General features: G+C 45.1%; 41 protein-coding genes and 2 pseudogenes (1 of these 43 cut by a window edge). 2 read left to right on the top strand and 41 right to left on the bottom strand.

Going from position 1 to position 57,671, the window contains the following annotated elements; translation table 11 throughout:
- Positions 1 to 22: 22 nt before the first annotated feature.
- The 19 genes from ACRQ5D_RS16415 to ACRQ5D_RS16325 form a co-directional block, all read right to left on the bottom strand.
- Positions 23 to 652, bottom strand: a complete 630-nt coding sequence (locus tag ACRQ5D_RS16415; RefSeq protein ID WP_431200009.1) for a sugar phosphate isomerase/epimerase family protein — start codon at positions 650 to 652, stop codon at positions 23 to 25.
- Positions 643 to 906, bottom strand: a complete 264-nt coding sequence (locus ACRQ5D_RS16410; protein WP_431200008.1) for a hypothetical protein — start codon at positions 904 to 906, stop codon at positions 643 to 645. The genes ACRQ5D_RS16415 and ACRQ5D_RS16410 overlap by 10 nt, the downstream gene beginning before the upstream one ends.
- A gap of 3 nt (positions 907 to 909) precedes the next feature.
- A complete protein-coding gene (locus ACRQ5D_RS16405) occupies positions 910 to 2,310 on the bottom strand; it encodes an alpha/beta hydrolase family protein (RefSeq protein ID WP_143020687.1) in 1,401 nt (466 codons plus the stop codon).
- Positions 2,311 to 2,571: 261 nt separating this feature from the next.
- Positions 2,572 to 3,702 carry a sialidase family protein gene (locus ACRQ5D_RS16400; RefSeq protein ID WP_091162953.1) on the bottom strand — a complete coding sequence of 377 codons (1,131 nt, stop codon included), beginning with the start codon at positions 3,700 to 3,702 and terminating at the stop codon, positions 2,572 to 2,574.
- 7 nt (positions 3,703 to 3,709) lie between these two features.
- Positions 3,710 to 4,309 carry a DUF3826 domain-containing protein gene (locus ACRQ5D_RS16395; protein ID WP_432329553.1) on the bottom strand — a complete coding sequence of 200 codons (600 nt, stop codon included), beginning with the start codon at positions 4,307 to 4,309 and terminating at the stop codon, positions 3,710 to 3,712.
- Positions 4,257 to 4,433: a hypothetical protein gene (locus tag ACRQ5D_RS16390; RefSeq protein ID WP_432329551.1), complete on the bottom strand. Its 177-nt coding sequence runs from the start codon at positions 4,431 to 4,433 to the stop codon at positions 4,257 to 4,259. The genes ACRQ5D_RS16395 and ACRQ5D_RS16390 overlap by 53 nt, the downstream gene beginning before the upstream one ends.
- A 12-nt stretch (positions 4,434 to 4,445) precedes the next feature.
- The gene (locus ACRQ5D_RS16385; protein WP_091162952.1) at positions 4,446 to 7,202 is read right to left on the bottom strand and encodes an alpha-L-rhamnosidase; all 2,757 of its coding nucleotides are present in this window, start codon (positions 7,200 to 7,202) and stop codon (positions 4,446 to 4,448) included.
- Between the two features lie 3 nt (positions 7,203 to 7,205).
- Positions 7,206 to 9,992 (bottom strand): glycoside hydrolase family 2 protein, encoded by a 2,787-nt coding sequence (locus ACRQ5D_RS16380; RefSeq protein WP_091162951.1) that lies wholly within the window; start codon positions 9,990 to 9,992, stop codon positions 7,206 to 7,208.
- A gap of 8 nt (positions 9,993 to 10,000) precedes the next feature.
- Positions 10,001 to 11,428 (bottom strand): sialate O-acetylesterase, encoded by a 1,428-nt coding sequence (locus tag ACRQ5D_RS16375; protein WP_431200007.1) that lies wholly within the window; start codon positions 11,426 to 11,428, stop codon positions 10,001 to 10,003.
- Positions 11,429 to 11,457: 29 nt separating this feature from the next.
- Positions 11,458 to 13,293, bottom strand: coding sequence for a six-hairpin glycosidase (locus tag ACRQ5D_RS16370; protein WP_091162950.1), 1,836 nt, complete (start codon positions 13,291 to 13,293; stop codon positions 11,458 to 11,460).
- Positions 13,286 to 14,236 carry a glycoside hydrolase family 43 protein gene (locus tag ACRQ5D_RS16365; RefSeq protein WP_256337336.1) on the bottom strand — a complete coding sequence of 317 codons (951 nt, stop codon included), beginning with the start codon at positions 14,234 to 14,236 and terminating at the stop codon, positions 13,286 to 13,288. Before ACRQ5D_RS16365 ends, ACRQ5D_RS16370 begins: the two co-directional genes overlap by 8 nt.
- Before the next feature lie 2 nt (positions 14,237 to 14,238).
- Positions 14,239 to 15,624 carry a glycoside hydrolase family 140 protein gene (locus ACRQ5D_RS16360; RefSeq protein WP_432329548.1) on the bottom strand — a complete coding sequence of 462 codons (1,386 nt, stop codon included), beginning with the start codon at positions 15,622 to 15,624 and terminating at the stop codon, positions 14,239 to 14,241.
- 335 nt (positions 15,625 to 15,959) lie between these two features.
- Complete coding sequence (locus ACRQ5D_RS16355; RefSeq protein WP_189549506.1) at positions 15,960 to 16,850, bottom strand: IS1595 family transposase; 891 nt, start codon at positions 16,848 to 16,850, stop codon at positions 15,960 to 15,962.
- Between the two features lie 176 nt (positions 16,851 to 17,026).
- Positions 17,027 to 19,087, bottom strand: a complete 2,061-nt coding sequence (locus tag ACRQ5D_RS16350) for a DUF6298 domain-containing protein (protein WP_431200006.1) — start codon at positions 19,085 to 19,087, stop codon at positions 17,027 to 17,029.
- Positions 19,088 to 19,089: 2 nt separating this feature from the next.
- Positions 19,090 to 20,148, bottom strand: a complete 1,059-nt coding sequence (locus ACRQ5D_RS16345) for a hypothetical protein (RefSeq protein WP_432329546.1) — start codon at positions 20,146 to 20,148, stop codon at positions 19,090 to 19,092.
- Between the two features lie 45 nt (positions 20,149 to 20,193).
- The gene (locus ACRQ5D_RS16340) at positions 20,194 to 21,855 is read right to left on the bottom strand and encodes a polysaccharide lyase (RefSeq protein ID WP_091172323.1); all 1,662 of its coding nucleotides are present in this window, start codon (positions 21,853 to 21,855) and stop codon (positions 20,194 to 20,196) included.
- 62 nt (positions 21,856 to 21,917) lie between these two features.
- Positions 21,918 to 23,726 (bottom strand): RagB/SusD family nutrient uptake outer membrane protein, encoded by a 1,809-nt coding sequence (locus ACRQ5D_RS16335; RefSeq protein ID WP_432329544.1) that lies wholly within the window; start codon positions 23,724 to 23,726, stop codon positions 21,918 to 21,920.
- Between the two features lie 12 nt (positions 23,727 to 23,738).
- Entirely contained in the window at positions 23,739 to 26,924 is a 3,186-nt protein-coding gene (locus ACRQ5D_RS16330; protein WP_091172327.1) for a SusC/RagA family TonB-linked outer membrane protein, read from the bottom strand.
- A gap of 106 nt (positions 26,925 to 27,030) precedes the next feature.
- The gene (locus ACRQ5D_RS16325) at positions 27,031 to 27,696 is read right to left on the bottom strand and encodes a DUF3826 domain-containing protein (protein ID WP_091172329.1); all 666 of its coding nucleotides are present in this window, start codon (positions 27,694 to 27,696) and stop codon (positions 27,031 to 27,033) included.
- Positions 27,697 to 28,130: 434 nt separating this feature from the next.
- On the opposite strand from ACRQ5D_RS16325, the gene ACRQ5D_RS16320 reads away from it, so the two are divergent.
- Together ACRQ5D_RS16320 and ACRQ5D_RS16315 are read left to right on the top strand one after the other, a co-directional pair.
- Positions 28,131 to 28,397, top strand: a complete 267-nt coding sequence (locus tag ACRQ5D_RS16320) for an AraC family ligand binding domain-containing protein (RefSeq protein ID WP_432329541.1) — start codon at positions 28,131 to 28,133, stop codon at positions 28,395 to 28,397.
- On the top strand, positions 28,372 to 29,025 hold the full coding sequence (locus ACRQ5D_RS16315) for a helix-turn-helix domain-containing protein (RefSeq protein ID WP_432329539.1): 654 nt from the start codon (positions 28,372 to 28,374) through the stop codon (positions 29,023 to 29,025). The genes ACRQ5D_RS16320 and ACRQ5D_RS16315 overlap by 26 nt, the downstream gene beginning before the upstream one ends.
- Before the next feature lie 195 nt (positions 29,026 to 29,220).
- On the opposite strand, the gene ACRQ5D_RS16310 is transcribed toward ACRQ5D_RS16315, so the two are convergent.
- The 22 genes and pseudogenes from ACRQ5D_RS16310 to ACRQ5D_RS16205 form a co-directional block, all read right to left on the bottom strand.
- The gene (locus ACRQ5D_RS16310; RefSeq protein WP_091172331.1) at positions 29,221 to 30,147 is read right to left on the bottom strand and encodes a dihydrodipicolinate synthase family protein; all 927 of its coding nucleotides are present in this window, start codon (positions 30,145 to 30,147) and stop codon (positions 29,221 to 29,223) included.
- A 10-nt stretch (positions 30,148 to 30,157) separates the two neighbouring features.
- A complete protein-coding gene (locus tag ACRQ5D_RS16305; RefSeq protein ID WP_091172333.1) occupies positions 30,158 to 31,714 on the bottom strand; it encodes a sodium:solute symporter in 1,557 nt (518 codons plus the stop codon).
- Positions 31,715 to 31,998: 284 nt separating this feature from the next.
- Positions 31,999 to 33,285: a DUF4982 domain-containing protein gene (locus tag ACRQ5D_RS16300; RefSeq protein ID WP_432329537.1), complete on the bottom strand. Its 1,287-nt coding sequence runs from the start codon at positions 33,283 to 33,285 to the stop codon at positions 31,999 to 32,001.
- Positions 33,228 to 34,328, bottom strand: coding sequence for a sugar-binding domain-containing protein (locus ACRQ5D_RS16295; protein ID WP_432329536.1), 1,101 nt, complete (start codon positions 34,326 to 34,328; stop codon positions 33,228 to 33,230). The genes ACRQ5D_RS16300 and ACRQ5D_RS16295 overlap by 58 nt, the downstream gene beginning before the upstream one ends.
- A 68-nt stretch (positions 34,329 to 34,396) precedes the next feature.
- Positions 34,397 to 35,518, bottom strand: a complete 1,122-nt coding sequence (locus ACRQ5D_RS16290) for a glycosylase (RefSeq protein ID WP_091172336.1) — start codon at positions 35,516 to 35,518, stop codon at positions 34,397 to 34,399.
- A 14-nt stretch (positions 35,519 to 35,532) separates the two neighbouring features.
- Positions 35,533 to 37,119, bottom strand: a complete 1,587-nt coding sequence (locus tag ACRQ5D_RS16285) for a family 78 glycoside hydrolase catalytic domain (protein ID WP_432329534.1) — start codon at positions 37,117 to 37,119, stop codon at positions 35,533 to 35,535.
- Positions 37,092 to 37,778, bottom strand: coding sequence for an alpha-L-rhamnosidase N-terminal domain-containing protein (locus ACRQ5D_RS16280; RefSeq protein WP_432329532.1), 687 nt, complete (start codon positions 37,776 to 37,778; stop codon positions 37,092 to 37,094). Before ACRQ5D_RS16280 ends, ACRQ5D_RS16285 begins: the two co-directional genes overlap by 28 nt.
- Positions 37,779 to 37,864: 86 nt before the next feature.
- Entirely contained in the window at positions 37,865 to 38,293 is a 429-nt protein-coding gene (locus tag ACRQ5D_RS16275) for a hypothetical protein (RefSeq protein WP_431199993.1), read from the bottom strand.
- 9 nt (positions 38,294 to 38,302) lie between these two features.
- Complete coding sequence (locus tag ACRQ5D_RS16270) at positions 38,303 to 38,581, bottom strand: hypothetical protein (protein WP_431199992.1); 279 nt, start codon at positions 38,579 to 38,581, stop codon at positions 38,303 to 38,305.
- 29 nt (positions 38,582 to 38,610) lie between these two features.
- On the bottom strand, positions 38,611 to 39,270 hold the full coding sequence (locus ACRQ5D_RS16265; RefSeq protein ID WP_432329530.1) for a hypothetical protein: 660 nt from the start codon (positions 39,268 to 39,270) through the stop codon (positions 38,611 to 38,613).
- A complete protein-coding gene (locus ACRQ5D_RS16260; protein ID WP_432329528.1) occupies positions 39,264 to 41,906 on the bottom strand; it encodes a malectin domain-containing carbohydrate-binding protein in 2,643 nt (880 codons plus the stop codon). Before ACRQ5D_RS16260 ends, ACRQ5D_RS16265 begins: the two co-directional genes overlap by 7 nt.
- Before the next feature lie 3 nt (positions 41,907 to 41,909).
- Positions 41,910 to 44,717 carry a glycoside hydrolase family 95 protein gene (locus ACRQ5D_RS16255; RefSeq protein WP_091172343.1) on the bottom strand — a complete coding sequence of 936 codons (2,808 nt, stop codon included), beginning with the start codon at positions 44,715 to 44,717 and terminating at the stop codon, positions 41,910 to 41,912.
- Positions 44,718 to 44,722: 5 nt separating this feature from the next.
- Positions 44,723 to 47,431, bottom strand: coding sequence for an alpha-d-galacturonidase (locus tag ACRQ5D_RS16250; protein ID WP_432329792.1), 2,709 nt, complete (start codon positions 47,429 to 47,431; stop codon positions 44,723 to 44,725).
- Positions 47,432 to 47,700: 269 nt separating this feature from the next.
- The gene (locus tag ACRQ5D_RS16245) at positions 47,701 to 47,955 is read right to left on the bottom strand and encodes a glycosyl hydrolase family 65 protein (protein WP_431200799.1); all 255 of its coding nucleotides are present in this window, start codon (positions 47,953 to 47,955) and stop codon (positions 47,701 to 47,703) included.
- Positions 47,956 to 48,027: 72 nt separating this feature from the next.
- Positions 48,028 to 49,247 (bottom strand): annotated as a pseudogene (locus ACRQ5D_RS16240) (MGH1-like glycoside hydrolase domain-containing protein); the annotation flags it as partial.
- Positions 49,248 to 49,381: 134 nt separating this feature from the next.
- Positions 49,382 to 50,395 (bottom strand): zinc-binding alcohol dehydrogenase family protein, encoded by a 1,014-nt coding sequence (locus tag ACRQ5D_RS16235; RefSeq protein ID WP_091172348.1) that lies wholly within the window; start codon positions 50,393 to 50,395, stop codon positions 49,382 to 49,384.
- A 286-nt stretch (positions 50,396 to 50,681) separates the two neighbouring features.
- Positions 50,682 to 52,332, bottom strand: a pseudogene (locus tag ACRQ5D_RS16230) (UxaA family hydrolase).
- 12 nt (positions 52,333 to 52,344) lie between these two features.
- A complete protein-coding gene (locus tag ACRQ5D_RS16225; RefSeq protein WP_091172352.1) occupies positions 52,345 to 53,838 on the bottom strand; it encodes a tagaturonate reductase in 1,494 nt (497 codons plus the stop codon).
- A 24-nt stretch (positions 53,839 to 53,862) separates the two neighbouring features.
- Entirely contained in the window at positions 53,863 to 55,407 is a 1,545-nt protein-coding gene (locus ACRQ5D_RS16220) for a glycoside hydrolase family 88 protein (RefSeq protein WP_432329790.1), read from the bottom strand.
- Positions 55,358 to 55,765 carry a glycoside hydrolase family 88 protein gene (locus ACRQ5D_RS16215; protein ID WP_432329526.1) on the bottom strand — a complete coding sequence of 136 codons (408 nt, stop codon included), beginning with the start codon at positions 55,763 to 55,765 and terminating at the stop codon, positions 55,358 to 55,360. The genes ACRQ5D_RS16220 and ACRQ5D_RS16215 overlap by 50 nt, the downstream gene beginning before the upstream one ends.
- A gap of 8 nt (positions 55,766 to 55,773) precedes the next feature.
- Complete coding sequence (locus ACRQ5D_RS16210) at positions 55,774 to 56,766, bottom strand: pectinesterase family protein (protein ID WP_091172354.1); 993 nt, start codon at positions 56,764 to 56,766, stop codon at positions 55,774 to 55,776.
- Positions 56,766 to 57,671, bottom strand: the 3' portion of a protein-coding gene (locus tag ACRQ5D_RS16205) for a glycoside hydrolase family 28 protein (protein WP_091172356.1). Its footprint extends 750 nt past the window's final position; 906 of the gene's 1,656 nt are visible here — the last part of the coding sequence; the start codon falls outside the window, past its right edge; the stop codon is at positions 56,766 to 56,768. The genes ACRQ5D_RS16210 and ACRQ5D_RS16205 overlap by 1 nt, the downstream gene beginning before the upstream one ends.

Below are 57,671 nucleotides of genomic sequence, written 5' to 3'. Positions count from 1 at the left end.
GGCGGATATTCATTTACGTTAATTACTTAGCCTGAAAAATTGATTTTACGTATGAGGTATTGGCGCTGAAATTCCACTTAACGTTCCGTGGGTCTTTGGCATCGCGCGAGCGTTCAATCACTAACCAGCCTGTCCAACCCATTTTATCTAAAGTGGCTTTTACATGTTCCAAATTGATTTTAGGGTCATTTTGCAGCCAAACGCCATCATCATTTGTACAATGGATCTGAATGATGTATTTTTTACCCAATATTTGAAGCTCCTTATCCAGGTCGCGGCCGTTTCTGATGGCGTTTTCAAAATTGAAATAGCTTTTGATGGCCGGCGAGCCTATATCTTTCAATAGCTGCAATTCACTTTTGGCATCCAGCGCCGTTTCAATACCTATTATTACACCTGCCTTTTCGGCTATTTTAGCTACCTCTTTCAGGCGGGAAACAATAGCCGGGCGCAATTCAGGAAATTTCACGAGATCGCCTTTGATCCCCATCGGTAAAAAGCCAATTTTAACACCCATTTGTTTCATGGTGTTGATACAATCGGTAGCCGCTTTAATTGCGGTTGGCCGTTCGGCAAATGATTGGGCGAAAAAGCCGGTCATGCCCATGGACGGAATTTCCAGTCTTAGTTCTTTCGCCTTGCTTAAAAACACTTTTCTGATTGAATCATTAGCCAGCTGGTTATCAAAAGTTTCGCGATCACCAAGCCCCCCATATCTACTTCTACGCCATCTGCACCAATCTCCTTAGCCAGTTGAAATGCACCCAACTTTTGCCGTTTAAGGATCATCAAATCAACTACCGCTACTTTGTAGCGCTGCTTTGATGAGGTTTGAGCCATTGCAGGAATAAAGAGGGTGCATACCATTATCACTATCCATAAACTTAATATCAACCTATTTTTCATAACTTATTTTTTTGTGGCCTGCTCAAATACTTTCTCTAACTGATCAAAACCTTTTATGGCATTGGCAGGGAGTTTTTCGCCCTTATTGCCAAATACATACATGGCAGGTTCTTTTTCAATGGTGACTTTATTATCATCGAAATTGCCGCTGCTGTCTTTAATTTTATTAAGATCCAAGTGGAAATTTTTAGCTACGAAAGCATACAACGCAGCCCTTTTTGACGGACCGAAATCATGGCCTTCATTGGGCAAGTGTACATTCTCTACTTTGTTTGTAACCCCATAATAGCCATAGATCTTTTGTAGGTAAGGAAAATCATGCTCGGGCATATTAGCGGTCCAGTCCTGCCCGTCGGAGATCAGCAATTGCGGCCGCGGTGCAGCCATAGCGGCCAATTCTACATTATCTGTTCCGTTGCCGCATTGATGGATAGGCATTCCGCTTTCGCAAGGGCATCCTCCATAAAAATATGACGACACCGACACCACCGGAGCGCTAAGCTTGATCCGGTCATCCATGGCGGTCATTAAAACGGTATGGCTCCCTCCACCCGATCCGCCGCTGATCCCTACCCGCTCAGGGTCGGTTTCCTTAAGCGAAAGCACATAATCCAGGATCCGGATAGCGCCAAGTGCCTGGATAGTTTGCGCCAGGCTGCGGCGGTGATCCTCATCCTTAAATTGCAGCAAAGATTCGCCCCAGGCAAAAAGGTCGTAACTGTAAGCCATCGTCCCCATCCGCGCAAGCGATGCACAACGGATCTGGCAATCGGCACGGTAACGCTGGTGCTCCCAATGCCCATCCGGACTTAGTACCACCGGGATCTTACCTTTAATTTTCAGCGGTTTATACAACGAACCATTGATGTACAAACCGGGCAGTATTTCAATGGCGATATTTTCAACTGTATAACCGTCAAAAACCCTTTTGGGGGTGATGATTGGTTTTGAAGCTGGTTTAGCAGGCAGAGGCGATAATTCTAAAGCTTTATAAAGCTCAGGTTTTAACATGGCTTTGCGTTGTTCCCAGGTATCACGGTCGTGGTATTGGGAGGTTATCCTGTCAAGCTCCTTCCAGCCGTCGCTTACCGACCAGCGGAAGTATTCATATTCTTTGAGCTTATACCTGCCGGGAGCTTCTTTATTCACCTTCAGATCAAGCGGGGTAAGAACGTTGGCCAGGGTCGTATCCACATTGGGCCTGAAACGCCATTGGGCATAGTTAACCCATTTACCCTCAACCTGAGCAGCGGTGTATTTGATCTTTACATGATATTTGTCCTGCACTTCATCAAGCACCTCCTTCAGGGTTTTCCTGTACATGGCATCGGTAGTTTGCTGCGCATGGGCAGTGAAACTCATGGCGATGAGGCAGGTTACCAGTATATAGATCAGTTTTTTCATTGTTTTATTTATTTTGTAGAGACGCATAATTGCGTCTCCCGCATGCAAATCAAGCGTTCCCCCCTTTTAGCCGGCTTGTCCTACGAGAGACGCAATTATGCGTCTCTACATTGAAACAATTAACCAAATCATGGTCATGGGTAACTTGTTTCAGCACCCCACTCGCTAAGCGATCATGCTAAGCAAATCGACTACCTGTCCTGTGGGGTGCCGAAACAAGTTCGGCATGACGCTTTTTTTGCCCCTCAGAGTCTATTTCACTTACAAATCCTTAGTCTCCCCAACCGGTACCGGCGGCGTATAACCATCCACCTTTGGCCAAATACCATCCTTTATTTCCTCCATCTCTAATTTTGAAGGATCAATAACCACATGTTTTATCTTTTGCCTGCGCCAGGTATAAACCACATGCACCATCCCATCCGAAGTTTGGATGACCGATGGATAAGAATACTGGCTGATAGGTGAATCCTCCAGGATCGACGCTGCGTACCAGGTCACACCATCTTTAGAAACAGCTACGTTCAAAGGCGTACGGGCTCCTTTAGCCAGGTTTCCTGGCGGCAAAACGTGGTTATAAACCAATAACTGACGGCCATCTTTCAAAGTCACAGCATCGGTACCGGAATTGTTATTGGGCAGACTGGTCTTTTCCAAAGGCGACCAGGTTTGTCCGCCATCCTTAGACCATGTGCTTAATATCGCCCTGTTCTGACTGCGGCAAAGGGCCTGCAGCCGGCCATCTTTATAAGTTAAAATACTGGGTTGTATGGCTTTCAAATCTTTACCATCGCTGATTGGGCCTATCATTGTCCAGTTTTTGCCGAAATCTTTGGTGGCTTCAAAATGCACCTGCCAGGCTTTGCCTTCGGTACTTACCGGACTTAACAGCGTGCCGTTTTTAAGCAGTACCGGTTTGTTTTTGATCGGCCCTAAAAAGCCATCGGGCAAAGCCTTTTGCTCCGACCAGGTGATGCCGCCATCTTTAGATGTTTTTATAAAACCCTTCCATTTTGCCGGGCTTGGGCCTATTTTGTAGTAAAGCTGTAATTCGCCTTTGGGCACCTGGTACAACACCGGGTTCCAGCAGGCATAGCGTAAAGTATCGTTCTGGATGCCGTTGGCTACGTTGATACCCTCTGTCCATTTGCCATTAACAAAACGGCTCACCCAGATACATACATCGGGATTGCGCTCTTTGGTGCCCCCAAACCATGAGGCAACAAGGCCGGTCGGGGTTTCGGCTATAGTTGCTGCATGGCATTCCGGGTATGGCGCTTTATCGTATATAAACTCATCCTTCACAATCCCCTTGCGCCATGGATTTTGGGCAAAGGCGTTGATTATAAATAAGCAGCTTACTGCACCGGCGAACAAGATCTTTCTTAGCATAGTACAATTATTTTTGAGTGGCAGCCTTATCCTTTGCTGCTTTATCAGCAGCTTTTTTTGCGATGATGGCTTTGGTATAATCGCCGTATAGCTTGTGCCAGTTACGGCCGTTACTGTTGAGGTATTGCTCGTTTTTGGTTTTGTAGATCTCAAAAATGGCCGATACCTGTTTGATATTTTTAAAGTCGACAGCCTGTTCACGGGCTTGCTTCAGATTAGCGAGGATTGTCGCTTCTTCAACAGGAGTCAGGTCGGGGATGATAGATTTATAACCCGCCAGCGTAAAGGCCACTTTGCCGATGGTGTATTTATCAAGTACGGCTTCAACCTGTTCTTCGGTGAGGTCTTTACGCAAACCGGTCATCAGGTTTTCGTGTACCGATTTTGGCAGCGAAGAGTTTATGATGACCTGCCTGTCCATGGTGCTCAAAGTTTTACCCGTAGCCGGATCAATACCTGCCGGTACTGACTCGTACGAATGACTGTTATTCCAGTCGCGGATGGCTTTGAGATGCGTTGCTATTACATTTTTTACGCGGGTAGCCTTTGCAGTATCAGTAAGCGATAATGAGGCAACCCAATCCGTAGCTTTTTTCCACTTCGGCATCGGCTTTGGCCTGTGCTTCGGGAGATGCAACTGCTTTAGCTGCCTGTTGTTCCTGGGCTTTCAATGTGCCCGACAGCGATAGTAAAGCTATCAGCATTGCACCCGTCCTATTTAATTTTTTCATATCAATGTTGCTTTAATATTTTACTTCAAAATCATAATCGCCAGAACCAATGCTGAGCACCACTTTCCCGTTTTCTATTTTAACCGGTTTAATATATTTTATAATGGATATTTTCTTCCCGCCCTCGGTTACTTCATCCATAGCTTTTGCAGGCACATAAACCAGTGCCGAACTGTTTGGCGGTATGGCAACATGCCAGTTAAAACTGCTCGTAGTATTGTTATAACTGCTTTTCACAAGACCATAAGCTGTTTGGTACGAGGCATTGACTCTATCCAGCCCTTTGATAACCGCCGGTTGCATCACCAGTTGCTTAAAACCGGCATTAACTGTTTTTATCCCCGCTATGTCCTGATAAAACCAGGCAATCAGATCGCCCAGAAGCATGATATGGTTACGGGAATTCATTGCCGGGTTAGCGGTGTCGCCGTTCCATAACTCCCAGATGGTAGTAGCGCCCCTTTCGGCCATGTAGCCCCAACTTGGGTAAGTGGTGTTAGATGCAATTTTCCAGGCCAGATCTGGGCGGCCAAATTCGGTAAGGCCACGCATAAGCCATTGTGTACCGATAACGCCGGTGCTGATATGGTCATGGGCCTCGTTGATCTTAGCTACTACATTTTTAAATACAGCTTGTTTATTGGCAGATAGCGTGATCCCGAAATACAATGGCAGCAGGTTGGCGGTGACTGTATTGTTGCCGTATTTTGATGTGGTTTTATCAAAGTACTTATCGTTAAATGCCTTGCCTACAGTCTGCTTAGCGGCAGCAAAAAACTGCGCATCAGCAGGTTTATGCAGCATTGTCGCGAACTTTTCCATCAACCCGCATAAATGATAATAATAGGCTGTGGCAATCAGTTGTCCATCAGTATTCAATGATGAATCTTTGGCGTGGATCAGCTCTAACGATTCGGGCGGTACACACCAGTCGCCATATTTATCTTTGGTGACGATGGTATTTTTCATGTATTTGACCCTCATGTAATCCATCCATTTTTTCATGGAGGCGTAATGCTTTTCAATCGGCGCTTTATCGGCAAACTGACGGTAAAGCATATCGGCCACCAGGATATAAGTACCGGGCCAGGTCATGTTATCGCTGTAATAATTCCAGTAAGCGGGCGCTACATCGGGGATGGCTCCATCCGGCCTTTGCGACTGTGCGATATCATCCAGCCATTTGACGTAGAAATTACTATTAGCAAATACAAAGCTTTCACCAAGCGAGCCCACCGCCCTGTCGCCAAGCCATGGCATCCGCTCGTTACGCTGCGGGCAATCAACCGGCATCCCTTTGTAATTGCTCAGGATCCCCCAATAAGCGTTATGATAAATCTTATTGACGATAGCGTTAGATGTTTCAAAATGGCCGATGGTTGGCAAGGCATCGTAAACCACCTGTCCTTCAAAATCAGCCAACTCGGGCTTACCTGGATAACCGCTGATCTCCACATATCTGAAACCATGATACACAAATACCGGGTGCCATAATTCTTCCGCCCCGCCTTTAAGCGTATACACATCGGTTACTTTGGCATCACGTAGGTTAGCTACATAAAGTTCATTATTGGGCTGCAGTGTCTCTGCATAACGAAGTGTTACTTTATCCCCCCGGTTTCCTTTTACCCGCATCTGCAACCAGCCTGCCATATTTTGGCCCAGATCCAATATCCATACATCTTTTTTAAGCTGACTGATACTGACAGGTTTAATGGTATCCATCACACTGATCGGTTCATTCATCTGCGCGTCAAGCTTGCCACCGGGAGCCGGCACCAGCTCGGCTATAAGCCATTGGCTGTCGTCAAAACCCGCACTGTTCCATCCCGGAAACTCTTTGGTGGCGTCATATTCCTCGCCATCGTACTCGTTATTGGTGCGGATGGGGCCATCGGCTGTAAAATGCCAGTTGTTATCGCTTATGATAGTTTGCTTTGATCCGTCGGTATACTCAACTTCCAGTTGTAGCAACATTTTGGGGAACCCAAATTCTTTGATCTTTTTAGGCTTATATTTTGGTCGCATGGTAAAATAGCGGCCGTTGCCCAATACCGTTCCAATGGCATTATCGCCCTGTTTCAGACGATCTGTAACATCAAAGGTGTTGTACTTAACTGACTGCGTATAGTCAGTAGGTGCTTCAGCCAAAACCTGATCGCCGATAGCATGTCCGTTAATATATAACTCATAATGACCCAAACCAACTATATAAGCAGTGCCGCGTTTGATCGTTTTATTTAAACTAAACCCACGGCGATAATACCTTGCCGAAAGCCGGGAAAATTTGGAAACACTATCCCAGGCAAACCCACGGTCATAACCTATCCATTTTGCTTTCCAATCTGCCGGGTTCAAAAGGCCCACGCTCCATTTAGCCGATTGGCTCCATATGCTTGTACCGTTATTTGTCCATACCCTAACCTTCCAATAACATTCGGCGCGACTGCTCAACGGTTTGCCCGCATAGTTGACCATGATGGTTTCAGTTGAATTCACTTTGTGCGAATCCCACAGGTCACCTTGGTTTGCTGTTAGTTTTTCGGGAGTTGAGGCTACTAAAATTTGATAGGCTACCTGGTTGGTATTCCGTGTATCGCTGGTAATCTGCCAGCTTAGCCGGGGTTTAGCGGTGCCAATCCCCAAAGGATTGTTCAGCATTTCGCATTTCAGGTTTTGTAAACCGATACGCGCGTCTGCATAGCAATTGCCCAGGCAAGTTAGAATAACCACCACAGCCAAACCGATATGTGTGACTAACCCTTTCATCAATTATTTACCCGAAAAGTCGAAATACAGGTTCAGCGAAAGCGCGTCTTCTATATTCCTGTCGTAATTAAAATATTGGTTCTTTTGTCCACCCGGACCCAGTTTTTCAGGCTTTTGTGATTTGGTGCCTATCGGCGTTATGCCATGCATAAACGAGATATCACCCGATGGGAAAGCCGGGGCCGTGTTGTATACATTTTTGGGATTAGCCGGAGTAAACAGGCGCATAAACACATCCCGGCTATTGCATACAATAGTTACCGGCTGCCCGGTAGTTTGCAGTTTCATCCAGTACAGGTTGGAGTAATAGCCCTTAAATTCCGGGTAAACAACTTTACCCTGCCCGGTTATAGTATTATTGTAGGTTTTATCCCATACGCCCAGTGATGTACCTTTCATGCGGTTTTTCCACACCCGGTAAGGGCCATCACCCATATAGGTAATGCCTTTAATATCTTTTTCGGGGAAGGAGAAATTAATGCCCATTAATGTAGCATCCTCCCCTATTGGCCAGTATTTAACATCAAGCTGCACCCAGCCCGATGGGTAGATAGTCCACTTCAATAACGGTTCAGATTTTTTGGGCGGGAATACTGCTTCAACCACCAGATTATCAAATTCATAATGATAGGTGAGCTTTTCAAAACCCGTTTGATCTTGCCCTTCAATCAAAACAGGCCCGTTGTTAAAACGAATATCACCTTTAGCATTTTTCACACTAACCAATATGCCCGAATTACGGTTAAACGCCAGCTCGATCCCGTTGCCGGTTTTTACTTTGTACAGCGAATCGGTCTCGGTAATTACAGCTTTACTTCCACCTGTTTTTGTAATAATTCGGTTTGTGATCTTATCATGGTTACTTACCGGAAAACTCCAGGTAAACAGCTCATGCTTATTTACGTCAAAAGCTGAAACATATAGCACATCATAATTTTGCCAGTCTTTAGGCAACTGTAACTGCAGGTTCCCATACTGTCCGGGCTCAACATCCGGCGAAGCTATAGTACCGGTTTTACTTGTTGAAGCAGTGCCATTGAGCGTTGTCAGCTTATAGCTGAATGTACATTGTTTAAGATTTGTATAGGAATATCTATTCTCTAAACGCAGTGTACCGTTGAACGCGGGCGTTATTTCGCGGGGTTCGAGGTAAACCGGGCTCCAGATTTCTTTAATAGCATAATAGCTGCCTTCCTTTTCGTGGTAAGGGCCTACAATGCCGTCGGGGCCATGGTCACCATCGCTGTCCAACTCGCCGTTTTTATCTGTGCGAACCACAGCTTCATCAGCAAAATCCCAGATAAAACCACCTGCCGAAATCGGGGTGTGCCACATCTGTTTCCAGAAATCATCCAGCCCAGCACCGCCGCCGCCATCGTACAAGCCGTGTAAAAACTCGGTCGGGAAAAATATATCGTGACCGTTGATACCTGTATTGGTGCCGTAGTCATAATTAATATAGTGTTGTGTATTTGTTCCGCGGAAGATGCCCCAGGGATGGATCAAGGGACGTTTTTGAATATCCAATTCATCAAACCAATGATCGAGGTTGAAATTAAAACCACCTTCGTTACCATTATCCCAGATCACAATGGATGGATGATTGATATCTTTTTCGATCATTTCTTTAGTTAATTTCGAACCAACCACGTCGTCATAGGCGTGGTGCCAGCCGGTAAGCTCGTCCAGTACAAAAAGACCTAATGAATCGCATACGTCCAGGAAATGATCATCGGGCGGGTAGTGCGACATCCGCACCGCGTTCATGTTCATATCTTTCATGAGTTGAACATCCCCGATACTTACTTTTTTATTTAAGGCCCTGCCCGTAGTTGGCCAAAACGAATGACGGTTTACGCCCTTAAATTTGATCTTAGCGTTATTTACATAAATGCCATCGTGTTCCCTCAGCTCAACCGTACGGAAGCCGATGCGTTGCTTTACGATATGAACGGGCTTACCATTTTCATTCAGCGTAAATACCACATTGTACAGGTTAGGAAACTCCGGCGACCATAATTTTGGTGAAACAATATTCGTGCTGATATTAGCAACGGTATCGCCTCCATTAACTTTTACGGAAAAAGGAACACCAAACTTTTGCCCTGCCATGGTATACACCTGCCCTGTTACCGTGCCGCTTTTTACAGATGCCAATCGCAATTGTGCTTTTAAATTACCGTTAGCTTTGGCATCAACAGCAAAATAGCTGATATGCGATTTAGGGGCAGCCTCCAAGAACACCGGCCTAAAAATGCCGCCGAAGATCCAGAAATCACCTTTACGTTCGGCTGCGTTTACTGATGCATTGGCAGAGTGTTTAGATACCGTTACTTCCAGCAGATTGGATTTGCCGTAGTTAAGCAAAGCGCTTACATCATATTTGAAACGGTAAAATGATCCCTGGTGAATTGCCCCGGCGGATTTGCCGTTCAGCTTCACCTCGGTGTCGGTCATGGAGCCATCAAAAACAATATTGACAGCCTTGCCCTGCCATGATGTCGGCATGTTAAACTCGTATTTATAAAGCCCTTGCTCCTTGCCTCTTAAACTATCCTTAGCAAGACCGTAATTGTACATACCAAAACCCTGAAACTCCCAGTTTGACGGCACCGGAATGGTTGTCCATTTGCCTGAATTGTTGCCCGCGGTGCAATAAAACTGCCAGTTTACAGTATGGTCGCTCCCTGTACCCGACAGGAATAGCTTTTGTGTTTCCTGGGCATGGCTTACCGACCAGTTGATGACAAACAGCAAAGCAATCCATATTTTAAAGCAGGCAGATCTCATTAGTATATTCAGTTAGCAGTTAAAGTAAATTTCAACGGGTTATCCGTGCGGAAGGGAACAGCAGGCAAACCATCTTTATTATAAAAATTAGGTTGAGCAGCCTCTGACCAGGCAAAACGTGCGGCTGCAGGTTTAGCAACCGATTCGGCCGATACTTCAACCGTATTCCCTTTTATTGCTGCATTTGCCGCGACAAAATTTCCGTCGGCACCGGCAATGGTGAAATCAGTAAGTGGTTTACCGTCATGGCTTACCAAGCCGGCACCTACGTGATCAAACTCAAGGATGATCTTGTCGCCATTTATTTTCATGTTTTTATACACGGGGCCCGAAAAAACTACCCGTTGTTTGTAGGTATTGGCAAGCGCCTGTAGTTCAAGCCTCCTGCCTACCTCCCATTTAAATGGCGGGTGAATATTTTTAAGGTCATCGTTCAGATCGGTAGTGATGATCATGCCTGTATGCGGGATCTGCAGGGCTGCAGCCTGGGCCTCGCGCAATTCGGGCTCTGTAAACTGAGTATAGGTTACAGGGCCTTTTCCATGGGTATAGTAATAGGGCGCTATCTGCACGTAATAAAACGGCAATGTTTTATCGCCCCAAAGCTTACGCCAGTTATTGATCAGCGCTTCCATTTTGTAAGTATAGCTGATGGTTTCGCCTAAAAAACAGGCACTTTCACCCTGGTACCATAAAAAACCTTTTAGCGCAAACGGAGCGACAGGCTCAATCATTTTGGCATAAAACTTACCTGGATCGCCATCAATCTTAATATTGTTGGCCTTGAAATATGGGATGGCATCAAAACCTTCCTGCGATACCCAGGGCTCAATCCTGCTGCCGCTTACTGCCGATGAAATAATACCTACCGGCACTTTCAGATCATGCTGCAGGTTTTTAGCGAAGAAATACCCCGCCGCCGAAAAAGCCCTCAAAGCCGAATCTTCGGCCACACTCCATCCCGAATGGGTAGAATCTGGCTTCAACATATTTTTCTGCGTAACCAGGAAGATCCTGATCTGTGGGTTATGCGCGCGGTCCAGCTCATCAACAGGCGAATTTGTCGTACTGGTATCCGGCTTTTTCACTTTGCTATTCTTGCGCATTTCATACTGCATGTTTGATTGGCCCGAACAAAGCCATACCTCGCCAACCAGTATATTTTGCAGTTGGATAGTGTTTTTTCCTGATATGGTCAGCGTTGCGGGTTTGGCTGATGCGGGCATCGCATCAAGCTTTACTATCCATTTGCCTGAGGCATCGACTATAGTTGTTTTTGTTTGGCTATTAAACTTTACAGTAACCTTTTCACCCGGCAATGCGGTACCCCAAACAGGCACAGGTGCATTACGCTGCAATACCATATTGTTGCCCAATATTTTAGGCAAAACAACCTGCGCGCCGGCAATCCCAGAACTAAGCAGGCAGATCGTCAACCAACAATATTTTATCAGGCGCAGTAGCATTAGTAATTACTTGTTTTAAATGATTTGATATAGAAAACAGCTTGTTTCGCGGCTTCCCCGGCGTTTGGCCGGTCGAAATCCTGATCGGTAGGCGTATCAGCATCCGGGAACCTTCTGATATCCCCGGTACGGAACACTATCCGGTTTACGCTTAGCACCGGGGCAAAAAACAGGCCTGTAAGCACATCTTTGCCGTTAACATTCACGGTGTAAAAGCGGGTATCAGTATTTAGCTTTATCACAATATGATATTGCGTACCGGCCTCATATTTCATGAAATTTTTGTTGCGATAGCCGGCCTTGGTCCTGAACTGACCGGCAGAATCAAGCGTAAGCCTGATAGCAGCAATACCTTTTTCATCCTGAAATTCAATATCCAGCATACCTGCATTGTTTTGCCCTGCAGTGATGGTGAAATCGGTCATTAATTTTTTAGAAACAGGCACAACACGTTCTGCTTTGGCAAAATCAAATGGGTCGCTGTCTTTTAGGGTTAGGGCTCGTTCGCCATCAGGTGACTTGTCGATAGCGGCAGGAGCCCATTGCGGGCTGTAAGTATTCCATTTTTCCAATTCCTTACCAACTGGCAGTTCGTTAAAGACCTCATTGGCATGCGCATCCGCTTTTTCGGTAACCGGCACCGGGATGGACGATACCCAGATATCCTCCTTGTTCATGCTGTAAGTAACCCAAAGCTTACCATCGGGCGGGGTGCCATTCCCCTCTTCAATGCCGCGTGTATATTGTGGCCCGTATGATTTATAAGCGCCGCCATAACGCATGGTGGTGATCTCGCCGTTAACTAACAACAGATTAGTATAATCCAATCCGTCTTTACTAACTGACAGAGCCAGCGGCCAGCGAAACTCCGAAGGATTATAAACCGTAGCGTATTTACCGTCGGATGTGCGCTGTCCCCAGATCTTGGCGTTGGCGGTTACAAAACGCGGCGCGCGGGCGGCATTTGCTGGCCAGGTTTTGCCGTTATCAGTACTGATAGCGGTAAGCGCGTATTTCCATAAGCCAACCACGCGGCCATCGGGTAAGTGATAAAAGTTAAATGCTTTATAATCTTTATGCAGCGGAATTAAGGGATCTTTCCTGTCGGTTTCCTCCACCCATTGCATCATCATCAGTGGGTTGGCCATCAGCTCATCGCAGGCCTGTACAAAACCTTTATCCTTACTGGTTTTGTAAAAAGGAAATGAGGTATTATTTTCGTTCCATTTTAGATTGTAATGGATAAAATAAATCGGCCCGAATTCGCCGTTTGGCAATACTTCACGCACTACACGGCCAATACCTAAGCCATCATTCGGATCATCACGGCCATCCAAACAAATCCCATAAAAGCCCAGTACCAGTAAGCGTTTTGATTTGGAAGTATAAAAACCCATACGCTGGTGCATTACCGAATACAGGTCCTTCGCCATACCTGGGTGTCCTTCTTTGGTAGTGCCATCAGGTATTTTATATTTAGGAAAAACTACTGTAGGTTTTGACCATGCGTCACCATCTTTCGAGGTCATGAGCAGGGTTTGGCCTGGCGGCAGGCTTTCGCCTACCTTATCGCTCAGGTATTCTACATAAAAAGTATTGTTCCAGTAGGCCAGCATAGGCGCATGGTTGTAGGTAAAACCAAACCCATCGGCAAGCTCCGGATGTTCACGGTTAGCCCTGAATATCTGCTTGCTGTGCACGCCTATCACCGGGCTTAACTGCCCGTGATGATAATCGACATTGACCACCGTATTGCCGCTGTAATGCACGGTATCCTGTGCACTGGCTATCCCGGCCATCGATATAAAAAACAATATGCTGATGAACTTATTCATGTTTAGCTGCTTTGGTTTGCCCGGCTGCCTGTAAAAGCTGCGCAAGCTGTTTTTTGGTAACCTTAAATATGGTGCCGTGCTTGTGCCCTACCGGTATGCTCACGCTATCGGCCAGGTCGGTAAAAGTTTTAAAGTCGGTTGTACGCATGGCGCCATATCTTTTTAAACGGTACGAATCATAATAAATCAGCCAGTTATCACCGGCTTTGGTCATGCTGGGGCCTTCACTGAAAGGTTCGGTAAATCGCGGAGTATAATTGCTATAAGGCCCCAGAGGATTATTACTAAAGGCCACGAGGATATTACGGTTAGGCCGGGTATTATCCTTCATCACCAGTGCATAATCATTTTTGGCCCGCTTTACGATCTCAGCATCAATTACGCTAAAACCCGGATCAAGGAAAAGCTGTGAGGGGCTGAAAGTTTTAAAATCTTTAGTTGTGGTGTAATACAGTCGGTGATTGTTATTTTCATCCTCGTGCCCTTTCGGGAAGCGGAATGGTACGGTTGAAGCCCAAACAATGATGAAATATTTGTTATCCTCGTCATAAAACAACTCCGGTGCCCAGGCATTCACCGCGGTGGGCTCATTAGCCATCACCTCAATGTGCTCTTCGGCCGACCAATGGATCAGATCGCTCGAGCTGGCATAGCCTATGCCTTTGTCGTTTTTCCAGCCGGTTGTCCACACCAAATGGTAAACCCCGTCGGGGCCCTGGACTATGGATGGGTCGCGCATGATCTTAGCATCGCCAACTTCCGGTTTAATGAAAATGTGGTCGATAGCATTCCAGTGGTAAGCATCATTACTGTACAAAAAGCGCAAACCTTCATTGGCCGGCTCGTGAAACGACGTAAAAAGGTACACGCTTTTACCGGCCTTGCATGAAAACACCAGCGCAATGGCAAATAGTAAAGTGATATGTTTAATTCCTTTGTTCACTGTTATATCGCGTCAATAATGAGCACCCAGTCGTTACCATTTGATACTTTGCCGGGTGGCTTAAATTTTATTGTTTTAGCTTTCGCGAAGGTTCCGATAGCCGTAGTTTGCCCGTTGCGCGGGTTAAACCATGATGCTTTCAGCTTCGTGCCCTCCAGTTTATCAGCGTTGATATTGATCTCGCGGCCGGAATAGGTATAAACAAAAGCATAGCTTTTTCCGCGGGTTGCGATCAGCCTGTTGTACTTTACGCCGTTGTTACCGGCGATCAATGATTGATCAGGTACACGATCAAGGTACGGGCGTGACAGCATCAGCTTTTTCAAATAAATCATCTGCTTTGCTCCCGGATCATTAATTGAATTATACCAATATCCTTTGGAACCATAAGCGCTGTCTTTATCGGTGGGCTTATGCATTTGCATCACGTCATTATCGCCATACGTATATCCGCAACCTCCAGCAAAAACCGACCAGTAGCCGTAACGCCTCACATCGGCAGCTGCCCAACAGGGTAGCTTGGTATCGTGTAATCCGTAAGGGATTTTTTCATACGATGGCTCCGCATCAAGCGTTGGTTTTATGGGTGATAGATTATAGTCTGTTTCTACATAACGCCAGTTATCTTCGCCGTATCTTAAATCTTTTTTAGAAGTATCCTGCGCATAAGTACGATGGCCGGATTGAAAGCAATTGAAGCTTAACCAGTTTTCATTATGAAACCATTTTGATGATTGTGTGCGGCCGCGCGGATGGTAAGTTATCAGATGTGTGCCATCAACATCATGTAAAGTATTACCAATAGCCTTCCAGGTATTCAACGAATCAGAACCTGCTATGTCGCCGCCATTCATCCAGATCACATTTGGACTGTCGCGGTATCTTTTGGCTAAAAACTCAGCGTAAATTTTTGCCTTTTCCGCACCGATATGACTCTCTTTTACAACAGATCCCCAAACCGGCACCAGGGCTACGTATAAACCTTTTTCGGCGGCTTTGGTGATGATCCAATCAATATGGTCCCAATAATCATATTCGTTTCCTTTGCCAAAGGTATTGCCGGGAGTTGTTTTTGGTAACGCGATATTTTTATTACTTAAGGCTGAATCGCCGTAGGCGTTGGTTTCTTTAATGCTGTGCACTACCATTACCTGAATCACATTAAAACCCTGTTTGCTGCGGACATCAAGGTATTGCTCGGCCTCTTCCCTTTTCAGCTTAGAGAACAGTAACCAGCCGGTATCACCCAGCCAAAAAAATGGCTTATGCCCGGCCATGAAATAGCGGTGGTTGGTAGATATGCTTAAACGCGGAATGGTTGTTTCATTGCTTTTAAATGCGAAGAACAAACAGGCTATGGCAATTAGTATGATAGATTTTTTAAGCATAATATAGTAAAAATCAAAAACCGGCTGTCATTTCGACAGACAATTGGGAATGTGCGGTTGCGTGAGGAGAAATCTTATACGCCCTACTTTACAACATCCATTACAAATCTGGATGCCGTATAAGATTTCTCTTTCGCCCCTGCGCTCAACCCCTCTGCTTTATCGAAATGACAATTTCTTTTAATTAAAATATCACCAGTTCAAGCGTCCTTCCCTTGAACTATAACCGAAGTAAGCGTCCACGCTTACATTCCATTCATTTTTCGTCCCCTCAGGGTCTCTCGGAGAGGGTCCTGAGGTTTCCAAAGCTCCCCTCTTGAGAGAGTAATAGCCCATCAAGAGGCAGTAGCCATTTTGTTAATTAAAAAGTTAAACACCTGGTTATTGCCTCTATTGTTATATTTAAATGTGAACTCATTCAGGTATGATTGCAAATGTCTGAGCGATACTTTATGGTATTGACCATATATCCCCCGTTTTAACAATGTCCAAAAGCCCTCAATCGTATTGGTGTGATACTCTCCCCGGGCATACTCTTCTTTTTCCTTGTTTAATACCTGATGTTCACGGAATATTTTATTTAAACCGGCATATCCACCAAAGCCGTCCGTTACAATAGTAGCATCTGTGCTCACTGATTGTTCAACAATGGGTTTGAGCGTTTTCCCATGTGCCTTATCTATGACCTGAAGCTTTAGACGGCCATCCCGCTCCAATAACCCAATCACGGGCTGTTTATCCTGCATGCCGGTGACCTGCAAATTATTATCGCGCCTTTCCTGCCGCTTTTTCTTTGAGTGATTGGCTTTTTTACCACCTAAATAAGTCTCATCTACCTCAACAATACCCTTAAACAAACCGCCATCCCCGCCGTCCCGCATGGCTTCCCGTATCCGCATCTGCAAATACCAGCCTGTCTTACGATTGCATCCCAGATCCCTGCTTAACTGACGTGCAGATAACCCCTTTTTCGCATTCAGCATTAATGAAATAGCCAAAAACCATTGCGGCAAAGGAAGTTTGGTGCCCTCGAAAACAGTGCCGACCAAAACGCTATAGCTGCGGTTACAGCTATTGCAAATATGCCGTTGGCTTTCCTGGCGCTTGCTGCTCCGTTTGCTGTTGCAATACGGGCATTCTGGCAATCCTTGCCATCTTAATCCTTCAAGATAGTCTATGCAACTGGACTGATCTGGAAAACGCTTAATCGTCTCTATGATATTCATTATCATAAATATACAAATTATTCCTGCCTTTTCATGGGCTATTACTCTCAAGAGGGGGCGCGTTGGGCTGAGCGTTGGCAGAGGTGTGTTTCGTCAATATTCATTGCCGCTTTGTAAACACACCCCTCCGCCCCTCTCAAGAGGGGAATCGCGCAAGCCCCCTTTTATTCCTTTATTTAATTACGGTTCAACCACAAAATGGCAGCCCCGTTCCCATGTCCTTTTATTTCTGTATTACCAGCACCTTTCACCGTTTCTTCACCCGGCAAAAGCTCACCAGTTTTAGGGTCGATCCATTGTGCTTTGTAATTGACACCAGCCGATAAATTAAGGTGAATATCACCGCCATTACTATAAACGATATATCCTTTTGATGAGACTAAGCCCCATTGATCTTTAGGCGAACCCGGCAGCTCGGCAGGTTTCATACCGCTTGCATCGGCTAAAAAAGCTTTATTGGTATTGGCAGGAAGGACCGGCAATGATCCGCCTGCAATAAATACCGCCCAACCAAAACGGTCGTAATCATCGGCAGAAAATAATACTGCTTTATCCGGGTATTTGGTACGATACTCATGTACCGCACGGTAAACCTGCTCAAATGATGCCGCCTTTGGTTTAAAGATCCGTGCTTGCTGGCGTGGGGCCAGGCTTTGACCTCCGATGGGTTCATAAGCCGTTCCATTAGCCTGGTAGTACCAGTAACGGATATCGATCACGTTAATAACCGTAGCCGTTGCCGGGTTGGCAAGGATAGCATCCTGCACATCTTTTGTAGCGCTTAAAGCGATAATCTGTTTCTTTTTATGCGTGGCTTCCCATTGCTTAATGGTTTCTACCCAAAACTTCATGAAATGCAGCGGACCGGTAAATTCCGATCCAATCTGTTGGATCACCCCGGTATTACCTGCAAAGTTGTCCATACATTTATTGATGTAGGCAATGTGAAGCTTACGCCTTGCCGGGTCGGTTTCGTCATAAAACTGCTCAGCCATAAACTGGCGTTTGTCGCCGGCATAAGGTACAGGCTCCGGGAAACCGGTGCCGTTAATATTATTTGCCGTGCGCCATGGAAAATCGGTATAGTGCGCCCCAGCCTCAATAATATTGTGCTGAAAATAATTTTGGTGAACCAATACCAAACCTTTCTCATCGGCCAAGTCAGCAAATTGTTTCAGGCGATTCCAGTACCAGGTATTGTATTTGGTCAGGTCGTATTTGCTTAAGCCGTCGTAGGCCAGTTCTTTTCCGCTCCGGGCAAAAGGCAGTTCATAAAACGGAGCCCAAACATCGCCGTCCATCCGGCGGATACGCTCGTGATCATCGCGGCGGCGATCATACCACAAGCCGTAGTTATGTTCAAAAACTACCATATTACCTTTCTGCATCCAGTCGGTTACCGCGTTCAGATCATCCGTTAAACCGGTGCCGGTTTGGCCGGGTACCCAACGGGAAATTGCTGGTTTGGCCACCGTTTCTGTATAATCGGGATGAACAGTACCGTTCCACCATGGGGTTTCAAAATGCCTGCCTGCTAATACCACATTACCACGGGTTAACCATCCGTTGGTAACCACCATTTTGGGTGCTAATACTGTAGGTGCAGCATTTTTATATCCTATTTCATCAATAGTCTTGGCACCAGCCGATTCTGTATTGATAACATTTCTTTTAGACGATTGATCTATCCAGTTACTGATTGTAACAGCAGGTTTGCGGGCGGCGGCCATTAATTCGGCTGCCTGTTCAACCGTTGGGCTGCTTGAAGGTTCGGTGGCAGGATACAGGATATCGGCTTGTTTGCTTACATCCTTATTCAACCTGTTAGCCAGCTGTGTATAATAAAAACTTCTTGGGCTGATAGTACTGTTGGAGGTGCTCCAGTAACCGTCGCCGGCGAATTGTGCCCAGGTACCAAAAGCCCAGTTTTGGGCAGTTGGCGGCTGATAGCAATCCACACGGGCTGCGGTACAATTCCAAAACAAACTGTTAGCCGCACTCCATCCGGCACCTTGTCCGTCCTGCCCCCGGTTCATATAACTTAAGGGCTGCCCATCGATATTGGCGATATCAAACAAAACGCCTGAGGCCCAACTGTCGATGCCACCGCTAAAGCCCAGCGAACCTACCGCCATACATTGAACAAAAGCGTTTGGCCCCGGCGCGCAATACCCGGTAGCAAAATCATGAAAGCCCTGTTCGGAATATAAACGCTGAAAAAGGTTTTGCCCGCCCATAGTCAGGAATGTGTTACGGCGCTGCCCCCTATTTCTGAAACAGGCGCGAGCGATTTACAATCCTCAACCGTTACCCGGTTTCCGGTAACACCAACAAATACTGCCGAACCTGCAAAATGCTCAAAGGTTACCTGGCGTACCCAGGCATCGCTAACATTTTCCATTGTGATAGCCATCCAGCGGTGGGCTTCATCTTTTGCGTTTGAAGCATCGTAAGCTGATTGCAGTTTTAAGTTTTCGATCCCCACTTGCACAATTCTGCCGGACCATTGGTAAGAGGCTATCAAACCACCGCCGTATGCAGTATCCAATGCTGTTGTTAAAGGTGCGTCAAGGGTTATGGCATTGCCATCTACTGCTGTTACCTTACGGTCCCAGTAAATATCCCGTTCGCCGGGTTTCCAGGCCAGGGCTGTTAAATCGCCACCAAAGTGATCGGTTTTGATGGTACTGATCCAGGCCTGTGTGCTCGGGCGGTGGATCAACACTAGGTCGCCGATTTTTAGGCCTGCACCTTCAGCAATGTGCAAAGTGTTGGCATTTACCGGTACATAGGCGTCGGTAATTTTAAGTTCTTTGGATGTTTGCCGGTCATTTTTACCGGTAACATGAATAAAGGTTTCCCTGTCGGTACCGGCTGCAAATAATGTGGTGCCGTTGGCGCCCATGCCGCTACCGCGCAAAACAACGCCGGATGCGTTAATTTTGAGACTACCATTAACCTGGTATGTACCCTTGTTAAGCAATACTGCGCCACGAAAACCATCTTTATCGGCAGGTAATCCGGCTACATAATCTAAAGCGGCCTGGATCCTTAATGTAGCATCGCCTACTTTTACGGGCACTACAACTTTAACAGGTATAAATGGAATTGGCTTTTCAGAAGCCATATATCCGCAGTACGAGTAATCAGGAATACGGTCGCCATTTGGCGCTGCAATGTAGTTTAGTTTGCCGTTTTTATCGGCTGCAACAGGTGGTTGTGGTTTAGGGGCTTTTTTCTTATCCTGTGCAAATAAGGGGTATGCAAAAGCATCCCCCCAGTCATTAAACCAACCCAAATATAAATCCTTGTAAACCTCAGTCCCCGCATTATACTGTCTTTATTATTTTAACGAAGCCAATTTCTTTTCGCCTTTAGCGGCTACTGTATTTAAATATACTTCGATATTGGTATAACCACCGCCATTTTTTGCAGGCAGGGCCGAGTCGTTACCATCTTTAGGGTTTAGGCCATGAGCTGTTTCCCAACTATCGGGCAAACCGTCATTGTCCGAATCTTTGTAAGGCGTGCCTTTATATTCAGGATAGCCACCAACCTGCCATGGAGCAGTGATGATGCCCAGTTTGTACGAGTCTTTAGGTAATTTACGCACTTTAAACTGGTAAGCAGTATCGGTGTTCATTTCTTTATAAGTTATTTTACCGGTACGTACCTGCTCGGTGATGCGCACATCAACCGGATCGCGTTTTGGCAATGTTGCCCCGGCATTAGCGATAACAAATTTAAAGGCATCCTTTGCCGATAGGATAGTCATCGGAGGCATAGGGAACGGAACATCCGATTTCATGTAATCCTTGTACTGACCGGCGTCAGGCAATTCTTTGCCACCAGGGCCTTCAACCTGGATGCCACCGTTCCACGCATCTTTGGTAACTTCGGGATAACCTTCCATAATGTTACCTGATGCATAAACGCGACCGAATACTTTTTCTTTCAGCTTGCTCCTGCCCGATTCCGGTTTCAGGATGCGGTGACCAACGGGCTCATCTTTTGGTGTAACAGGACCAGGTTTAAAGTAGTTATTGATCACATTGTAATTGGTAGTATAATCGCCGCCATCCATTGAGCGGTGGTGCCAGTTAAATACCACATTGTTTACAAAGTTGTATACGCCATTCCAGCCAACAGATGGGTTACGACCGGTATTATCTGCCCAAAGGTTACGCATTAATGAGCTGTTTTCGCCGCCTGTTGTTGAACCGAAAGCGTGGTTCCAGTAATCCAATGATTCTGAATAGATACAGTTTTGGATAGTGATGTTCACGGTACCCAGCTTCTCTTCTTTCGAGCCATCACCCGGATCAAACATATGGCGGTACATCGAAAAGTTTTCGTCCAGTCCCCAGCTTGCAGATACGTGATCGGCAATGATGTTACCCACCGGGTTGCCACCCAAAGCATCATCACGGCGGCCAACATTGGTTTCGCCGCGGCGGAAACGCATATAACGGATCACAACATCATGTGTATTAACCCAAAATGATTCGCCTGCAATACAAACGCCATCACCCGGAGCAGTTTGGCCTTCAATAGTAATATACGGAGCCCTCACGATAATTGGTGTTTTGATGCGGATAATGCCCGCAACATTAAATACCACGATACGCGCGCCGCCTTTTTCGCAAGCTTCACGCAAAGTACCAGGGCCATTATCTGCCAAACTGGTAACTACATACACCTTACCGCCACGGCCGCCAAAGGTAAACTTACCACCACCTTCGGCACCCGGAAAAGCCGGGATCTTGGCCTGCGGCAAATCGGTCGGGCGTGCAGCCCATGGTACGTATACTTTGCCACGGCGCTGATCGGCCTGGATAATGGGCAGGGCAACCGCCCATGCTGAATCTGAACGACGGGTAGCCTCTTTCATCAAAGCTTCACTCTCTGCTTTAACCTTCTCCGGCACTTCAGGGTATTGGGCAAAAGCCGGTTTAGCTAAACCCAATGCCGCTGCTACTAAAAATAAAGCTGTGTGTTTTTTCATATTTGTATTCGTAATATTCTTTTGTTAAATGGTTAGCAGGCACCCATCGTTCAATTAATTTATTATTGAAGCGGATCAAACGGCCCACCCCAGGTGTTATTTTGCTGTAAATTGATATTATTTAACAATGCCGCCGAAGGGATGCCGAAAAAGTAATCGCCCGACTGAACCACAATGTTATAAGAATCCATGGTTTTAGTTTTAACGGTGAAAGATGAGCTGTACAAGGCATCCAATGATGCAGCTGCTAAAGCATCTCTTGTACCGGTAAGATAATCTTTACCGCTTGCGTTGTTATTAAGGGTAACTGTCAAACCTGTTCTTTTTGAGCCATTCAATGTGCTTTCGAGCAGTTTACGGCGGCGAAGGTCCCAATAGCGTTTACCTTCAAACGCAAACTCAATTTTACGTTCATTCATGATAGCGTTGATCATCTGATCAGGGCTCATGCCTGCATCTAAACCGTAAAGGTTATCAGCACCAGCTTCAATACCCGCGCGTTTCCTGATGGCGGCAATATTGGTATAACCGGTAGTTACGTTGCCTAAGGCGGCAGCACATTCGGCCTGGTTCAATAAAACTTCGGCATAACGGATCTCCATCCAATCTGTACCAACATATGGTGTATTTGCCACACTGACATTAGGGTCAATAGCTTTGCGCAGGTAGAAACCTGAGCCTGTTGCTGATGCCGGTTCAGTGGTTTTAACACCGGAACCATCCGCTTTATTGTAATAAAAGTAAGTCCACAGACGATAAGAGCTATTGCCGTTTATAGGCCAGTTACAACCGTTGTAGGCAATAGTTTTGTTAAACCTTGGATCGCGGTTATCAAAAAACTTTGCATCATCATATGTATACTTTAAGGAGGTACCTGGTGCTTTTCCGTCAAGCATCGGGTATGATTTTACAATATCCCATGTAGGTTGATTGGAACCGCCTTTAGTACCTAAATAGGCCGGACGAGTCGCGTTATCATAGGTATTGTTATTCTGGTTTTGATCGGTTGATGATGTGTTAAAACCTGTTATCAAAATTGCTTCCGGATTGCTGCTGTTTTCGGTAAACCACATATTGTCATACGAAGGGTTTAAACCGTAGTTATTAGCGGACAATATCTGCATTGCCTTATCATTGGCATCAGCAGCTGTTTGCCAGCGGGCCGCATCATTGCTGGGGTTAAACTGAGGACTTGCATACGTTAGCAACACCCTTCCTTTAAACGCAGCAGCAGCAGCCGATGAAATACGACCGTAATCGCTGCCACTCCATTTGGCGGGCAGATATTTTATACAGCTGTCCAGATCGCTCACAATTTGTTTAAAACATTCTGAGGTTTTGTTACGAGGCAAAAGCGCCGCGTTTTTGGCGTCCTGACCAATAGCATCAAGCGGTTTTAATACCAATGGAACACCTCCATATAACCTTACCAGGTCAAAATACCTGAAAGCCCTCCAAAAATAAGCCTGTGCTTTATACCTGTTTTTGGTAGAGGCAGGCAAGGTGCTGGCGTCGAGGTCCTGCAGGGTTTGGTTAATGTTACGGATCCGGCCGTAGTTATTGCTGATATTCACCGAGGTACCGATGTCACCAACAGTTTCGATGGTAACCGTGCCTTTTACGTATGCGTTATCGCTGTAAAATTCGTCGCATTTGTCGCCCCCGCTGCCAATAGCGCCGCCGGTATCGCCAAACCAGCCAGGCTGGTTTGCTGTATACAGGTAATTGATGTTTAAAATAGCCACCGTTGAGTCATTAAAAATCTGACCGGGGGTGCTGTGTGTAAGATCTTCCTTATCAAGCACTTTTTTACAGTTTGTAAACAGGGCTGATACGATCAAAGCTGCAAATATGGTTTTAAATAATTTCATGTCTTTCAAAGTTTAGAAGCCTAAGTTTAAACCAAAAGATACTGTGCGTAAGTTGGGATATGCCCCAAATGGTGATGAAATATCACGATAATGTTCGGGGAACGGGTTTACAAAGTTGATTGGGTTTGTAGCTACCACATACGCCCTTATGCTTGACATTCCAAGCCTTTTTGTGATGGAAGCGGGCAGGGTATAGCTTAAGTTAGCACTGGAGATATTCCAGGTGAAGGGGCTAACAAACCAAAAATCACTTGTAGCACTCACATCGTCCGAGTAATAAGGGTCGGGATATTTGGCATTTGGATTAGATGGGGTCCAGTGATCGGCCCAGAATACAGGCCTGTTCTGGTTGGCAGTAGCTTGTTTAATGGCCGCGCTCTCAATTGATTGGTTACCACCCCAGCTCATTCCCATAACCACATTTAAGCTTAATGTTTTATATGCACCGCCAAAGTTCAGACCAAGATTGTAGTGGTTTGATGATTTCTTACCTAAATAAAACTGGTCGTTGAGATCGTTTTGTTTGATAATACCGTCGCCGTTTTTGTCAACGTAATTGATCATACCAGGTGAAGGTACGTAACCAAAAATCTTAACGTTTTGCGCGCCACCGGCTGCTGCGGCCCTTTCTGCAATGATCGCGTCGGCATCGGCTTGTGTACGGATAATACCGAGTGATTTGTATCCCAGTGTTCCCTGATCGCTTGATTTACCGGTCAAATCCTGAATGGTACCCACCTGCGCTGCAGCGATATCGTATTTAATGTATTTATTATCACTCCAGGAAAAGAACGGGCTAAAATTATAGCTAAAATTAGAACCGATTTTGTCTTTCCAGCTTACAGAGATCTCGTATCCGAAAGTATTGACAATACCATAATTTTCGGCAGATGGCGCTGCGCCTATAGTTACAGGAACTGAAGTGTTCAGCGATGCAAGCATATCATAGCGGTGCTCCCAGAAATAATCGGCCGAAACTGATAAGCGGTTACCCAGGAAAGCGGCATCTAAACCGTAGTTTGTTTTCAGGTCATGGTCCCAGGTTAAATTAGCGTTCGGGATAGCGATATTTAGCAGTGCGCCGAGGCCCCTGTCGCTATTGCCGCCGAAAACAGCACCGCCTTTGTTGCCGGTACCAAACTGGTAGTTAACCGCGTATAAGAATGAAGGTGTATTATCAGAACCCAACAAACCTACCGAACCTCTGAATTTCAAAAGATCAACAAAGCTTACTGATTTAAAGAAGTTTTCTTTTGAAACCACCCAGCCTGCTGAAGCCGAAGGGAAATATCCCCACTGGTGGCCCGGTGCAAAGTTGGTATTGGCATCCGCCCTCATGGCCAATTCAACCAGGTATTTATCGGCGTAGGCATAATTTACCCTACCTGCCACAGCTTTACGGCCATATTCTTTTACCAATGTAGCCTGGTTTGACGATTGATCGCCGATGGTGAACGTTTGGTTATCTTTTCCGCCTACAATTACACCGTCGGCTTCGGCAGCTACACCTTCACTATATGACTCATATTGCTCATACAAAGCCAGTGCAGTAATTTCATGCGCCCCAAAACGTTTATGGTAAGTAAGGTTGGCGTTGAACTGGTAATTATCTGCCATTGTAGGGGTAAGGCGCACCCTATCGCCATTTTTAATAGCTTTTACGCCTACCACAGTTCCTCCCGGAATATGGTTATTGTCGCCTTCGCCCGAATATTGGTTGTAATAAAACGTTGAGCCATATTGCTTGTTAAAGGCATTATTAAGATTACGGTTGTAGCTAACATTGGCAGTTAAGCCGCTAATACCCGGAATTTCGTAACTCAAATTGGCTAAACCATTAAATACAGTGTTATTGTTACCTGTGTAGTTGTTAGAATTTTGAACAGCAAAAAAGTTAAGGTTATCGTTATTGCTAGTTCCTAAATATACAGGATGCCCGTCGATAAAATATTTTTGCCATGGTGGTGCCTGGTTAAGCGACAGAAAGTCGTTATCCGGGCTTTCGCTGGTACTTGATAGTTTATACCAGTAAATTTTGCTTTTGGCAAGATCTTCGCTCAATGACAATGACAGTTTTAAACCTTTCGCCACTTTTGCGTCGACACTGGCCCTGAAGCCAAAGCGGTTAGTGTTTACGCCTTTAAAGTTGGAGTTTTGGTTTACATAATTTGCGCCTGCGAAATAAGTAACCTTATCGTTGCCACCGGTTATGCTCAACGCGTTCCTGCTGGTTACTGCCGGTTTAAATGCCTGCTCCAGGAAATTTTGGTTATTATTTTTAAAGTACTCAAGCTCATCCGGCGTATAATATTTTAAGTCTTTATTGCTTAAATCGCCGTTGATATAACCTTCGGGTGTTATGGTGTGGTTATACCTGGTTTGCTCAATATCATTCAAATAAGTAGCCATCTGAAAGCCCGACATCATTTTAGGAAGCTGAATTGCATCGGCAATACCTACTGATGAACTGAAGCTTACCTTTGGCCCGCCGGCCTGGCCGCGTTTGGTTGTTACAACGATAACGCCATTCGCGCCTAAAATACCGTATATGGCAGCGGCAGCATCTTTCAATATCGAAATGTTCTCCACCTCACTTTGATCAAGCAAGTTGAAATCTGCTTCACTACGTTGTACACCATCAATAATGTACAATGGTGTTGTACTTCCACCATTCTTTGCCAGAAAGACTGGGTTACGGATAGTGATGGTTCCGCTTTGGCCCGGTCTTGCAATACCACCGGTAACACTTACCGCGGCATTGGTACCGCGAAGTGCGGCGGCAAGGTTAGTGGTAGGGATATCCTGGATGGTTTTCATATCCACCGCGGCAACAGCACCTGTTAAGTGGACCTTCTTTTGAGTACCGTAACCTACTACCACAACCTCATCGAGGGCATTTTGTGATGGTACCATTTTAAAGTCGGCATTCATTTCGCCAATCTTCAGTGTTTTTTCCTGGTAGTTGTATCCAAGAAATTTAGCCCCAACCACAATGGCCTGTAGGTTAGTAGCCTTAATTGAATATTTACCATCGGCATTGGTGATAGTACCTGTTGTACTGCCCTTTACCTGGATGGCAACCCCTGGCAGGGGAGCACCTTTTTCGTCCGTAACCGTACCTGTTATATTACGGTCCTGGGCTTTTAGCGCGCTGCCTAAGCACAGCAACACCGAAAGTAAGAGGAAAAGTTTTCTCATAAACTTGATAATTTAATTTTCATGATCAGGTTAATTAATTAGTATAATTGGTTTGCCCGGCTAAAGCTTATTTCATGATACCGGGATATTTAGGTTAGTTCAAAAATTATTGTTTTGCTGCCTGCCGCTCTTTGATCCGTTTTTGCCACTCTTCACCCTCCTTTTTCATATCGTAGCCCTGTGCGGATAGGTAATTATTAATGCGGCCCTTAAACTTCCCAAACCAGGCATGTTTTTTCTCTGCCGATTCGGCATCTATAGCATTCTCCCTCGCTTCCAGCAGCCATCCTTTAATTTTGTCTTTTTGCTCCCCGGTAAGGGTAGGTATTTCATCCTGGTAAGCGGTATAAGTGATGGGATAAATGCGGTAGGTCATGCCGTCTTTTATTTTATCAACCTCATCAGCGCTTAATTCCTTATTCAGCTTATTGATATATAAGGTATGTAAAACCTTAACCTGCTTAGCCACATTACTATCTACAAGGGCGATTTTGGCATTGGCACCTGCTTTATCATCGGGCATCTGGGTTTTAATATCATTTACTTTTGCTTTACGCGCATCATAAATGGTGTTCAAATCACTGTACTGGGCAACTACAATATCACGCACTTTCTTAAATTTTACCGAGTCGGTGATGCCTGCTCCTGTAACAATTTTGTTTGAACGTTCGGTTATAACTTTTATGTAGTTGTTATCCACTGGTGCCTGCGCGAAAGCCTCACTGACTGCAACTGATAATAACAATATCACTATGTATTTAAAGTGCTTCATGGTTGTTTCAATTGGTTAAATTCTTTACAGTTTTTATAAAGCCCTTAAAAAAAGTATATAGTACCCTGCCGTTTTTTACGCAATTAATTGTTCATATCACAATTAATTAACTGTTAAAATCTTGTCAGTTCTAAAAGCCTGATAAAAAGTATAATTAATTTTATTGGTTTATATTTCCTGGTATCCTGCAGCCTGATTTACAAGTTGCTTTAACAAATATCAATGGTTAGCCTTTGCCTTTCCTATTTGTATTTATCTATTTATTATACAATCTTATCATAACCCGCTTTTCGTGTTAACGTAATTTTTTGTCAAAAGAAAATTACATTCGTGCAAATTGGGTTTGATTAAAAATTACTACTTTTAAAATATAAACCAGCGCGACGCATACTTAATTGTCCGCTCACCTGCTAATCTTTATTGATTTTTACAAAATGAAGCCCCATTTTCTCAAGGTTGCGGTTAAACCGCAAAATTCATTCAGTATCAGGCATGATATTTTGCCCACCTTCCGGGGTATCTGGCACTACCATCCCGAGCTTGAATTACACTACGTAATAAAGGGCGAAGGGGTTAGGTTTATTGGTGATAATATCAGCAATTTTTCGCCAGGCGAAATCACATTGCTGGGAGAGGCCCTACCACACTGCTGGCGCTGCAAGGACGAGATATTTTTTGCCCGAATCCGGATTGAATGTTGAGGTGATCGTGATCCACTTTTTGCCCGACTGCCTTGGTCGTTATTTGTTAAACTTACCTGAAGCGTTCATGTTGCCCAAGCTTTTTGAAAAGGCCAAAAGTGGTATGGTAATTAAGGGTGAAGCAAGAACCGAGCTGGCCAAACTGATGCGGCAGGCGGCTGAAGCTACCAACCTCGACAGGATCATTATCCTGCTATCGATACTTAAAGTGCTGGCCGAAAACGAGGACTTTGAACCGATAACGCTATCGCACAGTGACTTTCATCAATCCAACGAATCGGATACTATCCGCCTCAATAAAGTATGCTCCTATACATTGGCCAACTATAAACAGGAGATCAGCCTGGAAAAAATAGCAGCCATCGGCAACCTCAGTGTCACCTCCTTTTGCCGGTATTTTAAACTGATGACCAAGAAAACGTATTTTGATTTTTTAACCGAGATCAGGATCAGTCATGCCTGCCGTTTTTTGATTGAGGACAAATTACCCACCGAGGTTTTGTGCTTTGAATGCGGTTACAACAACATCTCTAATTTTTACCGACACTTTAAACGGGTTACCGGCATGACCCCGCTTGAGTATAAACGCCGTTATATTAAAGGACAAAAGCAGGCAATTTCTGCTTAGTTTGGTTAAGTATTAAGTCGTTAGCCAAAAGTTCCAACAGGCTGTTTTAAAATGTAGAGACGCATCACATGCGTCTCACGCATGCAAATCCAGGGTTTAATGAATTACAAAACGGCTTGTCCTATGGAAGACGTATGTGATGCGTCTCTACGTAAAAACTTCACAACAGAATTAAACAGGACTTTCGACTTAAGACTAATAGATACCGATCTCACTTTGAAGTGTAGTGTAGTTAGCGTAAAGATCTTCTATTTTATTGCGGATGGCCGGCGAGAAATAACCAACATCGCGCCGGGTGGTGGTTGTAATTTTAAGCCCACGTTTAGTAAGATAATATTTAGCAATAACAGGGTAAACATTGTGCATCACATCCATATTTTCGGTTAGAAATTCCTGTACCATGGCAACCTCATGCTGGCACGATGCATCGGCATAATGATTGCATAACCATACAATAAGCTCAGGGAAGAAATTCCCCTGAATACATGACAATCCCGCCGAACCTGCTTTAAGCGATTCAACCGCGTGAACCATGTAAGCGTCATACAGCCCAAACGCCGGATTAACTTTGCTTGCCTCCAATTTCTGTTTTACCACGTCAATTTTAAGGCAGGTATCTTTATGATATATTACCCTGCCTGTTGCTGCAAAATGATGAAGCTGTTCTGCCGATAATAACCTTTTGTATGGCACCGGGCATTCGTAAAAGCCTAAAGGGATATTTTCAGTATGATTGAACAGTTCAAAAACACGGTCATTAAGTACAGCATCCGGTTCATCGGCATCAGCCAGCAAACTGGTAATGGCAATCACCGCCGAAGTACCTGTATCATATACCTTTTTTATAAAATCGGCTTGTTTTTCAATTGGCCCGCCAAAGGTACCGGTGGCCACGACAGGAACAGCGCCGTCAACAGTTTCAACCACGTGTTTGATAATTGCTAACCGCTCCTCACCACTCAATTCAAACATTTCGCTCGACAGGCAATTGGCAAACACACCAGCCGCACCCGCGCGCAGGTACATTTCGGTTAAGCGGGTCAGCGCTGCATAATCAATAGCACCGTTATCTTTAAAAGGCGTTAACATTACCGGGATAAAACCCTTTTTTGATTGTTCCATTTGATGATTATTAAACTGTTAACTGCCTTGTTTTGGTTAAAAATATTCCCGTTAAAAATATAGCGAGGGTACCCGCAACAATGATCATGTTGGTATTGAGCGTACTGCGAAGAACGGCGTATTGCTCGGGAATGAGTGACGGAAAAGTAAGCCAAAGGATCACCAAAACACCTATGATACTGGCAATGATGGCCTCATGGTTACGGGTTTGCCTGCTGATAATGCCCAGCAAAAACAAACCGAGCATACCTGCTGCAAAAATCCCCGAAAGCTGCCACCATAAATCAAGAATGCTTTTTACCCCTATCATGGCTATCCCGGCGGCCATACCCGCAAACCCAAAAAGCACAGTACCGATATGCAATGCATTCAATGTATTTTTATCATTAAGTTGTGGTTTAAAATATCTTTTGTAGATATCGATGGTAAAAACCGTGGCCGATGAGTTCATACCCGAACTGATGGTGCTCATGGCAGCTGATAAAATAGCAGCTACAATAATACCAACCAATCCTGCCGGGATTTTGGTAACCATAAAATGCGGCATGATCTTATCACCGTAATCGGCAGGGGTTAATTTGTTCATAAATACCGAAACATCTGTTGCCGAAGCCGTTGCAGGCAGGCGCTCAATAGCTACCTGGTGCTTAAGGCTTAAGATCAGATCGGGATGCTGCCTATAGTAAGCGTATAAGCATGAGCCTATTACAAAAAACAGGAAAGAAGCGGGCACATAAATACCAACACAAAGCCAAACTGATTTGGCAGCCTGCTTAGTAGATGTAGCCGCATGATAACGCTGGATATAATTTTGATCCATCCCAAAATTATTTAGATTGATGAAGAAACCGTAGAACAGGATCACCCAAAAAGTTGGTTCGGTAAGGTTCAATGAAAAACTGCCCAGGCTGAATTTGTGATCAGCTTTACCAATTTCTACGATCTTATCAAAGCCGCCGGGGATGCTGTTTACCACCAAATAAATGATCAGTAGGGCTCCTAAAGTTTTGATGATAGCCTGCACAACTTCTGTCCAGATCACAGCTTTGATCCCTCCTGATACTGTGTACAGGATAATAGAGATTCCCATTACCACCATAATGGACTTCATAGACAGACCGGTAAGCGCCTGCAGACTTAACGCTATGCCAAAAAATACAGATCCCATGCGGGCTATCTGCGTAAGCAAAAAGCAAATAACCGCATAAACCCTTGCCCAGGGACCAAAGCGTTTTTCGAAATGCGTATAAGCCGAGATGTTACCGGTATTACGATAAAATGGTATAAAATATTTAACCGCTATCCAGGCTGCAAATGGCATCGATAAGCTAAACACAAAAGCGTTCCAGTTGCCGCCGTAGGCCTTGCCGGGCACTCCTAAAAATGTATTACTGCTTAAAAAAGTAGCATAAATGGATAACCCGATAGCCCAGCCTGGTATTAAACCAGATGCAACGGTGAACTGCTCGGCATTTTTATTTTTACGCGAAAAATAAAAACCCACCAGCACCATAGCTATAAGGTAAATACCTATAATGGTAAAATCTAACACGGGCAACACTTTCATGCGTTAATCGGGTAGTACAGTAAAAATTAGTATTGTGGTTTAAAATTGTATAACAAATTTAACGTCCTGCAGTTAACCTTTACTGTAATATTTTCGCCTGCTATTGTATGATATTATCACCAACAAATAAATATACAAACAAAAAACGCCGCCGCTTGGCTCCAGCCGAGTGGCAACTGATTCTCCGGCCTCCGGCCGGTATACACCACACTTGTTTACGGCGGCCAGAGGCCGCTTGATAGCTGCCACTCGGCTGGAGCCAAGCGGCGGCTGGAAACAGCTTCTCAACGTGCGCTTTCAATAATTAGCCGGGCCGCCTGCAACCCATCAGCCGTAGCAGTAATGGTAATTTTCCCGGCAACAGCTTTAGATTGGATAATAGCCAATCCCAAACCATTAAACAGGTGATGCTGATCAGATACAAAAGGTTCCAGATCTGTTTGTGAGCCATTATCCACCCCTTTCAATATGCCTTGTCCGGTTACTTTAAATTTCACCAATTGATTAGCATCGGGCACCGGAACATTGTTTTTATCCAAAACAGATACGGTAATGTAAGAAAGATCTTTACTATCGGCTTTAATTTTATCCCGATCGGCCTTAAGCTGTATTTTGTAAGGTTCGCCTGCTGTGACTACCTGCGTAGTCAACACTACTTTTCCATTACGGCGCGATATGGCTTTTAATACTCCCGGTTCATATTTCACACGCCACATCACATGCAGGTCATCGCCGGTTTTCTTCTTTACGCCTATCGATTTACCGTTCAGAAATGCTTCAACCTCATCGGCATTGTTGTAATAAGCCCACACATCAATCAACTGGCCGGGCTTCCAGTTCCAATGCGGTAACAGGTGTAAAACGGGCCTGCTTGTCCACTCGCTTTGGTACATGTAATAAACATCTTTGGGAAAACCGGCCAGATCAACAATGCCAAAGTACGAACTGCGGGCAGGCCATAGGTACGGGGTTGGTTCGCCGATGTAATCAAAGCCTGTCCACACGAAAAGTCCAGAAAGGAAATCATGCTTTTTAATGATCTTCCAGGTCTCTTCGTGCGTTGAGCCCCAATAGGCCGACACATTATCATACGATGATACGGTGAAGTCGGCGTTACCATCCTTCAACGGGGTTTTACCGTCCTTTGGCCAGCGCCTGATACTATCCGACGGCATATCATAATGCCCCCGTGTTGCCAGGGCCGACATATTTTCGGTGCCGATAAACTTTTGACCGGGATAGTTTTTCTGAAAATCGGCATATACTTCCTGGTGGTAATTTAAACCAACCAGGTCAAGCGCACCCGACTGGTAAATAAAGTTCTTTTTAGGATCAGCATCGCTCAAAGCCGATGTAACCGGCCTGGTGTTATCCAGTTGCTTTACAATTTTTACCAGCTCGCGACCAATACTTACACCTGTACTATCAAACTGTTCCCTTATTTCGTTACCAATACTCCATGCAAAAACAGATGGATGGTTACGATCGCGTAAAACCTGGTCTTGCAGGTCTTTCACATGCCATTTATCCCAATCTTCGTGGTAATCATGCTTGCTTTTTTCTTCTTCCACATATCAAAAGCCTCGTCCATCACCAGGAAACCCATTTTATCACATAGGTCGAGTAATTCGGGCGCGGGAGGATTATGAGATGTACGGATAGCATTGCAACCCATATCCTTTAAGATCTGCAATTGCCGCTCAATAGCGCGGGTATTAACAGCCGTACCCAAAGCCCCCTGATCGTGGTGCAGGCATACGCCAAGAATCTTCATCGACTCACCATTTAGGCTAAATCCTTTATCTGCATCAAAGTTGAAATAACGTATACCTGTGGTAGTTGTGTAATCATCGATAACCTTATCAGCAGCAAACAACTGCAGTTTTACTTTATACAGATAGGGGTGATTTATCGACCATAATTGAGGATTGTTTACCTGAACGTTTTGTTGAATTACAGTGTCCTTTACGGTAGTAGTGACAGATCCAACAATCTTGCCATTATCATCCAAAACAGAAGCTTTGAGCTTAAACTTTGAATTAACGAAAACCGGTAAAACTGTGCGAATATGGATTTCTGTTTTTTGCCGATCGACCTGCGGCGTAGTTATAAATGAAGACCATTGCGGCAGATGCGTTTTATTAACGGTTGTTAGCCACACATTACGGTAAATACCTGAACCGGTATACCAGCGAGAATTAGGCTGATCGCTGTTATCAGCCCTCACGGCTATCACATTTTCCTGTGTACCGAATTTAAGGTAAGGCGTTAAATCATACCTGAACGAAATATAGCCGTTAGGCCGTTTACCTAAATAATGGCCATTTATCCAAACCTCGCTGTTATGAAAAACACCATCAAAATCAATCAAAATAGTTTTTGTTTTTGACGATGCAGAGATCAGGAAACTTTTGCGATACCAACCAATGCCGGCTGGCAATCCACCTTCGGCCTGTGTAGTAGGATTTTTACTGTCGAATTTACCTTCGATGCTCCAATCATGCGGAAGATCGAGTTTCCGCCAGCGGCGATCGTCATACTTTATGGCGTTTGCTGCGGCATCATCGCCCAGAAAAAACTTCCAGCCGGCGTTAAAACTCTCGGTTTTGCGCACCTTTTGGGCAGATACAAAACCAGCCGCGAAAAACACTAAACACAGTGTATATAGACAACGTAGCCTCATTATTTGGATTTGCTTTTTTTAACAGGCGGCGCAACAAAGTTGAGCTCGCTTTTACCCAGATCTTTCGACACAGCTACCGCTATACCGCGCTGATCGGCTTTGTTTACAGCGCAATAAAAATGATAAACCAAGCCTTTATGCTTCACCACACACGATTTATGGGCAAACATATTATCATAAGGTTCAGACGATTGAATGAGTTTCTCCCCTGTCCAATCTGTCCAGTGTACCAGGTCGTATGAGCAGGCAAAGCGATTAAACACGCCTGAGTCGCCGGTTTTCCAGAAAGCACCAAAATAGAACATTACATATACGTTGCCTATCTGTTGAATATATGGATCACCTGTTATCCCGTCGCCGTGATTCAATACCGGGTCTTTACCAAAACGCCTCCAGTGTAGCATATCATCCGATACGGCCATGCCAATCCGCTCGGCACCACGCTTTTTGTTTACGCTATCGCCATTCGCATTATAGTACATAATGAAAGGGTGACCGGTAAGCTTCTTTTTATCCCAGATTACGGTTTGCTTATATTGGGTATGGTTATCCCACCAGCTTACATCTTTATCAATACTTGACAATACCGGATGATCTAATCCCTGCCACTCGTGAACCGTACCCGGATCTTTATCGGTAGAAGCCACACTTACGGATAGCAAACCTTTCTCATAGCCTTTGCTTTGCCCGCCGAAGTACGATAACCAATATTTGCCATTATACTGCTGCAATTTGTACGAACCTCCCCATTTATAATCCTGCAAACCTACATAACCAGCTTTTTGATTATTGTCCCATTTGGTAGTATCATCCGAAAATGACAGGATGCGGCCACGGGTTTTCCAGTGCAGCAGGTCCTTACTATCAGCCAGCCAGGTTTCATAACCGCGTCCATTGAAAATGATGTAGCTCATATACCAGCCGTCACCCTGGCGAAAAACCGTAGGGCAATCAGCTTTCTGACTGTTGTCTTCGGGCGCTATCACCAGGCCATATTTGTAAGGCGTTTTAACCTGCTCGTAAATATCTTTCATCACCTTTTCGGGTACCTCCTGGGCATGTACCTTCAGTATTAAAAAAGTACAAACGAAGAATGCAGATGATTTGAAAATGTGTTTCATAGTTTGTTTAGTATTTATTTGGCGATGAATGTATAGTTGCCTGAACCTGCCTCGATTTCAGCCTTCCCATTGTGATAACCGATAAATTTGATATCGTGGCGAGTTTTAATATTTTGCCCATCGACCATAATAGCTGCATTATTTTTCACGGGCAGAAAGATACTCGCGGTAGTATTTGCCGGGATGTTCACCTCCAGTTTAAACTGCCCCTGCCCCTTCGCCCAACTGCTTGAAATATTGCCATAAGGCGATTTATAATTAGCCTTAGCCCAGGTTACATTACCCACAGTTTCGGGCCTGATCTCGATTTTATTAAATGCGATGGCATCATCTGCCGGACGGATCCCGGCCAGGCCGCTGTAAAACCACTCCATCAGGTGCCCCAACATAAAATGGTTGTTGGATACCGAAGGCAATGCCGCCCACGATTCGGTTAAGGCAGTGGCACCGTGAGCCAGTTGATAACCATAGCCCGGCACATCGGCACGACTGTTCATATCATAGATCACATCCGAAAGGCCTTCATCATCCAAAACCCGTAACAGGTAGCGATAACCGATGTCCCCTGCGGTAAGGGCATTCCCTCTGCCGCGGATATCTTTTACGATATTATTCACTACAGCTGCTTTATATTGTGGCTCAACCAAACCGGCATAAACCGACATAGCGTTGGCCGCCTGACTGCCTGTGCCGTATTGTTTAGTGTCAGTATTAAAAAACGTTTTGTTATAGGCCTGTTTTACTTCATCAGCCAGTTTCTTGTAAGATGCGGCATCATCGTTTTTGCCAAGCAGCGTAGCTATTTTTCCGGCTATATCAAGGTCATAATAATACAGCGAAGTTGCCGTAATTCCTTGTGGTGTTAACTGCGAAACGCCGGGAGGATTTGGACCAAGATCATACCAATCGCCCAACCCCTGATACAGCAAATGATTTTTTGATTTTTTATCGAGATAGGCCAGGTAACGCTTGATCATATCATAGTTTTGAGCAAGCACTTCCTTATCACCATACCACTGGTATACATACCACGTCAAAATCACCGCGTTGCTCCCCCACTCAGGCGAATCGCGAAAAGGCTCGTCAAACTTTACATATTCAGGCGAAATTTCGGGGATCAATCCATCCTCTGTTTGGGAAATGCGCATATCATTAATACACTTGCGTGCCAGGCCCACGATATCATAATTGTAATGCAGGGAACTGCCCACCAGGTGCGCTTCTTCCAGCCAGCCCAATTTTTCGCGGTGAGGACAATCGGTAAATACGCTGGCCATGTTGCTTTTCATGGCCCAGTCAATCAGCTTAAACGTTTTGTTAAACAGTTCATTTGAGCAGGCAAAACTGCCCACGGTTTCTGCTGAGTTGCGCATGTGCAATCCTTTAATATCAACAATCACGGGGCGCTTCGATACATTGGTTTCCCCTTGAGGCGCGGCACCCTGCACCTGCAAATACCTGAAACCGTAATAAGTAAACAGGGGATGCCAGGTTTCAATACCATCACCCTTCAACACATAATCATAATAATGCGGACTGCCCGAGGCTTTTTGATTGGCGCTGCCATCCTCATTTACCAGTTCGGCGGGGATAATGCGCACAGTATCCCCTTTTTACCCAGAAGACTAATCTGTGGGATTCCTGAAAAATTTTGACCCAAATCATAGATCCATGCGCCATTAGCCAGTTGCTTTTTACTTCGAGGCTTCAACACCTGCATGATCTTCAAAGGCTCCGCCATTTGCGCGCTCAATTCGGGTATGCCATCTACTTTAACAACATTTCGCCATTTTAAGTCGTCAAAATTGTTTGTATTCCAACCCGATTGCTCAAAGTTGGCGTTATAATCCTCGCCACCATAAATGCTGCTGAAAGTAACCGGCGAAGGTGCCGTTTTCCATGAGCCATCACTAACAACATTTTCTACCTTGCCGTTATCATATTCCAGCATCAAACGGCAAATCATTTTAGGATAACCAAAGGCACCGGTGAGCTTGCGATAACGTTTATCCCGCGGAATGTAATAAAATCCATTGCCAAGCATTACGCCAATAGTATTTTTTCCCGAAAGAAGTTGACTGGTTACATCAAAAGGCACATATAGTGCCTGCTTATCATATTTTGTCCACCCGGGATCAAGGAAATGATCGCTAACTTTTTTACCATTCAGGCTTAGCTCAAAATGACCTAACCCGCATATATAAAGCGTGGCTTTTTTAAGCTTGCCATCAACATTAAAATTCTTGCGTATTAAAGGCAAAACATCATTGGCTGCACCCAGCTTTTTAGGCCCTTTACCATGATAAAAGGGAACAATGACCGATGAATCATGTAATTTATCATAAGCTATCCAATCGGCACCATGCCAGTCTTTTTTGTAAGCAGGCCCATTTGCCAGCTGGCAGTATTACTCCATGCCGATGCTTTGCCATGGTTGTCCCAAACCATTACCTTCCAGTAATATGTTTTTGCGGCTTGCATAGGCTTACCATTACATGAAACCTGCAGCGATGCACCGGATGATACCTTTCCCGAATCCCATATATCGGCAATATTACTTTTGAGTTTAGCAGCGTCACCGGCAACCAAAACCCGGTAAGCGGTTTGCAGGGTGCTGTGGGCATCGCTTTGCATTTGCCAGCTCAGCTTTGGCTTAAGCGATTCGATACCCAACGGATTGGTTTTGTACTCGCATTGCAGGTTTAACACCTTCAGGCTTTGCGCAAAAAGGCCGAGGGGCAGTAACAAAAACAACAGGCTGATCCTTTTTTTCATGTTAATAATTTATTGCATTTCGATACCCGAAACAGCCAAACCATCAGCTTTTATGCCCGTGATTACCAGCTTATAATTCCCCGCGTTGATACTTGTGCCCGTATTGGTTGCAACCGTGCCCGATTTATTTTTGGCAACCGGTTTAAAACCCAGTTCTTCCTCCTTCATCACCGTACCATCGGCGGCCAGTAATTGCATTTTTGCCGTAAAAGTTTGATTGCTCTGATTATAATATTTTATGCGCAAGGCATACAGATCGGCAACACCCGGCGTTAACGCGAATGCCACACTGCCGCCCGCACCGCTGTTAAATTTAATTACTTTTTTCCGTTCAGGGTGTCGGCTTTTAAACCATCGCCTTTTATCTCAGCCGTCTCCGCCTTATAACTTATGGTTTTACGAAGATCGGTAGCAGGTTGCAGCGAAGTAACAGGCAGCACCACCACAGTGTACATGAACCTGCTTTTATTTTCACCTAACTTAACTACATCAGCCCTTTTAAAACGCTTCCTGTAAACAGCCAGTCGACTCCCTCCATTGGCATCATTTTTTACAAATAAACCGGTGTTTTCATAATCGGCAACCCAATCTGTCCTTTGAGATGCCTGTACATCCATAGCAACATATACATCGGCATCAGCATTCAGAGTAAATGAACCAAAAGCCCCCTCTAAATCGCCCCCGGAAGGGGAGACTTTTAAAACCCTCCCTTCCGGGGAGGGTTGGAAGAGGCAACTTATCCAATCCGCACCATAAAATATTGGAGGCAGATCATTAAAAGTTACCCCGGCATCAGTATATTGTTTTTGGCCGATATCCATCCAGCTTTTTATTACCCATTTATTGTTGCCCTGTAATTGGTAGATTATTCCTTTGCTTCCTTGTTGTGGCTTTACCGTCTTATTTGAAGTACTGATGGCGATGGCGGATATGATCGCCTCGCCTGCTGCTGCGTTTGGAAAAGATATGCTTAGCATCCCGCCTGTAACATGCGCAGTGATACTTTTTTAAGTGCCTTGTCATACCCACCTTCTTTCCAGATATCCAGATTACGGATCATGGTTTTGCCGTTCACAGCTATATCAAATAAACGCCAACCTGAACAATCCATCCCGCCGCCTGTGCCATACCAGGGTTCGGTAAAATATAGTTCGATATGATAATCACCGTCCGGCACCGGGAAGTTGAATTTCAATTTATTCAAACCATACCTGAATGTTTGGAACAAGGCATCATCAGCCGTATTACCAATTCTATCGAAAGTGCGTTGCTGACTGGCAAAAAACTGGGGCATACCCGGATAATCATCCGTCCATGATGTGGAGCCGGGTTGGTGTTTATTATCCTGGTGTTTGTCGGCCATCCAGGTATTGCCGTAGGTATCGTTGTAATCCGGTCCTCCGCAATTGAGGCGATACAAATAGTTATAACCTGCTTCGGGCTTCAGGATAGCGGGATCCTCTTTTGGCAAATGGGGTGCTTGTGGCAGATGGTTCAGCATGATCTCATCATGCGCTACCTGCTTACCATTAATATATCCCACAGCATACAGCACATTATATTTAATATCCGCGCCATCCCATTGAAAATGTGTGCCGATCCCCTGTCGTTTTCGTATGCCTAATGATTCATGGTTGAGATCATTAAAAAGCTCAACCTCATCGCAATTGGAGTAAACAATTATACTATCCTTTTTCCCCGGAGTAAGCCAGCGGTTGGGCCAGGTGTGCGATACAATGTAAACCATCGGCTCGCTACCTTTAGGCGCATAATTGGCCCTGTACATGTAAAACGCATCGGTTGGCTGCCCCCAAGGTGTAAACAAACCTTTATAGTTAACAGGGCCAACCCTATCCAGTTCCCGCTGCCCTTCGCCGCCTTGTGTGCGACCAGGGTTTTCATGCGAATAGAGCAGCCATTGAAAATGCCCCGCAACCTGATCTTTTACAGACTCGGCCAGGCGGACTTTGGTTTCCATCAATTGGGTCATGCGGTCTTCACTCAGCGGCCCATTTGCATTGAAAGGGCCTTCGGTATGTAAACCAAGGCTTCGCCATGCGCCGTACTCACCTACTAAAATTTGTTTTTTCAAGTCATCGCCGTAGGTGAGCGGATTACCTCCGTAAGTGCCTGTCCAGTTTTGGGGCACGTCCCAATCGGTGCCTTCTCCGCCGTTGCAGGTTGTTATTTTGCGTTGCGATGAGGCTGTGGGGTCAAGCTTACGGATGAGATCGCTGCATTCGCGGGCAAAATCAGTCGGTAACTTGCTTTCGTTCTGTAATCCCCATAATATCACCGAAGGACTGTTGCGCCGTTCCTTTACCCAATCAACCAGTAAAGCTTTGTAATTGGCCCTGAACTCCGGCGAATCATACCAGATATGTGCCGAATACTGTGGCCACCATAAAATGCCCAGCTTATCCCAATACTGCTGATAGGCGAGGTTATGAGGCTGATGAGCATCCCGAAAAGCATTAAAACCAGCTGCTTTTACCTGCATTACCCTGGCTTTGATTTCCTGCGCTTCAAAAGCCTGGCTTTTACCCATCAGGTGTTCGTACTCGGCAATGCCATTGATAAAAACAGGTTTGCCATTGAGATAAAAACGATTGTCGTTATTATTTCTGCCGATGGGCCAGCTAATCCACCGGATACCGTAAGAGGTTTGAGTTCTGTCAATCAATTTTCCATCGGCCCAAATTTCCGTTACTACATGATACAGGTAAGGTTTCTCTAATGTCCATAGTTGCACGTTTTTAACATCGGAAAATTGTTGACTTACCGTATTAACCTCACCGGCTTTTAATATTTTTTTTGCTTTTGCTTGCGCGATAGTTTTGCCAGCGGCATCAACCAGGTTGTTTGTCACGGTTATTGCAGATGGCTTACCACTGTAGTTTTTAACTTCAGTTTCGAGATAAAGCGTAGCCGATTTTTCACGGACGGTGGTATCGTTCCAGATGTGTACGCCAAAAGGTTCCACCCTGACAGCATTGGTAACCATCAAATGCACCGGTCTGAAAATACCCATCGGCTGCGAACCTTCCGAAAAACCGGGGTCATCCGAACAGGCCCCACAAACCCATGGCAAATCTTTGATAAACGAAGGGTGATCAGCCTTAACGCATAACAGATTTTGTTTGCCTGCTTTGATAGCATCCGTTACATCAATGGTAAATGACGTGCGCCCGCCCGTATGATAGCCAACCTGTTTACCGTTGAGCCAGACTGTAGCATAAGAACTAACGCCCTCAAAACAAAGGAAATAACGTTTATCGTTTTGTTTACTTTCAAGCGGGAATATTTTGCGGTACCATGCGGTGCCATGCCTGTTGCCATGTTTCAGTCGGCGATAGCCACCGTAGGTATCCCAGTTATGAGGAACATTTACCGTTTCCCATTTAGCATCATTAAAACCGGTTTGCTCAAAACCGGCATTAGCTTTTGGGTTATTATCATCGGCAATGCTTTTCCAGTTGGTGTTTAGCGCGATATCCCTGCGGATATTTTGTTGGGCGATAACCTTCAGATTAACCAGACAAAGCAATAATAGAAAAGCGACCCGGCAGATCAGCCTATAATTTTGCGTATGATAGATTTTCGTCGCCGCCATCTTTTATAATTGTTTCAGATCGGCATTAAAGCGATAGTTTTTACCTTTTTGAGTTTCAATATTGATGATCTTTCCGGCGTAGTTTAACCGGCAAGTTTTACCCAGCTTGGAGATTACCTGCAGGCTTTTCAACCGACCATTTTGCCATTCAAAATCAAGTACAAAACCACCTCTTGCGCAAATACCTTTAATGCTGCCCTGCGGTAAGGCAGTTGGTAAAGCCGGGAGCAGTTCAATAACATCACCCTGACTTTGTAAAAGCATTTCGGCCAAACCTGCGGCGCCGCCAAAATTGCCATCAATCTGAAACGGTGGGTGCGCATCGAACAGGTTATGGTAAACGCCGCCTTTCTCCTTACCCGAGGTTACATCCGCGGGCGACAGTAGTTTAGTTAACATCAAATAAGCGTGATCTCCCTCGTGCATCCGCGCCCAGATGTTTACTTTCCAGGCGATACTCCAGCCAGTGCCTTCATCGCCACGGTATTTCATAGATTGTTCGGCGGCCTTTAACAGTTCGGGAGTTTTAAGCGAGATCTCAGTGCCGGGATAGACACCCCACATATGCGAAACATGCCGGTGGGTATCCGTGGTATCGTCCTTATCTTCAAGCCATTCCTGTAACTGGCCGTATCTGCCAATTTTATTCGGTGCTATCCGGCTGTATTTGAGTTTTAATGTATCGGCAAAAGCCTTATCGATATTCAACACTTTGGCAGCTTCCATGCAGTTTTTGAACAGGTCGCGGATGATCTGGTGATCCATCGTTGGCCCCGCAACCAAACCCCTATGCTCCGGCGAGTTAGATGGCGTGCTGATGAGATAGCCGGTTTTAGGATCTTTCACTAAAAAGTGGGCGAAAAACTCCGCGGCACCTTTCATTTCGGGATAAGCCCGCTTTTGCAAAAAATCCTGATCACCTGTGTATAAATAATGCTCCCATAACTGATGGCAAAGCCAGGCAGCGCCGCTAACCCAAATGCCATGATTGGATGCGTTAACAGGTGCAGTGCCGCGCCATAAATCCGTATTATGGTGCAATACCCAGCCCGGTGCACCATAGTGTTCAACCGCCGTTTCATGCCCGGTTTTGGAAAGGTCATCAACGATACTAAAAAACGGCTGACTGCAAGCCGATAAGTTAAGTCCTTCGGCAGGCCAATAATTCATTTCGAGGTTAATATTGGTGGTGAACTTACTACCCCATGGTGGTGTAAGCAGGTTATTCCACAAACCCTGCAAATTCGCCGGGCCACCGCCCGGTCGGGATGAGGAGATCAGTAAATACCTGCCATATTGCGCGTACAGACTAATAAACGAAGGATCGGGCGACTGGCTAAACTTCAGGATCCGCTCATCCGTCGGTAGTTCGGCGTTTTCTCCTTTACCTAAATCAATGGAAAAAGTATTGAAATACTGTTGATAATTCCTGATGTGAGCAGCTTTGATACTTGCATAACTCTTAGTGGCTATCGCTGTAATTTGTTTTCTGCAGATAGCCTCCGGGTTACCCGATACATCATGATAGTTTTTAAAATTGGTTGCCGCTGTAAGGTAAAATGTAGCCTCATTAGCTCCGGTAACCGATATATTTTTTGAATCGACTACAACCTTTCCACCTGCTGCCTGTATATGCAGATAGCTTACACCACGTAAAACGCCGTCTTTTACTTTTAAAGACAACGCAAGCGTGTGATCATCGATTTTACGGGTAATGTAGTTTTTATGCAGAGTGCTTAATAAAACCTTCAGTGTAACTTTGCCGGGTTTATCAGCAGTAAGATGTACGGCCATTACTTGATCAGGCGCACTACTGAAATATTCGCGGGTGTAGGTAACGCCATCGGCTTTGTAGCTTACATGAGCCGTGGCGTTTGTAAGGTCCATATCGCGTTTATAATCAGTTACATCCTGTTTGCGAAATTGCAGGTACAAATCAGCAAAGGGCTGGTAATCGGCATTGTAACGGGGGCAAGCCGGAGGGTTATCATCCTGCACCTGATACCGCCAGGCACCCGCAAGACTAACCATATTTTTCTCTTCCCCTTCAGGATAAACAGATAAAGTTTTAGCGTTGCTTGTAAGTCCACCTTTATCGTAAAAATTAACTACCTGTACAGCGATCCTGTTTTCGCCGATATGTACCTTATCAGAAGGGATAATGTATTTCCTGTAAGCGTTACCCGATGTTGTGCCGATGTAATTTCCGTTAAGCCAGGTCCGGTCTATATCACGTATCCTGCCTAAACTAATCAAGATATTTTTCCCTTTCCAACCGGAAGGAATATTAAAATGCTTAATAAACCAAACTGCTCCATCCAAACCTTCAAAACCGGGTGTTATTTCCCAGCCCTGTTCAATTGGCAAATTGATAGTTCTAAGGTTATTATCATGAAATAGCACGTCCTGCGGTAAATGGTATGAGCTCATCATATTGAACCATTTCGCCGAATCAACCGCATAAGTGGCTTCATTGCTCTTCATCCCCATAAAATGCTGCTGGGCCATGGCTTCTGCTTCGGCCTGCTTACCTTCGGCGAGGAGTTTGCGTATAGGCTCCAGATATTTCACGGCACCTTTACGGTTATAATCGCGGGGGCCGCCTGTCCATAGACTTTGTTCGTTGTATTGGATATGGTCTTCATTAACGCCGCCGTAAATCATCCCTCCTATCCTGCCGTTGCCAATGGGCAAGGCATCAGTCCATTTTTCGGCGGGTTGCTTATACCAAAGTTTCAGGGGCTGCTGGGCAAAAACCTGTACAACTCCAAACAATAAAATCGCAATACAAAAACCCTTCCTGCTATTCATAAATATCAGTTAAAAAGCCAGCGTAAATCCTTAATATTACCTTCGTTGCTCAAGCCGGCGTCATATACAGGTACATTTGCATCTGCATCAACAATACCTAAAATCAAGGCGACGCCTTTACCTAAAGTAAGCTTATTTGACCCCGCTTTGAAGGTATAGGTATGAATATTTACAGGCGGCAAGCCATCAATTTGAATGGCATTGGCAATCTTAATATCGGCCTGGCCAAAATCATTGGCGCTGGCATCCGTTTCCAATTGCGGCTCGGGCAGGTATTGAGGCATTTTGCTATTGAAAAAGCCAACCAGCACCTTTACCGGTCTATCATTTTTAAAACTGATTGTTGTACCGTTCTTCTGCTGATCTCCTTTAGATAGCTTTATCCCTTTTAAAGCCGCCAGTTCTTTTGCGATATTTTTGATGGCTGCTGCTGTATCGGAAAATACCACTTCGCCAGCTTTGACCTGATAACTGCTACTTCCACTATTTTCAAACCTCACAAGCGCATCTTTCAAAACTACAACCTCCTTTTGCTTTTGCTGTGTTTGAGGCGATTTCAGCGAATCAATATTGCGTTTAAAATTGTCCAGTTCCTTTTGGTAAACCGGCAAAAGCTCGGCCCAGGTTTTCATTTTGGCATCGTTACCTCCAACTGGAATTTTGCGTTGCTTGGTTTGCATGCTATTAGCATACAGGTAGGTATTTTCAGTCAGCTTTACCAGCTGTTTATAGTAATCCAGACTGGTTTGCAACTCGGGTAAAGCCTTTTCCAGATCGGCAACATTATCTGAATATTTATAGCGCAACACCCATAAAGCCGCTTTTGCCTTGTAAGCATAATTATTGGCCATTGCGTTATAGCAATACATATCATTTTTTAAGCGGGCAAACTCGACTTTATCTTTAGTTACTTGTGCAGATGCTTCGTCGATAGCCTCAACAGCTTTTTCCCCTTGCACTATTACACTATCGATAACTTTAACCGGTGTTTCGCCAATATGTGATTGTTGTTTCCACTCCTTCTCGGCGTACTCGCTCATCATTTCACCAACCGGACCTTCGGAGTTATAGAGCAAAGAAAACAAACCGTACTTTTCAGGATTAACCAGCTGGCTCATCAGCATCCCCAAAGTCATGGTTTGGCGGTTACCATCGGTGATCCCGAAACGACGCAACAACTCGGGTGAGATATTGCCTGATTGTTCATAAGCTTTTAAGATGGCTTCGCCATGAGCCTGGTCGCATCCATATTTATCGGCCAGTTGTTTTGACCAATAGTTTATTTCGCTAGCCCTGTCCCTCTTGCTATCCCAGGCATAGCGCGACCATGCCTTGTACCAGATCCAATCCCTGTCCAACTGCAGCAGACGCTTACCATCAGTTTTATCTGCTGTATAAGGCCAATCCCAGTAGGATGCCTGCGGATACAGGTGCAGGGCATTTGCCCCATAAACGGTATGCATGGCCTGCACACATTTCTGAATAAAATCGGCCGATCCATAGCGGAAAGGCTCCAGGTTGGCAAGGATATGGACGTTTTCTATTTGTACGGTACCGATATTACTCAAAGTGCGATGAAGATCAGCCCAGGGACCATGTGGTTCATACGTAGTAAGTGCCTCACCATTGTATTTGGCCATGGTGTACAGGTTGTGATATAAAGGTTTGGCGTATTTCATCACCGCAGGTGCGTCGGTATCATGCGCACGGAGCACAATCGGCGGCTCATCTGTGCGCCCCAGGGCTTTTAATCCGTCTTTTACGCCCGGAATAATGGTTTGCGTAAACCAGTCGATATCATCCTGACCTACACCTTCCATGGCTTCGCCCAGCGTAATCAACAATCCAACATGAGGGTATTTTTCAACAAAAGCAGCTATTGATTTACGGGTATAATCGGCGATGACGGGTACAATGTGCCGGTTCCTATCCTGCGTTTTTAGGTTATTTTTTTCGGCGAAGGGCTTGGAGACGATGATATTGTAAAAACCCTGGATAAGCCAAATCCCACGCTTATCAGCCTCTTCGGCTAAAAAACTATAGATCTCTTCGTTTTTCTTAAAAGTAGCATCATCAACCTCAACAGCATAAGGATATTCTTTAACTCTTACCAGCGAAGCAAAAGGGTGCCCGTTCCACAAATACAGTGAGTTCATGCGGTTATGCGCCAGCGAATCCAGGTAACGGATCCATAAAACCTTATCATAAAACCATGGGAAATTTTGCGGCGTGTAAGAGTACTCATAAGTGCCGCGAGCGGGAAGTAACGCAGGCTTTTGCACACCGATGCAAGTCCCCCGCAAAACCATTTCGGGCTGATCATGCAGGTTTATATTTACAGGGAGTTTTTTATTTAAGTCGATCCTATCTGCCAGTTCAAGACAGCCATAAAGCGCACCGGAATTATCGGCACCTGCTATCAGCAATTTATTTTTAAGACCGTTATCACTGATGATAAAACCCTCTTTTCCAGGTTGATTATTTGGACTACCCGCCAATTTCTTAATCGAAGCATCGGTAAGCAGACCAACAATTATGGTGTTACCGGAAGGAAGCGCCCCTTTGTAGGGTCGTTCAGTAACCAAATAACCTGCGTTTTTTAAAGCAAACGTTAACTTTTGCACACCATAACTTATCCTTGCATGGTGCTTGGGTAAAGTAACAATGGTTATTTTTTTGATTGAACTTGTGCTTGTAAGGGAGAATGAAAACAAGAGATCAATATGAGCAACAGTAGCAGGCAACGATTAAACAGCTTCATTTTCATTGGTATTTAGACAGGCATACGCAGAGCCGGTTTTCAACGCTTGAAGCGAATTAGCTTCTGAAACCAGCTCTCGGGTTTTGAACTTAATTGGTTGTATAGTATTCAAAAATATCAGTACACTGCTGCAATTTCATCTGATATTTTCTCTATCTACTATACGATATTATCATCATTAAAGTCCGCAAGCTTATAAAAAGAGAGAAAATGAGTCAGGATTTACACCGGGAGTTTCACCAGCACATGTTTCAGTTGCGTACTCCGGGATATCATCTTTCCATCGGCATAAATGATAAAACCTTTGCCTTTGTGATATTTAGTGCCGTTTTTATCCCATACCACGCTGATAGTATGCCCGTGATAAAGCACGTTGTCTAACGCAAACCATTTCCATTGATTTTTAGGGATAAGCGGGAAGATTTCGAGTAGATTATCTTCACGAGGTTTCAGGCCAACGAGATCGCTGATGATCAAATCGCAAAAACCGGAGTGGTTGTAATAGCTGCTTCTTGGGTTATCCCCTTTAAGCCAGTAACCTGTTTTTTCGTCCTGGTACTCGCCAAGGTAAGGCTGTCCCCGTTTAATGTGCGAAAGGGCGTATTTATGCAGTTCATTATAAAAAATACCGGGTGTCATTGTCCCTTTGCTTTGATAGCCGGTAAGCAGGGTAGCCAATCCTTTCAATGTTTGCGTAGTGGCGAAAGGCCATACAGCGCCGTCCCACTCGCAGCCATGCCCGGTACCATGAGTACGGAATAGCGGATGCCTGCGCTCGGCAGTAGTAATTCCCCATGGGGCGTTAAAACCTTTGGTGTCGGTTAGCTGATCCCATTGTTTGGCATAAGCTGGTTTATCATCGGGTAGCTTAAAATACCAGGGGATAAAACCCAATTCTTCGCGGGCATTGGCAAAATGCCCGTCGGGTTTACGTACTTCAAAAAGGACGCGCTATCGTTCCACAAGCTGTCCTGCACCAGTTTTTTAAGGTCGATAGCTTTTTGAGTGTATTTTGTTTTCAGTGAATCATTGCCGGTTAGGGCCGCCATTTTTGATAACGCCACAGCATTGCCGTACATGTAACTGTTAATAGTAGGACGGATGTTTTTGACTTTACGGCCGCCGCTAATGCTTTCTTCCATCGCGTCGCGCACGTCAAACTGCCAGAATAACTTGGATGGCAGTTGTTTCTCCGTTTCCCAAACGTGATAATCAGTATTGAGTAAAGGCAAAGCCTGTTGAACAAATTTTTTATCAGGGTTTACGAGGTAGTAATTATAAACCGCATCATCAATCCAACTGCTGAATGCGTGCAAATGCGGTTTCTTTTGTTTGGGATCAACATAAAGCCAAAAATTGATGTACTGGTTGAGGTATTGCGGATCATGCAGCCAGCGCCCCTCATAAATTTGGTGACCAAGGGCACTGCTTGAACTATTATAAACGCCGGTAAAGCTAACCGGCGTTATAAATTCGGTGAAAATGAAGCCATCGGGTGTTTGTTTCAGGTGTTTCCTGAATGTCCACCAGCGGTAATAATAGATTTTTTGAATAGCCGAGTCCGGGCAATCAAATAAAGGTACATTTTTGGTCAGCCATTCGTAAGCATGGTCATTGGTGACGTAGTTCTTTACCGTTTCGGTATCGGTTTTATTAAAGCTGTTCACATAGGTTTTCAGTTTATCAAAACCCAACACATGCTTTTGTTGCGCAAAAGCACTTCCTATCACGCAAAAAAAGAACCCGGTAAAAAACGTCTTCTTTATCATCATTTAATTTTCTTCTGTAGAGACGCATAATTGCGTCTCCCGGAGGACGACCCGATTGCAAAAGCGTCTCCAACAAAGCCGCTTGTCCCGCGGGAGACGCAATTATGCGTCTCTACATTTATTTAAACAACTTCCTATACTTCCACAATTGCTTTTATAACACCTTTCGCCGGGTTAAGCCAACTTTCAAACTGATCTTTTACTTCATCAAAAGTTACCCGGTGGGTGATATAGGTCTGCGGGTTTACCAAACCATTTTTCATGGAACGGATTACGTGTTCAAAATCCTCGCGGGTGGCGTTGCGACTGCTCATCAAGGTGCTTTCACGTTTATGAAACTCGGGATGACTTACAATAAGTTCGTCTCGTTGTAAACCAACCAACACATACCTGCCGCCATGCGCCAGGTACAAAAACGCGCCGTTTATAGCCTTTTGATTGCCGGTAGCATCAATCACCACGGTAGGCATATCACCGTTGGTGATCTCTTTCAGGCGCTCACTCACATCTTCGTTTTTTACGTTGATGGTATAATCAACCTTCAAATTTTCTCTGCAAAAATTAAGACGCTGTTCGTTCACATCGGCAGCAATGACTTTTGCTCCGGCAATGCGGGCAAATTCCATAATACCTAAACCTATAGGGCCGGCGCCAATAACCAGTACAAATTCATCCGGTTTTACATCCGCCCGCCGCACCCCATGTGCACCTATGGCCAATGGTTCAACCAATGCCAGTTCATCAAAACTTAAGCCCTCGCCATGAACCAATAGGTGTGATGGGACCTGCAGGTATTCGGCCATACCGCCATCAGTATGTACACCGCAAACCTGGATATTTACACAACAGTTTGGTTTGCCCGAGCGACAAGCGATACAATGCCCGCAATTGAAATATGGGATAAAAGTAACAGCCTCACCTTTTTCAAAACCTTTGGCATCGCCGGCTTCAATCAGTTCGGCCGCAAGTTCGTGGCCTAAAATTCGTGGATAGCTAAAAAAGGGTTGAGTACCTTCAAAGGCATGCAGATCGGTACCGCAAATCCCTATTCGTTTTATTTTAAGCAGTGCATTACCCGGTTTTAATTGGGGTACATCAGCAGTGCCATAATCCAATTGACCGGGTGTTGTACAGGTTAGTATTTTCATTAGTGTTAAGTTAGTAGTACTAAGTCTGAACTCAAATTCAGGCTTTTCTCTTTTTTATGCTTAGAATCTGTTTAAAATGCAAAATATTCATTGCCGTTGGTTTTAACCAACAGTAAAAAAAACTAAAATATTCTTGCTTTAGCCCAACTCTATAAGCGAATTTGGGCTGAAGCCCTCTTTTCGCGGCTCATTATTCCGTTGGTTAAAACCAACGGCAATGAAGTTTTATTTATGCTCATCTACCGGGTGTTCGTGTCTCCACGAACACGGAGAAATAAATATCAAATTAAAGTGAAACTCCTCTTTTCCATGGGATAAAATCATCCTGACCGTGGCGTACAGCGTGAACTTCAATTTCGCCGCTGGCTACTTTTACCACATAATCCAGGATGCGTTCGCCCGCCTGCTCAATGGTTTCGTCACCTTCTACAATAGTACCGGTATTGATATCAATAATATCGCTCATTCGGTTAAATAATGCAGTATTAGTGGCGATTTTTACAACCGGAGCTATTGGATTGCCGGTTGGCGTACCCAAACCGGTAGTAAACAATACGATATTAGCGCCCGACCCAACCTCGGCCGTGGTCGATTCCACGTCGTTACCCGGGGTACACAACAGGTTTAGCCCCGGCTGTGTTACTTTTTCGGGATAATCCAATACATCAGCTACCGGTGATGTACCTCCTTTTTGGCTGCCCCGGCAGATTTGATGGCGTCAGTGATCAGGCCATCCTTAATATTACCCGGCGACGGGTTCATGTAAAAACCAGAACCGGCCTCTTCGGCCCGTTGGCTGTAGGTACGTACCAGATCGGCAAAGCGCTCGGCTTTAGTTTTCTCCAAACAACGATCAATCAGGTTTTGTTCAACCCCGCAAAGCTCAGGGAACTCGGCTAAAATAACCGAACCGCCCATGGCCACCAACAAATCAGAAGTATAACCAATAGCCGGGTTTGCCGAAATACCGGAGAAGCCATCCGACCCCCGCACTCCAAACCGATGGTCAGTTTACTTAAAGGAGCCGGTTTACGGGTATATTGGTTAGCCTGCATCAAACCGGCAAGTGTTTGCCTGATAGCCAGCTCCATTAAATCGGCTTCTTTACCTGTTTTCTGCTGATCTAAAATGTAAAGTGGTTTGTTAAACTCCGGCGAGCGTTTATTGATCTCCTCCTGTAGTGTTTTTACTTCGGCATTCTGACAGCCAAGACTTAACACTGTTGCACCTGCAACGTTAGGGTGCGTAATATACCCGGCCAGCAAACCGCAAAGCGCAGTTGAATCCTGTCGGGTACCCCCGCAACCGCCTGTATGCGTTAGAAATTTAATCCCATCAACATTAGGGAAAACTTTATTACCGGCGTTTTGAGCGGTGTCGCTACCTATTTCGGTGTATAAAACCTCATCTATCTCGGCGCCTGCTTTGATCTTACCGATCAACTCCTGCGCTTTGATCTCATATGTTTTTTTGCGGCCATAACCCAAAGGTTTTACCAGGGCCTCCTGCAATACTTCAATGTTACGGTTTTCGCAAAAAACCATCGGTACAACCAGCCAATAATTCGCTGTGCCCACGCTGCCATCTCCGCGGTGATAGCCGTTGAATGTTTTGCCTTCCCATTTACTGATATCAGGCCTGTGCCAATCAGTATGGCTTTGGCCTGTTAAAAAGCTGTTTGCCGCATGTTTTGCATTGGCGGTACTAAGCAGCCCGCCTACCGGGATCAGGCTTTGCGCTTTGCCTACCAATACGCCATACATGATGATTTCGCCACCTTCGGGAATCTCGACCATAGCGAATTTATGCTTTGCCGGGATCAACTCTTTTACTATATAAGTTTCACCTTTGTAAGTAACCTGCTCGTTAGCCTGCAAATCGGTTAGTGCTACAAGCACATTATCGGCAGGGTGCACTTTTAATATATTCTGTTTCATCTGTCCTCCTATTTAAATATCGCTTATTTCCAGTTTTCCCTGTTCGTTAATAAGCTTAAACTGTGCTGTCACTGCTTCTGTAAAGCCTGGTAACGTTGTCAGATCGGTATCCCAAAGGCTTTTATTTTTAAGGATAGCTGCAATCGCTGTTTCTGCATCAGCGCCGTTCCATGCTTTGCTTAAATTAGGTGCCTGGTCGTCGGTTACCGCGTAATTATCCGAATGTGCTGTTCCGGTATATTTACCATCAGCCGTCTCGGTAATCTGCATAAAGCGGATAAAAGCTGCAAAACCAAGAGCCATCATTTGAGGCGCCTTATTATTTTGTTTGTAATAGTTCAATAATAACGGAATAACCCGCATTTTAATTTTAGTAGCGTACTGCACCGAAATGCTCAGCCACTCGTGCCTGATGTTGGGGTTGCGGAACCTGTCGAGCACCTTGTTACCAAAATCACGGGCTACATCTTCATCAATCTGGTATGGGATAGATGGCATGATTTCAGTAAACATCAGTTGGGTGATGAATTTTGTGAAATGCGCATCGTCCATGGCTTCCTTAACTGTTTTAAAGCCTGAAAGATAAGCTACGGCGCAACTCAAGGTGTGCGTACCATTAAGCAGGCGGAGTTTCAATTCCCTGAACAGTTCAATATCAGGCGTAATTACAACACCGTTATCAGCCTGGGCAAAAGATAGCACTTCGGCTATTTTCTCATCGCACTGGATAGCCCAAAGACTATAGGTTTCGGACATGATGCTGAGGTTATCGGTATAACCGCGCTCGGTTTCCATGGCGTCACTTAATTGCTGATCCGGCCTGCCGGGCACAATCCTGTCCACCAGCGAATTGCAGAAACTATTGCTGCTCTCCAGCCAGTCCATAAAAGCTGGCTCCAGTTTATTTAAATGGGCAAGCTCTAAAACAATGGCTTCCAGTTTTTTACCGTTATCAATAATCAGTTCCGTTGGGATAATCACCAAACCGGTATCCGCTCTGCCGTTGAAAGCCCTGTAACGCTCATATAAAATAGCCAGCAGTTTGCCTGGGAATGATGCCGGCGGATGTTTACGTACATCTTCCTTTACCAACTGGATCCCAACTTCTGTGGTGTTTGAAATCACCACCTGTAAATTTTTGCTTCGTGCTATCTCCAGGATCTCTTCCCACTCGCTTGAGGCCGAAAGCACCCGGCTGATCGCCGAACAGATTACCTGCTCATTAACTTCTTCGCCGTTTTCAATGCCTTTTGAATAAATGGTGTACAAACCATCCTGCATATCGAAATCCGTTGTCGAACCTTTGTCGGTGGATTTAACAACCGCAACCCTGCCGTTGAAGATTCCGGCACGGTTAGCCTTGTCGATAAAGTAATCGGGCAAGCCACGCAACAGTACGCCGGTACCAAATTGCAGCACCTTTTCGGGCAGGTCAAATACATTGACAGGAGGTAATTCTGCTGCCGGCACTGTTGTTTTGTTCAGGTTATATCTTGATAATATCATGTTCTTTTGAATTGTAATAAGTTACTATTTTTTTGTTTGAGGAATTTGCTTCACCAACCAGCCTACCAAATCGTTGGCTGCTTTAAAGTTGTCATAGTCGGCCGGCAGCTTTCGGCCATCTGTATATTCGTTATAAAACCAGGGGTCGCCAACGGCAAACACAGTGCCTTTACCATATTTGGCGGTAGCTACGATGATGTCTTTGCCGTTAGTTAACCGCGGTACAGCGGGCTTGATTAGCTGCAGGGTACTCAACTCTTTGATATAAATCTTACGCGCTGTTTTAAAGATGGAATTATCCGAAGGGATGTTTATAGCTCCCTGCTCAAAATTGCGGCCGACCACCCTGTTAACACTATTTAGGTTAAAGCTGATACCAAACTTGGCCATTAGCTTGTTCAGATGTACAAATTCGGCATTACCGGTATCGTTATTTAAAACCACCAGTACGCCGCCATTTTTCACCCAATTACTGATGGCTTTAATATGTGGTTCTTCGATATATTTAGCGTCCAGGTTTTCTTTAGGAATATCAGGATCAACAATAATATAAGCTGCCGCTTTTTTCAGATTGACATCATCAGGCGCCTCACTTAAAGTTTTGGTATGTAATCCGTAATTATTAAAGATCCGTCCAAAAAGCGAAAATCCGTTATTATCCTGTTCCTCCCACTTGTAGTGGAACGGGATACTTTTACCGGTAATATCCTTATGGTATTCGTTATTAAAATAACTATCTAAAAGTACGGTTTTGCCTTTACCTGCATTCAGATTGGCTAAACGTTCCATCTCTACACTGGCCAGCATAAATGAACCAACACCTTTGGTTTCGTTGGAGACAGTCTTTACACCGGTATAGTATTCGTAACTGCCATCGCGATAAGGTTCGCCGCCTACGCCTACAGCACCTGCCGTGCCTTTCAGGTTTACATGTCCATCGGCATCGGTTTCAATAAAGTTTTTGATGATGCCATCATAAGCTTTTCGGGCAGCAGGCAAATATTTTTGAGGCAGATAGCCTTCCCTTACACCTTTAGCCAACGTATACACAAACATGCACGAAGCCGATGCTTCCAGGTAATTACCCTTCTTGCTGCCTTTATCAAGCACCTGGTACCACAAACCAGAGCCTTCATCCTGACTGCCTTGTATAGCTACAGCACGGCGTTTTAAAATGGCAACGAGCGCTGCACGTTTAGGATGATTGGCCGGGAAATAGGGTAACACATCAACCAGTGCCATAGCATACCAACCATCGGCACGGGCCCATAAACTGGCCGAAAGACCGGTTTGCGGGTTAGCCCAGCGTTCTTTTTTGCTCTGATCCCAGGCATGATACAACAAACCTGTTTTAGCATCGCGCGCATGCTGCTCCATCCAAATAAACTGATCGGCTATCTGGTCAAAATCCGCATCCTCATGGTAAAGGGAAGCATATTCGGCATAAAAAGGCTCGGCCATGTATAAGCCATCGAGCCACATTTGGTTAGTGTATCTTTTTTTATGCCAGAAACCGCCTTCAGGAGTTTTTGGCTGTCTCGTCCAGCTGTCTGCGAAGTAATGAAGCAGCTTTGTAGTATTTTTCAGTACCTAATACCTGGTGTAGAAATAACAGGCTCCGGCCTGATAAAATATTATCCAACGTATAATCTTTGGCTTTATAGGTACGGATGGATCCATCTGCCCCCACATACCTGTCCATCGATTTCTGGATGTAAGTAAAATATTCACTCCGGGCCGATTGCTGCCAAACGCTTTGCAGCCCTTGTAACACAATCCCCTGGTCGTACGACCAGTTAGTGCCCGGCAGCGAATCTGCCCAGATATGCATAACCGTGTTAGCCATCCGCTGTGACCATGGCAGCGTTTGCGCCCTGAGCCCCAGGCCCGCGAACAGGGAAGCACATAACAATAATATTTTCTTCATTATACAGCTCATTTTATTGACATTACATCCCAGTTATCACTCCCGGCAAGAACATTATTCAATGTATATTTTTTCATTTCGGCCTCAGTTAATTGGTGCGACCATGGCGCACGTTTGCTGATATTGGTGCCGCTGCTTTTATATTCGGCAAAAAAGGCGGTCTTTTCATTTTCCGGGTTACGCCAGTTATCCCAGCCCTGGGCGCAGATGTAGCTTCCCATTGTTGTATTGATAAAAACAGATCTGGCGTATGGCCGCCAGGGCCTGCCCAGGTAAACCTTTGTTACAGAGGTATCAGCTGCTTCAAGCCGGCAGTTTAAAAACACAAAACCAAATCGCTGTCGCGGTGTAGTTGCGGGAGCTGTAATAAAAGAGTTTCGGAGACTTTTGATCACACAGTTTTGGAAAACCGCAGTGGCTTCGCCGAAAATAAAATCGGTTGTACCTTCCATATAACAGTCTTTATAAAACTGGCGGCTGTTTTCGGTACCGGCATAAAGCGTATCCTGGTTGCCAAGCAGCCGGCAATTGATTATGGCACACCTGTCGCCCTCAACATGTAAAGCCACGGCCTGTCCTACGGGGCCTGCGGCATTTGCTATGGTTAAATTCCGGGAGATAAAATCGTTACCCTGCACCAAAACCGTGTACGAAGTATAGGTTGTAAACTCGGCTTTTCCGAAGGCATCCTTACCCTGCGGGTTTGCTTTGCCCGAGAAATCGCTGTTGGTGATGATGGTTTTATTTTGATCGTCACCTATCAGTTCTATATTACATTTCCAGGAGGGGATTACCAGTTTTTCGTGGTATACTCCGGCTTTTATGTAAATGCTAACCCTTTGCTGCGACAGGTCACGAACAGCGTTTACGGCCTGCTGAATGGTTTTGAAATCGCCACTACCATCCAGTGCTACGGTAAAACGCTTTGGATATACAACCGCCTGCGCCAGCAATAGTGCCGGAGCAAAAACAATCCATATCAATAGCGCCGCTCTCTTCATTAATTTGAACCGGTTATTGCATTTTTGGTTGCTCCTGAAGCAAACTCAGCTTTGTTCTTAGCCTTGGCGGCATCGGTATTCAGTAATTTTATTTGCTGCGACTTTTTACCGCTGACCTTAAACAACAACTCTGTATTGCCATAGGTAATATGATCAAACGTAAGGCTGCTGCTGTTTTGAACATTGATAAGTGGGTTGGTTTCTTTACTTTCGAGATGGATATTTTTCAGGAAGATGTTCTGTGCTTCTATTACATCTGCTCCTTTAACAGTTTTGAAAGTACTGTTTTCTATATGGATGTCCTTAATCCCCATCTCGGGTAGCCCCCGGATCATGAGCGCTTTTTCGGCGCCGTTACACACTACATTGTTTACATAAAACTTGCGAAATGAAGGTGTGGCTTCGGTTACCGGCACAACAGCCCGGTCATTTATATCATCCGCTTCGCCGGGCGATTTGCCTCCGTAGTACATATCAAAAAGAATAGCCTCATGAAGGATATCTTTCATGGCAATATCCTTAATAAAGATATTTTCAACTACGCCGCCCCTGCCGCGTGTAGTTTTAAAACGCAAACCAATATCCGTACCGATGAATGTACAGTTTGATACGAAAATATTACGCGCCCCTCCCGACATTTCACTTCCTATCACAAAACCGCCATGGGCACGGTAAACCACGTTATTCCGTACAATTACATTTTCAGTGGGCTTACCGCGTTTGCGGCCTTCTTCATCCCGGCCCGATTTAATACAGATGCCATCATCGCCGGCGTCAAAAGTGCTGCCTTCAATTAACACATTCCGGCATGATTCTACGTCGATTCCGTCACCGTTCTGGGCATTCCAGGGATTCCTGACCCTTGCGTTCTGTACGGTAAGGTCTTCGCATAGTAAAGTATGAAT

Source organism: Mucilaginibacter sp. P25 (assembly GCF_050859465.1).
In the GTDB taxonomy this organism is placed as follows: Bacteria; Bacteroidota; Bacteroidia; order Sphingobacteriales; family Sphingobacteriaceae; genus Mucilaginibacter; species Mucilaginibacter gossypii.
This window is presented reverse-complemented; position numbering and strand designations above follow the sequence as displayed.

What these genes read in the sequence shown, in the direction of transcription:
- ACRQ5D_RS16320 (WP_432329541.1), top strand. Translation starts at nt 28,131, where the DNA reads ATGAAGCCCCATTTTCTCAAGGTTGCGGTTAAACCGCAAAATTCATTC.
- ACRQ5D_RS16225 (WP_091172352.1), bottom strand. Translation starts at nt 53,838, where the DNA reads ATGATATTATCAAGATATAACCTGAACAAAACAACAGTGCCGGCAGCA.
- ACRQ5D_RS16400 (WP_091162953.1), bottom strand. Translation starts at nt 3,702, where the DNA reads ATGCTAAGAAAGATCTTGTTCGCCGGTGCAGTAAGCTGCTTATTTATA.
- ACRQ5D_RS16210 (WP_091172354.1), bottom strand. Translation starts at nt 56,766, where the DNA reads ATGAAGAGAGCGGCGCTATTGATATGGATTGTTTTTGCTCCGGCACTA.
- ACRQ5D_RS16310 (WP_091172331.1), bottom strand. Translation starts at nt 30,147, where the DNA reads ATGGAACAATCAAAAAAGGGTTTTATCCCGGTAATGTTAACGCCTTTT.
- ACRQ5D_RS16390 (WP_432329551.1), bottom strand. Translation starts at nt 4,433, where the DNA reads ATGAAAAAATTAAATAGGACGGGTGCAATGCTGATAGCTTTACTATCG.
- ACRQ5D_RS16260 (WP_432329528.1), bottom strand. Translation starts at nt 41,906, where the DNA reads ATGGCGGCGACGAAAATCTATCATACGCAAAATTATAGGCTGATCTGC.
- ACRQ5D_RS16355 (WP_189549506.1), bottom strand. Translation starts at nt 16,850, where the DNA reads ATGAATATCATAGAGACGATTAAGCGTTTTCCAGATCAGTCCAGTTGC.
- ACRQ5D_RS16410 (WP_431200008.1), bottom strand. Translation starts at nt 906, where the DNA reads ATGAAAAATAGGTTGATATTAAGTTTATGGATAGTGATAATGGTATGC.
- ACRQ5D_RS16330 (WP_091172327.1), bottom strand. Translation starts at nt 26,924, where the DNA reads ATGAGAAAACTTTTCCTCTTACTTTCGGTGTTGCTGTGCTTAGGCAGC.
- ACRQ5D_RS16370 (WP_091162950.1), bottom strand. Translation starts at nt 13,293, where the DNA reads ATGAATAAGTTCATCAGCATATTGTTTTTTATATCGATGGCCGGGATA.
- ACRQ5D_RS16215 (WP_432329526.1), bottom strand. Translation starts at nt 55,765, where the DNA reads ATGAAGAAAATATTATTGTTATGTGCTTCCCTGTTCGCGGGCCTGGGG.
- ACRQ5D_RS16395 (WP_432329553.1), bottom strand. Translation starts at nt 4,309, where the DNA reads ATGCCGAAGTGGAAAAAAGCTACGGATTGGGTTGCCTCATTATCGCTT.
- ACRQ5D_RS16275 (WP_431199993.1), bottom strand. Translation starts at nt 38,293, where the DNA reads ATGAAAAAAAGGATCAGCCTGTTGTTTTTGTTACTGCCCCTCGGCCTT.
- ACRQ5D_RS16385 (WP_091162952.1), bottom strand. Translation starts at nt 7,202, where the DNA reads ATGAAAGGGTTAGTCACACATATCGGTTTGGCTGTGGTGGTTATTCTA.
- ACRQ5D_RS16290 (WP_091172336.1), bottom strand. Translation starts at nt 35,518, where the DNA reads ATGAAACACATTTTCAAATCATCTGCATTCTTCGTTTGTACTTTTTTA.
- ACRQ5D_RS16265 (WP_432329530.1), bottom strand. Translation starts at nt 39,270, where the DNA reads ATGCTAAGCATATCTTTTCCAAACGCAGCAGCAGGCGAGGCGATCATA.
- ACRQ5D_RS16380 (WP_091162951.1), bottom strand. Translation starts at nt 9,992, where the DNA reads ATGAGATCTGCCTGCTTTAAAATATGGATTGCTTTGCTGTTTGTCATC.
- ACRQ5D_RS16235 (WP_091172348.1), bottom strand. Translation starts at nt 50,395, where the DNA reads ATGAAAATACTAACCTGTACAACACCCGGTCAATTGGATTATGGCACT.
- ACRQ5D_RS16340 (WP_091172323.1), bottom strand. Translation starts at nt 21,855, where the DNA reads ATGAAAAAACACACAGCTTTATTTTTAGTAGCAGCGGCATTGGGTTTA.
- ACRQ5D_RS16305 (WP_091172333.1), bottom strand. Translation starts at nt 31,714, where the DNA reads ATGAAAGTGTTGCCCGTGTTAGATTTTACCATTATAGGTATTTACCTT.
- ACRQ5D_RS16325 (WP_091172329.1), bottom strand. Translation starts at nt 27,696, where the DNA reads ATGAAGCACTTTAAATACATAGTGATATTGTTATTATCAGTTGCAGTC.
- ACRQ5D_RS16350 (WP_431200006.1), bottom strand. Translation starts at nt 19,087, where the DNA reads ATGGGCGGGCAAAACCTTTTTCAGCGTTTATATTCCGAACAGGGCTTT.
- ACRQ5D_RS16360 (WP_432329548.1), bottom strand. Translation starts at nt 15,624, where the DNA reads ATGCTTAAAAAATCTATCATACTAATTGCCATAGCCTGTTTGTTCTTC.
- ACRQ5D_RS16405 (WP_143020687.1), bottom strand. Translation starts at nt 2,310, where the DNA reads ATGAAAAAACTGATCTATATACTGGTAACCTGCCTCATCGCCATGAGT.
- ACRQ5D_RS16255 (WP_091172343.1), bottom strand. Translation starts at nt 44,717, where the DNA reads ATGAATAGCAGGAAGGGTTTTTGTATTGCGATTTTATTGTTTGGAGTT.
- ACRQ5D_RS16335 (WP_432329544.1), bottom strand. Translation starts at nt 23,726, where the DNA reads ATGAAATTATTTAAAACCATATTTGCAGCTTTGATCGTATCAGCCCTG.